This window comes from uncultured Lactobacillus sp. (genome assembly GCF_946477725.1).
In the GTDB taxonomy this organism is placed as follows: Bacteria; Bacillota; Bacilli; order Lactobacillales; family Lactobacillaceae; genus Lactobacillus.
The window spans coordinates 1-57,671 of the sequence record NZ_CAMKZC010000004.1; the positions used below are offsets into that span (position 1 = coordinate 1).

At 38.4% G+C, this 57,671-nt stretch carries 49 protein-coding genes and 1 pseudogene (1 of these 50 running past the window's edge); 16 read left to right on the forward strand and 34 right to left on the reverse strand.

Going from position 1 to position 57,671, the window contains the following annotated elements:
* Window positions 1-17: 17 nt before the first annotated feature.
* Entirely contained in the window at window positions 18-1,595 is a 1,578-nt protein-coding gene (locus tag Q0R51_RS03000) for a multicopper oxidase family protein (protein ID WP_122026489.1), read from the forward strand.
* 99 nt (window positions 1,596-1,694) lie between these two features.
* Window positions 1,695-2,405: a C39 family peptidase gene (locus Q0R51_RS03005; protein ID WP_294756580.1), complete on the forward strand. Its 711-nt coding sequence runs from the start codon at window positions 1,695-1,697 to the stop codon at window positions 2,403-2,405.
* A 175-nt stretch (window positions 2,406-2,580) separates the two neighbouring features.
* Here Q0R51_RS03005 and Q0R51_RS03010 read toward each other — a convergent pair whose 3' ends face one another.
* From Q0R51_RS03010 to Q0R51_RS03030, 5 genes are all read right to left on the reverse strand, one after another.
* Complete coding sequence (locus Q0R51_RS03010; RefSeq protein ID WP_046325506.1) at window positions 2,581-3,057, reverse strand: threonine/serine exporter family protein; 477 nt, start codon at window positions 3,055-3,057, stop codon at window positions 2,581-2,583.
* Between the two features lie 3 nt (window positions 3,058-3,060).
* Window positions 3,061-3,837, reverse strand: a complete 777-nt coding sequence (locus tag Q0R51_RS03015) for a threonine/serine exporter family protein (RefSeq protein WP_294756581.1) — start codon at window positions 3,835-3,837, stop codon at window positions 3,061-3,063.
* An 8-nt stretch (window positions 3,838-3,845) separates the two neighbouring features.
* Complete coding sequence (locus Q0R51_RS03020; RefSeq protein WP_294756582.1) at window positions 3,846-5,393, reverse strand: ABC-F family ATP-binding cassette domain-containing protein; 1,548 nt, start codon at window positions 5,391-5,393, stop codon at window positions 3,846-3,848.
* Window positions 5,394-5,507: 114 nt separating this feature from the next.
* On the reverse strand, window positions 5,508-5,867 hold the full coding sequence (locus Q0R51_RS03025) for a hypothetical protein (protein ID WP_046325509.1): 360 nt from the start codon (window positions 5,865-5,867) through the stop codon (window positions 5,508-5,510).
* Between the two features lie 26 nt (window positions 5,868-5,893).
* Window positions 5,894-7,075 carry an LCP family protein gene (locus Q0R51_RS03030; RefSeq protein ID WP_122026493.1) on the reverse strand — a complete coding sequence of 394 codons (1,182 nt, stop codon included), beginning with the start codon at window positions 7,073-7,075 and terminating at the stop codon, window positions 5,894-5,896.
* A gap of 148 nt (window positions 7,076-7,223) precedes the next feature.
* On the opposite strand from Q0R51_RS03030, the gene pepF reads away from it, so the two are divergent.
* Window positions 7,224-9,029, forward strand: a complete 1,806-nt coding sequence (pepF, locus tag Q0R51_RS03035) for an oligoendopeptidase F (RefSeq protein ID WP_294756585.1) — start codon at window positions 7,224-7,226, stop codon at window positions 9,027-9,029.
* A 280-nt stretch (window positions 9,030-9,309) separates the two neighbouring features.
* Window positions 9,310-10,515, forward strand: a complete 1,206-nt coding sequence (locus Q0R51_RS03040) for an IS110 family transposase (protein ID WP_294756586.1) — start codon at window positions 9,310-9,312, stop codon at window positions 10,513-10,515.
* 135 nt (window positions 10,516-10,650) lie between these two features.
* Here Q0R51_RS03040 and Q0R51_RS03045 read toward each other — a convergent pair whose 3' ends face one another.
* From Q0R51_RS03045 to Q0R51_RS03110, 14 genes are all read right to left on the reverse strand, one after another.
* Complete coding sequence (locus tag Q0R51_RS03045) at window positions 10,651-11,925, reverse strand: ISL3 family transposase (RefSeq protein WP_294756587.1); 1,275 nt, start codon at window positions 11,923-11,925, stop codon at window positions 10,651-10,653.
* A gap of 297 nt (window positions 11,926-12,222) precedes the next feature.
* Complete coding sequence (locus tag Q0R51_RS03050) at window positions 12,223-12,972, reverse strand: amino acid ABC transporter ATP-binding protein (protein ID WP_110446575.1); 750 nt, start codon at window positions 12,970-12,972, stop codon at window positions 12,223-12,225.
* The gene (locus Q0R51_RS03055; RefSeq protein ID WP_294756589.1) at window positions 12,965-14,458 is read right to left on the reverse strand and encodes an ABC transporter substrate-binding protein/permease; all 1,494 of its coding nucleotides are present in this window, start codon (window positions 14,456-14,458) and stop codon (window positions 12,965-12,967) included. The genes Q0R51_RS03050 and Q0R51_RS03055 overlap by 8 nt, the downstream gene beginning before the upstream one ends.
* Before the next feature lie 168 nt (window positions 14,459-14,626).
* Window positions 14,627-15,856: a lactate oxidase gene (locus Q0R51_RS03060; protein ID WP_294756590.1), complete on the reverse strand. Its 1,230-nt coding sequence runs from the start codon at window positions 15,854-15,856 to the stop codon at window positions 14,627-14,629.
* A gap of 157 nt (window positions 15,857-16,013) precedes the next feature.
* Window positions 16,014-16,811, reverse strand: coding sequence for a metal ABC transporter permease (locus tag Q0R51_RS03065; RefSeq protein WP_122026496.1), 798 nt, complete (start codon window positions 16,809-16,811; stop codon window positions 16,014-16,016).
* Window positions 16,811-17,431: a metal ABC transporter ATP-binding protein gene (locus Q0R51_RS03070; protein WP_110446727.1), complete on the reverse strand. Its 621-nt coding sequence runs from the start codon at window positions 17,429-17,431 to the stop codon at window positions 16,811-16,813. Before Q0R51_RS03070 ends, Q0R51_RS03065 begins: the two co-directional genes overlap by 1 nt.
* 57 nt (window positions 17,432-17,488) lie before the next feature.
* The gene (locus Q0R51_RS03075; RefSeq protein WP_294756593.1) at window positions 17,489-18,637 is read right to left on the reverse strand and encodes an SLAP domain-containing protein; all 1,149 of its coding nucleotides are present in this window, start codon (window positions 18,635-18,637) and stop codon (window positions 17,489-17,491) included.
* Between the two features lie 13 nt (window positions 18,638-18,650).
* A complete protein-coding gene (locus tag Q0R51_RS03080) occupies window positions 18,651-19,550 on the reverse strand; it encodes a metal ABC transporter solute-binding protein, Zn/Mn family (protein ID WP_294756595.1) in 900 nt (299 codons plus the stop codon).
* A 301-nt stretch (window positions 19,551-19,851) separates the two neighbouring features.
* The gene (locus Q0R51_RS03085) at window positions 19,852-21,822 is read right to left on the reverse strand and encodes a fructose-specific PTS transporter subunit EIIC (RefSeq protein ID WP_294756597.1); all 1,971 of its coding nucleotides are present in this window, start codon (window positions 21,820-21,822) and stop codon (window positions 19,852-19,854) included.
* 16 nt (window positions 21,823-21,838) lie between these two features.
* Window positions 21,839-22,753: a 1-phosphofructokinase gene (pfkB, locus tag Q0R51_RS03090; protein WP_294756598.1), complete on the reverse strand. Its 915-nt coding sequence runs from the start codon at window positions 22,751-22,753 to the stop codon at window positions 21,839-21,841.
* A complete protein-coding gene (locus Q0R51_RS03095) occupies window positions 22,753-23,508 on the reverse strand; it encodes a DeoR/GlpR family DNA-binding transcription regulator (protein ID WP_294756599.1) in 756 nt (251 codons plus the stop codon). The genes pfkB and Q0R51_RS03095 overlap by 1 nt, the downstream gene beginning before the upstream one ends.
* Window positions 23,509-23,669: 161 nt before the next feature.
* Window positions 23,670-24,833, reverse strand: coding sequence for an enhanced intracellular survival protein Eis (gene eis, locus Q0R51_RS03100; RefSeq protein ID WP_294756600.1), 1,164 nt, complete (start codon window positions 24,831-24,833; stop codon window positions 23,670-23,672).
* 256 nt (window positions 24,834-25,089) lie between these two features.
* Window positions 25,090-26,466 carry an MDR family MFS transporter gene (locus tag Q0R51_RS03105; RefSeq protein ID WP_294756601.1) on the reverse strand — a complete coding sequence of 459 codons (1,377 nt, stop codon included), beginning with the start codon at window positions 26,464-26,466 and terminating at the stop codon, window positions 25,090-25,092.
* 47 nt (window positions 26,467-26,513) lie between these two features.
* Window positions 26,514-26,963, reverse strand: a complete 450-nt coding sequence (locus Q0R51_RS03110; protein WP_294756603.1) for a MarR family winged helix-turn-helix transcriptional regulator — start codon at window positions 26,961-26,963, stop codon at window positions 26,514-26,516.
* A gap of 169 nt (window positions 26,964-27,132) precedes the next feature.
* Between Q0R51_RS03110 and Q0R51_RS03115 the strand changes: the two genes are divergently transcribed.
* The gene (locus Q0R51_RS03115; protein ID WP_294756604.1) at window positions 27,133-28,488 is read left to right on the forward strand and encodes a threonine/serine exporter ThrE family protein; all 1,356 of its coding nucleotides are present in this window, start codon (window positions 27,133-27,135) and stop codon (window positions 28,486-28,488) included.
* Between the two features lie 180 nt (window positions 28,489-28,668).
* Entirely contained in the window at window positions 28,669-29,688 is a 1,020-nt protein-coding gene (add, locus tag Q0R51_RS03120) for an adenosine deaminase (RefSeq protein WP_294756606.1), read from the forward strand.
* Between the two features lie 98 nt (window positions 29,689-29,786).
* Here the strand turns inward: add and Q0R51_RS03125 are convergent, their stop codons facing one another.
* The 6 genes from Q0R51_RS03125 to Q0R51_RS03150 form a co-directional block, all read right to left on the reverse strand.
* Complete coding sequence (locus tag Q0R51_RS03125; RefSeq protein WP_294756608.1) at window positions 29,787-31,232, reverse strand: FAD-dependent oxidoreductase; 1,446 nt, start codon at window positions 31,230-31,232, stop codon at window positions 29,787-29,789.
* 69 nt (window positions 31,233-31,301) lie between these two features.
* On the reverse strand, window positions 31,302-33,164 hold the full coding sequence (locus tag Q0R51_RS03130; protein ID WP_294756610.1) for an FAD-dependent oxidoreductase: 1,863 nt from the start codon (window positions 33,162-33,164) through the stop codon (window positions 31,302-31,304).
* Between the two features lie 17 nt (window positions 33,165-33,181).
* Window positions 33,182-34,405 (reverse strand): nitrate/nitrite transporter, encoded by a 1,224-nt coding sequence (locus Q0R51_RS03135; protein WP_294756611.1) that lies wholly within the window; start codon window positions 34,403-34,405, stop codon window positions 33,182-33,184.
* A gap of 30 nt (window positions 34,406-34,435) precedes the next feature.
* A complete protein-coding gene (locus tag Q0R51_RS03140) occupies window positions 34,436-35,920 on the reverse strand; it encodes an FAD-dependent oxidoreductase (RefSeq protein ID WP_294756612.1) in 1,485 nt (494 codons plus the stop codon).
* Between the two features lie 209 nt (window positions 35,921-36,129).
* Window positions 36,130-37,035: a LysR family transcriptional regulator gene (locus Q0R51_RS03145; protein ID WP_294756613.1), complete on the reverse strand. Its 906-nt coding sequence runs from the start codon at window positions 37,033-37,035 to the stop codon at window positions 36,130-36,132.
* Window positions 37,036-37,184: 149 nt separating this feature from the next.
* Window positions 37,185-38,987: an FAD-binding protein gene (locus Q0R51_RS03150; RefSeq protein ID WP_294756615.1), complete on the reverse strand. Its 1,803-nt coding sequence runs from the start codon at window positions 38,985-38,987 to the stop codon at window positions 37,185-37,187.
* 198 nt (window positions 38,988-39,185) lie between these two features.
* Here Q0R51_RS03150 and Q0R51_RS03155 point away from each other — a divergent pair, with 198 nt between their 5' ends.
* The 5 genes from Q0R51_RS03155 (at window position 39,186) to lepA (ending at window position 43,672) form a co-directional block, all read left to right on the forward strand.
* A complete protein-coding gene (locus tag Q0R51_RS03155) occupies window positions 39,186-39,599 on the forward strand; it encodes a cupin domain-containing protein (protein WP_294756616.1) in 414 nt (137 codons plus the stop codon).
* Window positions 39,600-39,601: 2 nt separating this feature from the next.
* Window positions 39,602-39,919 (forward strand): carboxymuconolactone decarboxylase family protein, encoded by a 318-nt coding sequence (locus Q0R51_RS03160; protein ID WP_294756618.1) that lies wholly within the window; start codon window positions 39,602-39,604, stop codon window positions 39,917-39,919.
* Window positions 39,920-40,110: 191 nt separating this feature from the next.
* Entirely contained in the window at window positions 40,111-41,079 is a 969-nt protein-coding gene (locus tag Q0R51_RS03165; protein ID WP_294756620.1) for an asparaginase, read from the forward strand.
* 90 nt (window positions 41,080-41,169) lie between these two features.
* Window positions 41,170-41,856: a TetR/AcrR family transcriptional regulator gene (locus Q0R51_RS03170; protein WP_294756622.1), complete on the forward strand. Its 687-nt coding sequence runs from the start codon at window positions 41,170-41,172 to the stop codon at window positions 41,854-41,856.
* A 1-nt stretch (window position 41,857) separates the two neighbouring features.
* Window positions 41,858-43,672, forward strand: a complete 1,815-nt coding sequence (lepA, locus tag Q0R51_RS03175; protein WP_294756624.1) for a translation elongation factor 4 — start codon at window positions 41,858-41,860, stop codon at window positions 43,670-43,672.
* 181 nt (window positions 43,673-43,853) lie between these two features.
* On the opposite strand, the gene Q0R51_RS03180 is transcribed toward lepA, so the two are convergent.
* The 3 genes from Q0R51_RS03180 to Q0R51_RS03190 form a co-directional block, all read right to left on the reverse strand.
* Window positions 43,854-44,618 carry a hypothetical protein gene (locus tag Q0R51_RS03180; RefSeq protein WP_294756625.1) on the reverse strand — a complete coding sequence of 255 codons (765 nt, stop codon included), beginning with the start codon at window positions 44,616-44,618 and terminating at the stop codon, window positions 43,854-43,856.
* 2 nt (window positions 44,619-44,620) lie between these two features.
* Window positions 44,621-45,163, reverse strand: coding sequence for a Panacea domain-containing protein (locus Q0R51_RS03185; protein ID WP_052724666.1), 543 nt, complete (start codon window positions 45,161-45,163; stop codon window positions 44,621-44,623).
* A gap of 532 nt (window positions 45,164-45,695) precedes the next feature.
* A complete protein-coding gene (locus Q0R51_RS03190; protein ID WP_110446606.1) occupies window positions 45,696-46,388 on the reverse strand; it encodes a 2,3-diphosphoglycerate-dependent phosphoglycerate mutase in 693 nt (230 codons plus the stop codon).
* 158 nt (window positions 46,389-46,546) lie between these two features.
* On the opposite strand from Q0R51_RS03190, the gene Q0R51_RS03195 reads away from it, so the two are divergent.
* The 5 genes from Q0R51_RS03195 (at window position 46,547) to Q0R51_RS09040 (ending at window position 50,786) form a co-directional block, all read left to right on the forward strand.
* Window positions 46,547-47,344 carry a DUF6612 family protein gene (locus Q0R51_RS03195; RefSeq protein ID WP_198202608.1) on the forward strand — a complete coding sequence of 266 codons (798 nt, stop codon included), beginning with the start codon at window positions 46,547-46,549 and terminating at the stop codon, window positions 47,342-47,344.
* 341 nt (window positions 47,345-47,685) lie between these two features.
* A complete protein-coding gene (locus Q0R51_RS03200) occupies window positions 47,686-48,450 on the forward strand; it encodes a hypothetical protein (protein WP_294756627.1) in 765 nt (254 codons plus the stop codon).
* Window positions 48,451-48,485: 35 nt separating this feature from the next.
* Window positions 48,486-49,256, forward strand: a complete 771-nt coding sequence (locus tag Q0R51_RS03205; RefSeq protein WP_294756629.1) for a hypothetical protein — start codon at window positions 48,486-48,488, stop codon at window positions 49,254-49,256.
* A 94-nt stretch (window positions 49,257-49,350) separates the two neighbouring features.
* The gene (locus tag Q0R51_RS03210; RefSeq protein ID WP_294756632.1) at window positions 49,351-50,316 is read left to right on the forward strand and encodes a Gfo/Idh/MocA family protein; all 966 of its coding nucleotides are present in this window, start codon (window positions 49,351-49,353) and stop codon (window positions 50,314-50,316) included.
* A 203-nt stretch (window positions 50,317-50,519) separates the two neighbouring features.
* Window positions 50,520-50,786 (forward strand): DUF4573 domain-containing protein, encoded by a 267-nt coding sequence (locus tag Q0R51_RS09040; protein WP_367178612.1) that lies wholly within the window; start codon window positions 50,520-50,522, stop codon window positions 50,784-50,786.
* Here Q0R51_RS09040 and Q0R51_RS09045 read toward each other — a convergent pair.
* From Q0R51_RS09045 to Q0R51_RS03240, 6 genes and pseudogenes are all read right to left on the reverse strand, one after another.
* Window positions 50,765-51,268, reverse strand: a pseudogene (locus Q0R51_RS09045) (SLAP domain-containing protein); the annotation flags it as partial. The gene Q0R51_RS09040 and the pseudogene Q0R51_RS09045 overlap by 22 nt on opposite strands.
* A 198-nt stretch (window positions 51,269-51,466) precedes the next feature.
* Window positions 51,467-52,948, reverse strand: coding sequence for an SLAP domain-containing protein (locus Q0R51_RS03220; protein WP_294756635.1), 1,482 nt, complete (start codon window positions 52,946-52,948; stop codon window positions 51,467-51,469).
* 186 nt (window positions 52,949-53,134) lie between these two features.
* Window positions 53,135-54,964 carry a cation:proton antiporter family protein gene (locus Q0R51_RS03225; RefSeq protein ID WP_294756637.1) on the reverse strand — a complete coding sequence of 610 codons (1,830 nt, stop codon included), beginning with the start codon at window positions 54,962-54,964 and terminating at the stop codon, window positions 53,135-53,137.
* 130 nt (window positions 54,965-55,094) lie between these two features.
* A complete protein-coding gene (locus Q0R51_RS03230; protein WP_294756640.1) occupies window positions 55,095-56,255 on the reverse strand; it encodes an SLAP domain-containing protein in 1,161 nt (386 codons plus the stop codon).
* A 46-nt stretch (window positions 56,256-56,301) separates the two neighbouring features.
* On the reverse strand, window positions 56,302-57,519 hold the full coding sequence (locus Q0R51_RS03235) for a glucosaminidase domain-containing protein (protein WP_294756641.1): 1,218 nt from the start codon (window positions 57,517-57,519) through the stop codon (window positions 56,302-56,304).
* A gap of 121 nt (window positions 57,520-57,640) precedes the next feature.
* Window positions 57,641-57,671: the final stretch of a sigma-70 family RNA polymerase sigma factor gene (locus Q0R51_RS03240; RefSeq protein ID WP_294756643.1), read on the reverse strand. Its footprint extends 461 nt past the window's final position; 31 of the gene's 492 nt are visible here — the last part of the coding sequence; the start codon falls outside the window, past its right edge; the stop codon is at window positions 57,641-57,643.

Here is a 57,671-nt window from a genome sequence, read left to right on the forward strand (position 1 = left end):
CTGAAAGGTAGACGAATATGTCAGATAAAGTTTACACAGATTATTTCTATAATTCTGAAGATTTTGATAAAAACCACGAAATGGGATACAAAGATCTTCATATTCCTGAAGGCGTTGAAGCTCAGCCTTTGATTGTTCCTCCAGTATTAGAACCTGATAAACAAGAAAATAACGATGTTTGGTATACAATCGATTCTCAAGAAGGCGACTTCCAATTTTTGCCAGGGAAAAAGACTCATACATGGGGCTACAACTTCCCAGTTCTTGGTAAGACCATGGTTTTAACCAGAGGTCAACATGTTCACGTAACTTTGAAGAACAGCTTGCCAGAATTGACTACTTACCACTGGCACGGTATGGAACTTTCAGGTCCTGGTAACGATGGTGCTTGTCACTCACCGGTTTACCCTGGTGAAGAAAAGCACATTGACTTTATAGTTAAACAACCAGCAGCTTTGACTTGGCTTCATGCTCACCCATGTCCATCAACTGCCATGCAAGTTTGGATGGGACTAGCTATGGGCGTTGTTATTACTGATGCCAACGAAGCTAAGTTGCCAATTCCTAAGACTTACGGCAAGGACGAGTTCCCAATTATTTTGCAAGACCGTATTTTCCACGAAGACAACCAATTTGACTACAAGGCAGACTACAACGCAATGGGTATCTTTGGCGACACTCCAATCATCAATGGTGTTGTTCGGCCATACGTTGATGTCACTACTCAAAAAGTACGTTTGCTCTTCTTAGGTGGTTCTAACCGTCGTGAATGGCGCCTGCACTTTAGCGATGACTTGGTAATGACCCAAATCGCTGGCGACGACTCATTCTTGGAGCACCCAGTTAAATTGACCAAAGTCTTAATTGGACCAGGTGAACGTCAACAAGTAGTTGTTGATTTCAGCAATTATAAAGAAGGCGATGTTGTCAACCTTTACACTGACGACTTCAAGCTGGTTGAATTCAGAATTCACAGTTATGAAAAAGATGACAGCGTAATTCCTGATACTTTATTCAAACCATATGATCCAGTTGTTAACCCTAACTCACCAGTTCCTCATGTTACTATGGATAACCACAACATGATCAACGGTAAGCTGTTCTCAATGGAAAGAATTGATATGAAGCAGGAATTGATGAATGCTGAATACTGGGACGTAACTAACACTAACGATAAAGTTAACGGTATGTTGCACCCATTCCACACTCACGGTGCCCACTTCCTGGTTGTATCACGTAACGGTAAAGAACCATATCCAAACGAAAGAGGCGTTTATAAGGACACTATCGAAGTAGCACCTCAAGAAACAGTTCGCATAAAGGTTTACTTCCAAAACACTGGTGTCTTTATGTACCACTGCCACATTATCGAGCACGAAGATGCTGGTATGATGGCGCAAATTCAAATTGTTGATCCAAAACACCCAGACAAGAAATATCATTTGATGGACATGGAAACTCTGACTAAGGCTTTTGCTGAAGAAAGAGGCGTGCCAGAAGATGAAGTCTTCTGCCCAGGTATGGACGTTGAAGGTATGGCAGTTAAAGGTGAAGATCACAGTCTTGACGCTTTGTCAGGCGCAACTCACCACTAATTATTACTTTCACTAAAGAATTAGTTAATTTTACAAAAATCGTTCATTAATTTGAACGATTTTTTGCTTTTAAGAAAGAATCTATGTTTAAATAGCTTTATGAAAAAGAAAAGATTTTCCATTAAAGCTATTTTATTGATATTCCTAGGTCTCGTTTTCTTAGGTGTAATTTTTAGCGGCCTTAATTCTAATAGTTTTAAAGATCGCTATGATTGGGTGACCCTCAAATCCGCTCAAAAACTGGATGTTCCCCTGGAAAACCAGTACCCGGAACTGCCAAATGGTTGCGAAGTAACTTCCTTGTCAATGCTATTACAGTATTATGGTATTAAGGTAAATAAACTAAACTTATCCGAAAATATCAAGCATGTATCTTCTTATACGGATGATGGCAAATACCGGGGTAATCCCCATGTAGGTTTTGTTGGTTATATGAGCCAGGCAAATGCTGGCTGGTGCGTTTATAATGAGCCTTTAGAACAAATAGGACTAAAATACACTAATCGGATTAAAAACTTTACTAATCATGATTTTATTCAAGTAATGAAACTAGTTTCTGATGGCCATCCTGTGCTAATCATAACTACCACAAACTTTAATCACGTTAATGATATGCAAACATGGCAAACAGCTCAAGGTGAAGTTCATGTAACACCATCTTCCCATGCTTGTGTTATTACCGGCTTTGATAAAAAAGCACGTATTGTTTACGTAAATGATCCTTTTGGCACCAAAAATAAAAAGGTTCCGTGGCAAAACTTGGAAAAAAGTTATAATCAGCAAGGAAAACAGGCATTATATCTGGAATAGAAAAAAGAGCAGATTCAATTAAGAATCTGCTCTTTTTCAAATCGAGGCCCGTTATTAATAACAGGTGACTACTTCTGTTCACATCAGGTTGGTCAACCACCAGCACTTCCCGTGCCTGCCACTTAAGGCGGGTGTCCTCACACAAATACGCATCTCGCGTTTTTGTCGACTCGCATTAATTATTATACTTATTCGAATGATGTTTGTAAAATTTTTTTATCCTGAAAAAGATTTCCACACACATACTTGATAAAAGCATCCCGAGAGCAATTGACCCTGTTACTATTATTACACGTAAAACCGCATCATTAGCTCCACTCAAGTTGCCCGAGGTTAGTTCTCGCACCGCCTGATAAGCAGGAACTCCGGGTACTAAGGGCACAATTGCCGGAATATAAAAGACAGTAGCCGGACACTTTTTTATCCTGGCAAAAACTATTCCTAAAATGCCAATGGCAAATGAACCAAGCAAGTTTGAGAGCAGCCGTCCCATTGATGCTCTCATTGCCAGCCAATAGATAATCCAGCTAATAATACCGCTCACACCAGCTAAATTAAGCACTCGCCGCGGAACGTTGATTGTTAGGGCAAAACCAACAGAAGCTAAATAAGCAAAGGCAACGTTAATTACTATTTCTAACCAAAAAGGCATTTTTTATGCTCCTAAAAACTTTAACACAATACCAACTCCACCGCCTAACGCAAAGGCTGTGAGCAAGGCCTCACAAATTTTCGCCATTCCTGAAAGAATATCGCCCTTAAACAAATCCCGCAGAGCGTTAGTCAATGCCAGACCCGGCACTAGTGGCATCAACGCTCCAGTTAAAATATTGTCAATAATCATTTTGGGGAAAAGATTAACTAATCCAGCTGCTACAACTGTCATAACCAGGGCAGCAACCAGTTCAGCCAAAAACTTGACGTTGGTAAAACGCTTAAAATAATAAAAAGAGAGAAATCCGATTGCTCCAACGAAAGCTGCGCCCGGAAAATCAACCCAGTCATAATTATTCATAAACATTACCATCAGCGTGGCACTTAAAACTGCAGCGCCAATAGTTTGCAGCCATAAGGGAAACGTGGGAAAACCACCGTGGCCAATTTTATCCACTTCCCTTTTAACTTCTTGCAAAGTGATTTTTTTATCCGCAAAAGCGCGCGATAATGAATTAATCCGGTCAACCAACTCAAGATTAATATTGCGTTCATGTACTAAAATACTCTGACAGTAATTGCCGTGGTCAAGACTCATAAAAACGCCTGTCGGCACCACAAAGACTCGCGGATCGGGTTCACCAGCACTTTTGGCAATCCGCAACATTGTATCTTCAACCCGATACATTTCACTGCCCCCTTCTATCATTAGCTCACCGGCAGTTAAACAGGTATCAAGTAAATCCTGGTAAAACAATTCACTTTGTTCAGCACTCATTTTTCACCTCAAAGTTTATTCATCGTTTCAATATCAATAGTTTTGTCAACCCAGTTACCTTGGAAAAAGTCCCGTTCGTGACTAACGATAATGACTCCACCAGGAAACTTAACGATAGCCTGCCTAAGTGCATCTTTTGCGTCGCGATCCAAATGATTGGTAGGCTCATCTAAAAACAATAAATTAGCAGGTTCAAACAACATTTTGGCCAGTTTAACCTTTTCTTGTTCACCACCCGATAATTTTTTTAAAGGGCTCATTGCCTGCTGAGCGGTAACACCTAATTTTGCCAGAGCGCCTCTTAATTCTTTAGGCTTAATCCGTTCAAAATTTTCCTGCAAATATTGCAAAGGAGTCATATTGTTATTAGGCCAGGTCAATTCCTGCTTAAAGTAAGCAATCTTGGCAGTTTCTGATAATTTATAGGTGCCGAAAATGGGTGCTAATTGCCCCAGCAATGTCTTTAATAACGTGGTTTTACCAATCCCATTAAAGCCAGTAATGGCAACTTTTTCATTATTTCCAACTGAAAAATTAAAAGCTTCTTTTACCAGCGCCTGGTCATAGCCGATTACCAAATCCTGTGTTTGGAGAAGTAAATTGGCTGCTGTTGCTACATAAGGAAATGCAAAATGCGGTTTATGATTGCTTTTGGGTGGATTCAATACTTCCATTTTTGCCAACTGGCGCGCCCGTGATTTGGCAATTTTCGACCGGGTTCCAGCTTTATTTTTACGGATGTATGCTTCTGTTTTAGCAATTTTGCGTTGCTGGTTAGTATAGGCCTTCATGTAAGTTTCCCGATTAGCATCTTTTTGCCTCATTGCCTGTTTTAATGTACCGGTATAACGCGTGATTGTGCCCAGATCAATATCAATAATGCAGTTGGCAATTCTGTTTAAAAAGTCATAATCATGACTAACAACAATAAAAGCACCCTCAAAATCATTCAAATAATCAACCAGCCAGTCAATATGAACAACATCTAAGTAGTTGGTTGGCTCATCTAACAGTAAAACAGCCGGAGTTTGCAGCAGCAATTTAGCTAAAATGATTTTTGATCTTTGACCACCTGACAATTGGCTCACATCATGATCATACCCTAACTCAGCTAGGCCTAACCCAGAAGCAACACGTTCAATTTCTGTATCAATATTATAAAAGTTGTTTTCCTCTAAGTAAGTTTGCAGTTTACCCGCTTTTGCAAGTAAGGAATCAGATCCTTCAGTTGCATATTGCTCATAAAGTGAATTTAATTCTTGTTCTTTTTGATAAAGAGGAGTAAAAGCCGTGCGCAAAAACTGCCGAATTGTCACGCCTTGCTGCAATTTAGCATACTGGTCGAGATAGCCGACTGCTACCTTATTTTGCCATTTAACTTGACCTTCATCAGGCAGTATTTCACCAGTTAAAATTTTAATCAAAGTGGATTTGCCCACCCCATTTTGGCCAGTGACACCCATATGGTCTTCTTTATTAAGAACGAAACTCGCATTCTCATACAAAGTTTTATCCTCAAAGCCTTGTCCTAAATTTTTAACTGTTAATAAACTCATTATGCATCTCCCTAAATAGTAAGATAAGTAGTACTGTAAAAAGTAAAGCAGTTGTTTTGTCTATCAATTTAATTTGTAAACGCATGCAATAAAAAAGTGGGCAGTTGCCCACTTTTACATTCTTTCTTGTTCATATTTCTGCAAGGCATCCAATATTTTTGGCCAATAGCGCTTAGGCAAGATTAATTGCAGCTTGTTATTATATATTGGAAAATCACTTGCTTTCATTCCCGTAATTTCGGCTAAATCCTTATCAGATAAGTGATATTTACTAGCAATCCGCTTTATTTCAACGGAAGCATGACCCCGAAACCATGAAAGAGCAAAGAAAAATAAGGCAAATATGCTAGCCACTAAAACAGCAACCGGTAAAGACCAGTGCAATGTGCGTAAGCAGATGAAAATTGCGGCAATAAAAGCAATAAAAGCTGATATCACACCATAAACAACTAAAATTACAGATTGCTTACGCATATTTTATCCTCCTTTGCCGAGAACAATTATTGACCCAAATTAGTCCCACTTGAACCAGTTCCACCCGAACTGCTACTTGACTCATCAGTTACTACTGAACGGTAAATCTGATAGTTAGTAAACGGACTTGGATCCTGCCATTTAATGTTATTGTTCTGTTCATTTAGCCTGTTGAGCTTCGTTTCATCATTATCCAATATTTTTTTATCCAAGTCAAGATTGGTCCGGATCTTGTCAGAGGCCTTCTGTAATTCTTTGGTAGACGCCACCTGAATAGAAGAACCGTTAATCCAAGCATCATGTCCTTGAATATAACCGCTGGAAATATTTTGGGAACAACCGCGATATGTCAAAGCTAAGGCTAACATATCATTAAAGGTAAGATTCGTTTTAACATACTTCGAAAAGATCTTAACCAACTTGCGGTAATTAGCTATTGAATCAACGGAGATAGCCTTGTGGACAACTGCGGTAATTACTTGTCTTTGGCGCATTTGCCTGCCGTAATCGCCTCGCGGATCATCATGGCGCATTCTAACATAAGCAACAGCATGACGTCCGTTTAGGTGTTGCTTTCCTTTATGAAAATCACACCAATCATACGAAAACTTAAACGGGACTTTAACATCAACACCGCCAACGGCATCGACTAAGCTTTTTAACGCCTTCATGTTAACTTCTACGTAATAATGAATGGGAACACCAATTAAAGCCGATACAGTTTTCATAGAAGCAGAACTGCCGCCAATTCCATAGGCTGAATTAACCCGAAACATATTGTACTTGTTTCCCGGATCACCTAAAATATTAGCAAGGGTATCACGAGGAATAGAAGTCATTGTTGCTTTATTCTTAGCCGGGTTAGCAGTAGCCAAAATCAAAGTATCCGAGTTGCCCTTATCATGTCTTCCTTCAAGGCCTTGATCAACTCCAAGAATCAAAACTGAGATTGGCTGCCTATTAGCAATACGAGCAGATGTGGCATAGTTACCACTATCACCATCAATTGCGCTGTGCAAAGCAAAATACATGTGAGCTGCCCAAGCCAGGCCCAGGCAAACACCCAAAACAGCCACAATACCACAAATCCGTGCGAAAACGCTGCCCTTGAATACTTTAGTTGGTTCTGCTAAAGCATGATTACGATGAAGATTTAGAGAAGAATGTCCTTTATGGTAATCTTCTCTGCGTTTTGAATTTGGATCCATTCCTCTATTTAATCCCTTTCGTATTTTTCCATCTATTATTTTTAACACTTTCAAACTTGAATTAAAATAATATCAATTATAATTAATAATATCTTATTTTTTATTCTTTAGTATAATTTAATTATATATATCAAAAAGGAGATTTTAAATGTCAATTCCTAAACGAAGTGAGGTTCCCGCAAATCTAAAGTGGGATCTAACAAGAATATTTAAAGCAGATGCTGACTGGGAAGATGAATATACACGTCTTAAAAAAGAAATACCAGTTTTAAGCACCTTGAAAGAAAATTTTGTTACATCAGGTACATCATTATATAATGGGATAACTAATATTTTAGCACTTAGCAGAAGGCTGGAAAAAGTTTACTCTTATGCTACTTTAGCCAGTGATGTTGACACTGGAAACGCACACTATTTAGGTTATGTTGCTCAAGTACAAGGATTAGCCAGTCAATTTGAAGCAGCCACCGCTTTTATGAATCCTGCAATTTTAAGTGTTTCTACCGCAAAATTAGCGGCCTTTAAGCAAGAAGAACCAAGATTGGTCAATTATAATCATTTACTTGATCAGATTACCAGAATGCGGCCTTATACTTTGTCTGCCAAAGAAGAAAAACTGATTGCAGATGCTGGAGATGCATTGTCTGCTTCTGACAACACTTATAACGTGTTGACCAATTCGGACATGGAGTATGGTTACACCCAAAACGATGACGGGGAAATGGTGCAGCTTTCTGACGGCTTGTATTCTTTATTGATTCAATCTCAAAAGCGTACAGTAAGAAAAGATGCATTTGATTCAATGTACGCCACATACGGCCAGTTTGAAAATTCTCTGGCTGCTACCCTTTCTGGTGCAGTAAAGGAACATAACTATAATGCCCGTGTTCATCATTATCAATCAGCACGTGAATGTGCAATGAACGAAAATGGTGTACCAACAGTTGTTTACGATACTTTAATTAATGAGGTAGACCAGCATTTAAGCCTTCTTCATGACTATGTAGCTTTACGCAAACAAATTTTAGGCTTGAACGATTTGCAAATGTGGGATATGTATGTTCCGTTAACTGGCAAACCGGCTTTAACTTACACCTTTGATGAAGCCAAAAAAGAGGCTAAAAAAGCTTTACGGCCATTAGGTGAGGATTATTTAAAGCAGGTTGACTACATTTTCAACAATCGGGTAATCGATGTGGTTGAATCACAGAACAAGGCTACCGGTGCATACTCTGGCGGCTGCTATGATACGGATGCATATGAACTACTCAACTGGGAAGATAATGTTGATTCATTATATACACTGGTTCATGAAACAGGTCATTCCGTTCACAGTATGTATACCAGACAAAGCCAGCCATATGTTTATGGCGATTATCCTATCTTTGTTGCTGAAATTGCTTCAACTACGAACGAAAATATTCTAACAGAATACTTTTTAGCACATATCACTGACCCTAAAACCCGCGCTTTTGTTTTAAATTATTATTTAGACTCTTTCAAAGGCACTTTATTTAGACAAACGCAGTTTGCAGAATTTGAACAGCGCATTCATGAACTGGATGCTGAGGGTGAGCCTTTAACTGCCGACCGTTTAGACGACATGTACGGCAAATTAAATGAGCACTATTATGGTGATGCAGTCGAGCCAGGAGGAGCAATTGCTAAAGAATGGGCCAGAATTCCACATTTCTATTATAATTTCTACGTTTACCAGTATGCTACAGGTTTTGCTGCTGCCACTGCTCTGGCCAATAATGTCGTGCATGGTACTGCTGAGCAGAGAAAAGCATACATTGGCTTTTTGAAAGCAGGTTCCAGCGATTACCCAGTTGAAATCATGAAAAAAGCAGGAGTTGATATGACTAAGCCTGATTATTTGGAAGAGGCCTTCACCACTTTTGCCAATCGTCTAGCTGAATTTAAGAAAATTGTCCAAAATAATTTTAAATAACACTTGCAAGTTTTGCTGACAAATAATATAACTGGCTCTTTGTCAAACATCCTAAAGTAGGAAGCAGATAGAAGTATGACGATACTTTTATCTGCTTTTTCTTTATACTTAAAGTTGAAGTTGAGGTCGCCAACAGGATTGAATCTTTGAATTCGATTGTCAAACGGGCCCATAAGGATAATGCCCTTTGCTAGTTAGGTTAGGATGAGGATCTTGAAGATCGTATTAAGAAAATGAACAAAGGCACTATTCTTCTTCAATAATTCTAGGAGGTGTTACAGTGAATGTTATTGGTATTGATGTTAGTCGTGGTAAAAGTCATGCCACTTTAATTACTACTGATTTTGAAAAGCAAGATTTTAATTTTAGTCATAATCGCAGCGGTTTTAAGCAATTAGCTGCTTATCTGGCCGATCCAGTTTTAGTTATTTTCGAAACCACAGGGGTTTATTCTGCTCAGCTAGCTTATTATTTAAGCCAAAATAAAATTAAATTTTGTGAGCTTAATCCGCTGGAAGCAAAAATGAGAATGTCATCTTTGCGGCGGAACAAGACAGATGCTAGTGATTCTTTCAAATTAGCTGTATTAGGCATTACGCAGGCAGCCGTCATTCGTACTAGAAGTCGACATTATATTGATATCCACTATCAGTCTTTGCGTTTTTTAGCTGTGCAATATCACAAATTAAGCCGAGAGCGGGTTAGAATTGAAAATCAGTTGCGTTCAGCGCTAGAGCTGTCTTTCCCTGAGTTAAACGATATTTTCCCCGTTATTCACTCTGTTGTAGCCTTGCAGATGATTCGTAAGTATGCACATCCAGATTATTTGGCTGGACTGACGGTTAAAGGAATGACGGAACAGCTTTATCGAGTAATTGGTAAACATATTACTAGGAAATTAATTGCCAGCTATTGCACTAAAGTTTGGACAGCCGCGCTCAATTCATATCCTGCCATTGCCGCTGATTCAATTGAAATATCAATCATTGGCATGTTATGCGATGAAATTGAAGGTTATAACCAGCGTGTTGCCCTAATCAAAGATCAGCTAATTAAAAAGGCAGCTAGTTTTCCAGAATTTAAGCTTATCAGCAGTATACCAGGAGCGGGACAGCTAAATACGGCCCTATTAATGGGATTTGCGGGCAATATTGAACGCTTCGAAAATTATAAGCAGCTCAATGCATACCTAGGAATTGACTTAAACAGATATCAATCTGGCACTTTGGTTAAGCATGACAAGATTAATCGCCGCGGTAATAGTTTTGCACGAACGGTTGAAATTGAGATGATTAAAAGCATGCTTAGAAATCAAGGCAGGATTAACAATCATCTAGTTGACTATTACTACAAATTAAAAGAGCCACCCTATTCCAAAAAGGATTTGGTAGCTCAAATAGCCTGCGTTAACCATTTAAATCGTACAATCATGCATTTGGTTCACACAAATCAAAGCTATGATTATCAACAAGCTGTACGTCAATAAAGGTTAACTGCTAAACAAATATTTAACTCTCAAAAAGGCGCCTTTTTGAAGTACCTTTAGTATACCCATTTTTAAATCTTTTTGATACTTGACATTCTATAAGAAATCCTGTTGATAGAGCTTAAATGAATAGAATCAAGCAGCTAATAAACTGCTTGGTTCTTTTTCTTTTACCTTGTTTTCTGCTAATCTAATCCTGGTTAGCAGATTGTGGAAGTTGGCGTAGCCAAAAGCTGTGCGCTCAATTTGTTTAATCTTGCGATTGAAGCCCTCTAAGCAGCCGTTGGAATAATTCAATGTTATCCCGTTAATTACTGCTTTCAGGTTATGCTTAAAAGTTAACAGGGTTTGATGCATTTGCCAGCCAACTTCTTCTTTAGCATGAATCACTTCTTTAATTGCCAGCGGATCTTTGGCAGCCAAAGCATCATAAAATGCCTGCAGCAGGTTGTAGGCATTAGTAAGCTCCGTGCTGCAGGCGATGCCTTCGTTGACTATCTGCTCTTGCGTCAGATTGTCTTTGTAGTGCCAATTGTAATGCGGATGAATTTGGTCGAGTGCCTGGTACTTCTTGAGATACAGTTTCCACGGTGATTTAAGCAGCTTGTATTCTCTGCTGGTCTTTTTGAATTTCTTCATGACCTGCACGCGCAGGGAGTTGAAGGAGCGCGTAAGCATTTGTACCATGTGAAAGCGATCAAGCACAATCTCAGCGTTGGGGAAGCATGCTCGCACAATGTCCTGATAGTAAAAATTCAGGTCCAGAGAAACTGTTTTGACGCCTTGCAAAGCCGCTGGCGCAAACTTTTTGAAGTAGGCAATAATTACTTTTTTATAGCGTGTTCGAAGAATCTGAACCACCTCGTGTTTGTCGGCATCAAGACAAATAAAATGCAAGGTGCGGTCAACGCCTTTAAACTCGTCGAAGGCCAGATGCTCCGGCAAATAATCATAGCTGCTACTAAACTGATGCGAGCAAGAGCCCAGCACTCTTTGCACCGTATTGACAGAAACATTGTTTTCCCGGGCAATGCTGGTCATTGAGCGGTCTTCTGTTAAAGCACTGAGAATTTTGAGCTTAGAATGCTGGGAAATACAGCAGTATTTGCCTACCAGGTCAGATTGAGCCATTGAGCGTTTATTGCAGGTGCGACACCAGACTCTCTGCTTAAAAAGTCTAATAATGACTGGCTGACTGGCATTGGCAGCAGGATAGCGGATTTCGGTTTTCAAACGGCCATTGTGCCGCAGCTCCTGTGAGCCACAAAAGGGACAACTGGGCTGCAATAAGACAGCTTGGTAAACCTTCTGCTTATAGCCGTTAGCCAAACGGAAGAAATAATCTTCAAAAACAATGTTTTGATCTTTAATATCAAGAGCAAATTTAATATAATTATTAAAAGAGGACATAATTCAAACCTTCTATAAAATATTGGGTGAAGTTAATATTTTATTACAAGAAGCAAGAGGAAGATGTCCTCCTTTTTTATGCAATAAAAAACCTATTAACAGCTTACCACATGGATAAGTCATCAACAGGATAAATTATAGAGCCATATAACTGATATGTAAATCATAATTTCTTACATCAAAACCCACTTTCTCTTTAACTGAAAGTGGGTTTTAAATTGTAAAAATTTTTACGCTTTACCTTTGATACTACCTTATTTGGCTAAATTGCCAGCAGGTAGGTTAATTTTTAAATGTTTATGCTTCCAATACTCTGGCTAAAAAGTCCTGGGCACGCGGAGTTTGTGGCTGCGCAAAGAATTGTTGTGGTGCAGCTTTTTCCTGAATATAGCCGTCTGCCATAAACCATACTTCATCCGCAACATTTTTGGCAAAGCCCATTTCGTGAGTTACAACGACCATTGTCATCCCTTTCTGGGCCAAATCCTGCATTACCTTTAATACCTCGCCTACCATTTCTGGATCAAGCGCCGAAGTTGGTTCGTCAAAGAGCATTACTTCAGGATCCATTGCCAAGGCACGGGCAATAGCAACCCTTTGCTGCTGGCCGCCGGAAAGGCTGGTGGGAAAAGCATCTGCCTTGTCAGCCAAGCCTACTTGATCTAATAGCTCAAGTCCTTTAGCTTTAGCATCACTGTCACTCATTCCTTTTACCTTCATAGGTGCTAACTTGATATTTTCAATAATGCTCATATGAGGAAACAAGTTAAACTGCTGAAAAACCATGCCCATTCTCTCACGCAATTTATCAAGTTGGTCTTCACTTAAAGCAGTTAATTCTTTATCTTCAAAAATCACTTTGCCGGAAGATGGCTGATCTAGCAAATTTAAGCACCGTAAAAACGTACTTTTACCAGCTCCTGAAGGACCAATTAAACAGATAACCTGGCCTTCATTTACTTGAGCATTAATATCTTTTAGGACTTCATTACTGCCAAATTTTTTCTGCAAGTGTTCAACTTTAATTACGGGTTTTGCGTTAGTCATGATTCATTTTCCTTTCAAATACTTTCATTAGGCTGGATAAACCAAAAGTAATGATAAAGTATAAGATCATTGTGATTACCAATGGCATAACTCCACGATAGGTATCAGCCTGGACTACCCGTGACTGATAAATCAAATCTTTGACGCCTATTACCGAAACTATAGAACTTTCCTTGATTAGAGAAACAAATTCGTTTCCCAGAGCCGGCCAAATATTTTTCATTGCTTGCGGCATAATAACGTAACGCATCGTCGCTGTCCGTGACAAACCCAAAGAACGAGAAGCCTCTGTCTGGCCAACAGCAATCGAATTAATACCCGAGCGAATTACCTCCGCTACATAAGCTGCAGAGTTGAGGGAAACTGCAATTATACCGGACAGTAAAGCCGGAATATTGATCACTACCCCTAAGCCAAAATAAATAAAGAGTAATTGCACCATTAACGGTGTACCACGAATAAATTCCACATATGCTGTCGCAAGCGAACGGGCAATTTGATTGTGTCCTAGCCGCATAAATGCCAGTATCGCACCTAATAAGAAACCGAAAAAGACAGAAATGGCGGAAATAAGTAAGGTATAGCCAACTCCCGCAATAAAGAAGTCTTTATATGCCCACATTGAATTGGATGCTTTAACTTCTTTTTTCGTCTTACCACCTGTTAAGTAATTGCCGGCTTTTGGTAAATACTTCTTATTGATTAAATCTTTCTGCTTAATCTCCGCAATTGATTTATTAGCAGCTTTGACTAAACTATTAGCTCCTTTATGAAAAGCAATAGAGGTTGCAGATGACTCGGTCTTTAGACCTGCGGGAATTACCATCACGCCAGCCGTATTTTGAGCAAAAGCCTCAGCCGTTGCTTTGTCAACAGAAACAGCATCAACCTTATGCGTTTTTAATCCTAAAACCAAGTCGTTATCTTTATCCATAGTTTTAAGTTTGACATTTTTGGCCTGCTTTTTAAGCATTGCCGCTTGCATGCTACCAGTTTGAGCGCCAATTGACTTGCCGGCAAAAGACTTATAATTATGATATTTGTCCTTATCTTCTGTTCTTATCAGTAATTTTTGATCACTTCTATAATATGGCTGACTAAAGGCGACACTTTGAGCCCTTTTAGGTGTTGCATTCATTCCGGCAATAACCATGTCAACTTTTCCAGTTTCAAGACCTACTAGAAGAGAGTCAAAGTCCATTGATCGCACTACAAGCTTAACACCCATATCATGAGCAATTTTTTGTCCTACTTCAACATCCATACCTACTATTTTAGACTTGCCATTAATATTTTTGACAAACTCATAAGGAGGATAATCTGGACTGGTTCCCATGACTAGCTCGCCTTTTTGTCGGACTTTTCGTAGATAATTGTCAGTTCTTTGTTCAGTTTGTCCTTTAGCAGCTACTGCCGTTTGGGGTAACAGGGTTAGCATTATGACTGCTATCAACAAAGTTTCAAGCAATTTCCACGCTTTCTTCATAATTTTCCTCCTAAATTTTATTTTTATTATGACAATTATAAAGATATAAAAATAGAATTACAACTATTACTTAATAATAATATTTTTTTAAGTAATAAAAAAAGGCTCTATTTATTAGTAAGAGCAACTAGTATATAGAGCGATTTTACTATTTACATTTTAAATTAATTAAGCTTGAGAAGCACCAGTTACAGCATCTGAACCACTATTCTTCAATTGGTTTTCAGCAGTTACAGGATATGGCTTAACTCTTGAAGGATCAGTATTTGACTTTAAGTTATCAGCCGTATAATTAATATGAGTAATCTTAGCATGTTTAACATCGTCGATTGTCTTGCAGCCAGTTAATTGCATGTCAATTAACAGTTCTTGATTAAGTTGTTCAATAACTGATTGAACACCCTTGGCACCACCAAGTGCTAGACCATATAGATATGGCCGGCCAATACCCACCATATCAGCTCCAAGTGCCAAAGCCTTAAAGACGTGCGAACCACGACGAACACCGGAGTCAAAGACAATCGGAACCCGATGATTAACAGCTTTCGCAATTCCTGGCAACATGTCAATTGTTGCAGGGCCACAATCTACCTCACGGCCACCATGGTTGGTAACATAAATACCATCAGCACCAGCACCCATAGCGATATAAGCATCCTCAGCACAAACAACACCTTTAACAAATACAGGTAAGCCAGACATTTCCTTGATGCGTCTAACATCCTGCGGGCCAATTTTTTGCGCCGAAGAAGCATACATTTGAGCAACAGTTTGGCCTTCGCCTTTAGCTCCTTGATAACGAGTAAAGAAATCTAAGGGTACAGGATAAGCAAAGTTAGTTCTAAGATTAGCTTCACGGAAGCCAGAGATCAGCGCATCTACTGTCAGGAAAATTCCTTTATAGCCGGCTTTCTTAACTGCATCAAAGACCATTTGGTTAAAGTCCCAGTCTTTACTGAGGTACAACTGGAAAAAGCGTGGTGCATCTGGAGCTGCAGCAGCAATATCTTCAACGCTCTTATTTGCATATGTACTGGATGAAAAGAGTGCACCAGCAGCTGCAGCACCCTTTTGGGTAGCAATTTCTGCATCCTTATGAGCAATACCGTGACAAGCAATAGGTGAGATCATCACCGGTGTTTTTAGTTTCATACCCATAAATTCAGTATCTAACTGCGGATGATCCATATTAGTTAAAGCACGCGGTACAATTTGAAAATGGTTGAAAGCAGTAGTGTTGTTACGCCAAGTCCATTCATTTTCAGATCCCGAAGCAATATAGTAATATGCTCCTTCAGGCATAACTTCCTTTGCCCGTTCCTCAAGTTCATCGAGGTTGACCATATTTAAAGCTTCATTACGTTCGCTTTGTGGAAAACCATTATAATAGTATGTCATTATTAAGACTCCTTCTTTATTATTATTTCCGCTTTTTATTATACATGTAAATGCATACAAAAGTTAGTGAATTTTTAAAAGAAAAGTTTAAATAACAGGATTATACTATAATTTTTTCACAAAAATAATAGCTGTTTTATCCTTTTAACCAGTTTTACTATAATTTATGCTTAATGATGTGAGTGAAGTAAGTTACAAGATAAATTGCTACTTCAATCACAGCTATAAAGAAGGTTACAGGCAAATTAGTAATATAACCCAGATATAGCCCGAGCCAAACGCCAATTAAAGCAAAAAAGACAGACCAAGCGATCATTGACGGGATAGTTTTGCCCAAATAATTAGCAGTAGCAGGTGGCAAAGTCAATAAAATAAATACTAAAAGAGAGCCCACTATTTGTGCGCCGATTGAAACGGACATTGCTAAAGCTATTAAAAAAATCACGCTGATTGCTCCGGTTTTTACCCCATGAGCAAGAGCACCAATGTGATCAAAGGAATCAAAGTTCAGCGGGCGCTGAATACTAAAAATCATTAACAACACGATTACGGATAAGACTATTAGTTGAATTACGCCTTGATGGTCAACCCCGATAATGCTACCAAACAAAATGTTAGTAGCATAATTGCTGTTTGCACCGGATATTGCCAGAAAAAGAACTCCCAAGCCAGTAAATAAAGCTGAAATTGCACTGATTGAGGATTCTTTTTGCTCGCTGTGAAGCGACAGTTCCCCTACGCTAATTGAACCAAGCAGAGTAAATAACAGCATGCCCCACAAAGGGCCAATTCCAAGCCAAACTGCAAACGCAGCTCCGGCAAAACCAATTTCAGACAGCGTATGTGCTAAAAAACTAAAATTGCGCGCCACTACATAGACACCAACCGTACCACAAGTTATGGCAATAAAGGTGCTCGCCAGAAAGGCATTACGCATAAAGCCGTAGGCAAACATTATTCATATGCCTCCTTAAATTGAGACATCTCGCCATGCTCAATTTGACCATGGTTTAAATATAAATAATTTTGCATATATTTGTGAGCTAATGACACATCATGCGTCACAAACAAGACAGTTATTTTATGTTTTGCATTCAAATGCTTGATTAATTTCATCAATTCATCCTTAGCAACGGGATCAAGACTTGCTGTAGCTTCATCTAAAATAATCATGTTCGGATTATCCAGTAAAGCTTGTGCTAAATAAGCTCTTTGCTTTTGACCACCAGAAGCCTCACCCATCCGAGTATCTTTAATTTGATACAGGTTAGTTTCCTCTAGTTGCTTTTTTATTGCCTTCTTAGTTGCACTATTTTTGATAACAGGGGCATTTAGACCCACAAAAGCTTCAATTGATAACGGATATTCTGCATCTATGTTGCGAAACTGAGGCACATACCCCAGCCGAACACCATCCGCAAACTTAAATTTACCTGCGCTAGGTGTCAAAATAGCCATTAAAATATTAATTAGAGTCGTTTTTCCTGTGCCGTTTGGGCCTAAAAGGGCAGTAAGTGAACCCTTTTCTAATTTAAAATTCAAATTATTGAAAACAGTATTTTTGTCAAATCTCATTGAGAGATTAGTGACTTCTAAAATATCAGACAATTTGCATTATTCCCACTTTTATTATTAAAAATTGCCCACCTTGACGAATTGATTAACATCAACGGGGTAATATTTACGACCCATAATTTTTACACGGCCGCCGTACGTGCGGACATAGTTTCCACGATATAGTTTATTTGTGCCAACTCGCTGGCCATTACCGTCATAAATATAGGCATTATGCCCTAAGAGTCGAAGTTTACCTTCTACATTGCTGGCTACAACGTATTCATTAATACCTATTTGTAAATATTTCCGTTTATTAATTGTTAGATTACCATAAATAGTTAGCTTGGAGCCGGCTTTTTTAGTTGGTAAATCCGTTGCTAGCCCATTTTCATCATAAATAAGCGCATTATGCATCAAAGTCCTGGTAGCAACCGGCTTAGGCAAAACTGCAGGTTTTTTAGCGGGTGCAACAGGTGTTGTCGGTGCTGGAACCTGTGTAGCTACCGGACTACTACCAACAGGAGCAGTAGGTATTGCTGATGCCCCTTGATCATAATAATATTTAACTAGCTCAAAGAAGTCATCCATTGAGTAACCCCATTTGGCAAAATAACCATCTGGATCAGTATGATCAGTTCCGCCTAAAAATGTAGATACAGCATGATGAGACCAAATTGTACCTTTACCATCATGAACGGCATTATCCGGTACCAAATTATATTTGTGCAAAAGCTGCGCCACATAAACAGCATCATTGTTGACACCTTTGGCAAAATCAGCAAGATTATTTTCCTCACATAATTCCACTTGAATAAAACGATTATTAGCTACAGGGCCTGCACCCCAAACACCATAATCAGGAGTTGTCATCTGAATAACGCCAGTCTTATCCACAAAAGCATGAACATAGGAATAAATATTCATCCATTCACGATTAAAATAAATAGCTTCATTGCGTGCTGTAGCATTAGGCGTAGCAGTCTCGTGAATAACAACACCTTCGGGCTTGCCGTTACGATAATTAATTGGATTGGCAGCAGTAAAGTCATTATATTTAATACCTTCTTGCGCCAATATTTGTTCCGCAAATGTTACACCGCTATAACTATTTTGTTTTGCAGTGTCATTAATTGTACCAGCCTGAACTGTCACCGGCTGTGGCACTGCCATGGTTGTAACAGTTGCTCCCAATGCCAAAACAGCAATTAATTTCTTCATTTTCATCGCCTCATAATAACTACTTTCGGGCTACTTCAGCCAAGTTTTGATAATTATCCTTCATCCAATCTAAATAATTTGTATTATCCGGAATTGTTTCTCTTACTTTTAAAACAGGAATATTTTGTTTTTGAGCCAATTTCAAAAAGTTAGTAACAGTTGAACTAGATGTCTGTTCATTGTCCACAAAAAATGCAATTTTTTGTTTTTTAATCCCTTCAGTCATTTTTTGAACGGAAGCTGGACTAGGGTCAGTATTGTTTTGAATTGCCTTCTCAAAATCCTTATTTGCCACTTTAATATTAACAGATTCTAAGGCATAATCAAAAACAGGCTCACTAACATAAATTGGTTTTTTAACCTGATGATTTAATTTAGCCGCTGATCTCTGAATTTGAGCAATCTGGGCTAAATACTTTTTCCCGTTTTTACGGTAATAACGAGCATGCTGCGGATCTTTTTTACTGAGCCGCTTAACTAAGTAATTAACATACTTAGTCGGCATAGTCAAATCAAACCAGATATGAGGATTATCACCTTTTTTTAAGCCCATTAGGTCTTCACCAACGCGCACCGGCTTTTTATCAACTGAAGAAGCCAATTTGTCCATCCAGCTGTCATAACCTAAGCCGTTTTCCACTACTATATCAGCATTTGATAATGCTTTAGCATCATTGGTGGTAGGTTGAAAGTCATGAGGATCAACAGATGACTTGGTAATTATTGCTTCTGCCTTACCATACTTGCCCACTACATTTTGAGCAATGTCAGAATAAATATTTGTGGTGGTCATAATAGTAATTTTATTACTTTTATGTGATTTCTGCGAACAAGCACCTAGCGTCAAAAGAACTAAACCGAATAAGGTAATTGCAGCAAATATCTTTTTTAATCTAGTAAATTTCACTAATGTTGTCATTCCTTTTCATTTTGAAGTGTTATTTTAATTAACACGGCAACTTTTTATTTAATTGCAGTAAAAAACCAAACTTACTTACAATTAATAACCATTATACACTAAAAACGAATTGCTTTAAAATAGCGTACCATTATAGTTATATTACAGTTTTATTGCTAGCAGCAGATAGTATTGCTGTTCCCGTTACTCTAAAAAGCATGCGCTTCTAAGGTAAGTAGCTAATTTAGCCAGAAAAAAAGCACTAGGCCAATTAACAGCTTAGTGCATATTTTTTATTTCTCAATAATATCTGAAGTCGAATTTATTTTTGATCCTGTTTGTCAACAGGCTTTTTCCACAAACCTAAAATGACACCTGCAACAATGGAGCCAATAATAGTAGCAACAAAGTACAGTAGAATATGGTTAGCAAGTGGAGACACCCAGAGACCACCGTGAGGTGCAGGAACACCAATGCGCCATATGCCCACTAAGGCACCACCAACAGCAGAACCAATGATGCATGAAGGCAGAACGTGTCCAGGATCAGCTGCAGCAAACGGAATTGCACCTTCTGTAATGAAGGAAAAGCCTAAAATCCAGTTGGTTAAGCCGGCGCGCCGTTCATCTAAAGTATATTTATTCTTAAAGAAAGTCGTACCAATCGCTGTCGCAAATGGTGGTACCATACCGCCAACCATTACGGCAGCCATCATTACAGCAGCAACAGTTGAATGTGGGTCGTTGGCAAAAGCACCAGAGGCAAAGACGTAAGCAGCCTTATTGAAAGGTCCACCCATATCAATTGACATCATGGCAGCTAAAATAGTGGTCAAAACAGCTAAGTTGCCCGTACCCATTTGGTTTAAGAAATTAGTAATGGCAAAGTTAACGGCACTAAAGATTGGGTTAACAATGTAGTACATAATCAGGGCTATGAAAAGCAGGCTCAAGATTGGGTAAATGAGCATTGGCTTCATCCCTTCAAGAGACTTCGGCAACTTGGCAAACAGTTTCTTTAAGCCGACTACTAAATAACCAGCAATAAATCCAGAAGCAAGTCCGCCTAAGAAACCCGCAGGTGACTTAGCATTAGTTACCACATTGGCAACATAAGCACCACCGTAGGCGCCACTATAGACTGTGGCCATAAACCCACCGACAAAACCGGGCATTAAAGCGGGCAGGTCACCGATTGATTCAGCGATGTAACCTGACAAAATTGGTACCATGAAGGCAAAGGCCATGTTACCAGCATTATTCAAGAAAATAAATGCAGGAGATTTAGGACCACCGGCATAGTTTTCCACAATAAAGGAAATTGCCATTAAGATACCGCCACCGATAACAAATGGCAACATGTGGGAAACACCGTTCATGAGGTTCTTGTAAATTGAACCCCAGACGCCTTCTTTAGCATTGTCACTATCATCGCTGCTCTTTTCACCGTTTGAATGGTAAACGCTAGCTTTAGAATTCAAAATGTTATCAATCAATTCGTCAGGTTTGTTGATACCATCAACAACGGGACGAGAAATTAACGGCTTGCCATCAAAACGAGGCATGTCAACTTTCTTGTCAGACGCAATAACAACCCCTTGAGCACGGCTAATCTCATCAGCGGTCAATTTGTCCTTGACACCTTCTGAACCATTGGTTTCGATGCGCACATCAACGCCACGTTTTTTACCGGCTTTGATTAAAGCTTCTTGGGCCATATAAGTGTGGGCAATACCATTAATACATGCAGTAACGCCGACAATTAAAGGCTTTTCTTCCTTCTTAATTTCACTGGTACTTGCAGCTTGCTGCTTTTCGGCTTTTTTAGCCTCATCCTTTTGCTGTTCTGCGTTTTCAAAAAGCTGGATCACTTCTTCCGGAGTTTGGGCTTTTTTGAGAGCATTAACCAGGTCAGGATCAATTAACAACCCGGACAATTTAGCTAAAGCTTGTAAATGAGTATTGTCAGCGCCATCTGGAGCAGTAATCATAAAGAATAAATGAACTGGTTGACCATCAAGCGAATTGTAGTCAATCCCCTTTTCGCTTTTAGCAAAAAGTACGCGCGCTTTGTTAATTGTCTTATTCCGAGCATGTGGCATCGCAATTCCATCACCAATACCGGTGGTAGATTCGTTTTCACGAGCCCAAATTGACTTAATGAATTCATCTTCGTCATTGACGATGTCGGTTTTGACCTCTAAGTCAGCCATTTCTTTAATGGCATCTTCTTTGTTAGTCGCTTTAAGCGCCATAATCATGGATTCAGGAGCCAAAATATCTTTAATTTTCATTTAAATTCTCCTCAATTTACGAAATTTCTTCAACATTAATTTGCGGCAGCACAGCATCAATCTGACTTTTAACGGCAATATCTTTAGTAAAGGCTGTGGCTGCACCACAAGCCATACCGATACGGAAACTTGCGGCCGGATCATTTGTTTTCACATAAGTGCCAACAAAGCCGGCTATCATGGAGTCTCCGGCACCAACCGAATTGACTGCTGTTCCAACAGCTGCTTTAGCATGATAAAAATGCTCAGGGGTTATCAAATAACCGCCCTGGCCAGCCATGGAGACCATAACATTTTGCGCACCCATGTCAAGCAATTTGCGCGCACACTCAAGCATCTCTTTATCAGAATTAAAAGTAGTATTAAACAAATCAGCTAGTTCATGATGGTTGGGTTTAATTACCAGTGGTTTGTAGCTCAAAGTATCGAGCAAAGCCTGACCGGTAGTATCAATCACGAAATCTGCCTGTGCTTCTTTAATACTAGGCAAAAGTTCTTTGTAAAAATCTACTGGTAAGCTGGGGGCTAATGAACCACTTAAAATTACTATGTCGCCTTTTTGCAAGTCATTTAGTCGCGCTTTAAAAGCAGTTATTTCCTGCTCTGTAATATTAGGCCCAGCGGCATTAATTTCCGATTCCTCCTCCGCGTGCACCTTCACATTGACGCGGGTCACATCAGAAATAGTAACAAAATCGTTAACAATGCGGTGCTGATTAAGTTGGCGTACCAGCTCCTTGCCAGTAAAGCCACCCACAAAACCCCAGGCAGTATTATCAATATCCAGCTGATTAAGTATTTGGGAAACGTTAATCCCTTTACCACCCGCCAAAAACGAGCAGTTTTGAGCGCGATTAACTTCACCACGGTTAACCTGCTTTAATTGAATTACATAATCCAAGGCAGGATTAACGGTAACCGTATAAATCATTAGCAAATCTCCTTCAGTTTAATTTTAGCAGGCAGTAGTTCTTTTTCTTTTGCACCTAACGCAGTAGTAAGAACTGTGACGTTTTTAACTTGGGCAAAAGTGGCAAAACTGCACTCACCAATTTTAGAAGTATCGGCCAAAATATATGTCTGATTAGCCTGAGCAATTGCTATTTTTTTAATTGCGGCTTCTTCAGTATCGGGTGTGGTTAGATTGCCATGGTAATCAAGTCCATTTGTGCCTACAAAACCGGCAGAAAAGTTCATCCCCTGCAGTTGCTTCAGAGCAGCTTGTCCCACTACCGCATGAGTATTTTCTTTGATTCGACCACCCAAAAGTATAGTCTCAATTCCATGGCTAATAGCACAAAGTGCGGTTTCTAAGCCATTAGTCACAACGGTTACTTGTGGAATATCAGCAATAAAAGGAACCATCTCATATGTTGTTGTTCCTGCATCAATAAAAATATAGTCATCTTGATGCACAAAATTTGCAGCAGCATATTGAGCAATCAGCTTTTTATCATTATGATTCATTGAAAACCGAATATGTTGCGACACATCATGAGTAAAACTTTTGACTGACTGGGCACCGCCATGCACCCGTTTAATCAAACCTTTTTCTGCCATTTGATTAAGATCTCGTCTAATGGTTGACTCTGAAGTTGAAGTTATTGAGCAGAGATCACTAACACGGCATAAACCATGCTGGTTCACGAAATCCTCAATCACTTTTTGCCTTTCAGGCGTTAACATATATTTCACCCCAGCGAGTATTTTATGCGCTTTGATAATTAAAAGCAATCATTTTCGTTCATAATTTGTCATTTTCCTGCAAAATCATTCATTTTAAGCAAAAAAATAGCAGTCGCATAATTTATGCAACTGCTACTTTGTTAATTAGAAACAATTTTCAGTTAAAAATAGTCGTAAAAACTCACTTTACCAGATAAAAATTCCAATTTACTGGAGCTTAATTTTTTTATTAATCCTAACTTTATTGCTTGCCTTAAAGTTAAATGGCCTAGTAAAACCTTCGTCCAGTTAGTTATTGACCCAGTAAAATCAGGTTTGGCACTGGTTTTAGCGCAACTGGTTTCACCAGAATTATTCACTAGATGCCAAACTCCGACATTCCACGGACAAATCCCATCCTCTGTAACTTCTAAATTGGCAGTTTTTTCACCAGCAAACTTCACGCTAGACAAAATTTCTCCAAAGTCAACAATTCTCGACATCATGTAAGGCCGGACACTAATGCCTAAGCCACTCTGATCAGGAAAATATTCCTCAAGCATTGAGTCTTCTGGTGCAGTAATTTCAAACTCAGTACAGGAAGATATATGACCACCAATAAAATTAAGCAATGCAGTAATGGCAGTCGCGTTTGTATAATAGATTTCGTCAACCTTAAATTTTTTGTTTACAAAATGATAAAACATATAGGCCTGAGGAGCCTGATTTTCATCAACATAAATTGCAACATATCTGCCAGGATAATATGTTTCGAGTCTGTGCCACCACCATTTTGCTCTAACAATCGTATTACGCTCCTCACCCGCATCAATTTGCTTTTGGTATAGCTTTATTATCAAACTACTTAATGTCGGATTACTCCAATTGCCTCTTAAAATTTTACCAGCCTGGGGTAGCTTGAAATACTTAAACATTGTAGGTTCAATACTATAGGTTTTTTGATAAATAGTATTTTCATAGCCATATTGCCGATAAAACGTTTCTGACCATGGTGCTAAATTAGATAGCGAAACACCTTCGTCATGAAGATCTTCCAGTATTTCTTTCATTAGCCTGGAAATATCTCCATGGCCGCGATTTTCCGGATATGAGGAGACATAACCAATTCCTGACATTTTAATTTGATGATCAAAAATCTGACTTGCAAAATGGATTGCCATAATATAACTTGCAAGTTTACCATCATGAAAAATGCCATAACTGTCACTGTGCTGATAACAACTCATAAAATTATTATCTTTTTTCAGATCATTAGTTTTTAAAAAAGCATATTGAGTTAAAGGGACAACCTCATCTAATATTTCATTAGTTTTATCTAGTTTCATTAGTTTTCATTTCCTCAGCTAATATCTATTTTTACGTGCTTTATAGAATAGTTCAATGTTTGCCAGCCAATTCCTAACTATAAGTAACCAGCAGTTTTATAATACCGTTTTCATAAAAATTGATCTAGCTTAAATTAATTGGTCAATGTCACTTTAACTATACACATAATTATCTAAGTAGAATAATATTATTTTGGTCTAACGTATAGGAAGGAATTATTTTAAACGGCTTATCACTTGAACTAATAAAAACTATTTAATTTTCTTTTTGAGGCAAAAATAGCGAACTGCAAAAGCCAATAATTGCAAAAGCCAGCATTAAAACAAAGCCCCAACGGTATCCAGTTGCTAGATTCGCAGTCGATGTACCACCTGCACACAAACTAATTACCAGCATTGATAATGCTGTGCCAAGTGAGCCACCTATTTGTCTGACTGTAGATGAACCCGCATTTGCATGTGCCGTCATGTGAGGTTCTACAACATTTATACCCGCAGTAAAAGTGGTCATCATGGTAAATGATATTCCCACCATACGTAGCGCGTAACATAAACTAATTAAAACAAGACTAGTATTGCTATTAAAAACAACCATTGGTAATGTGCCTAATAAAAGCATAGTAAAACCAAAAAGTGCCAATTTTTTAATACCAAACTTATCAAATAACGTTCCTGAAACCGGATTGCAAATGATCATTAATAGAGCCCCTGGCATCATTACTAAACCAGAAGTTAATGCACTCTCTTGTCTAGTAGTTTGTAAATATAATGGTAAAACTAATTCAATTCCTACCATTGAAATATTACTGATAGTACTTAGTAAAGTATCCAAGTCAAACTGTAAATTTTGAAAAACTCTAATATTAAGTAATGGTTTCCTCATATGTAACTGACGTCGACAAAATAACAAAATAATTAGTACACCAAGTGTAAAAAGAGCTGCTATTGCAATTGTAATTTTGCCAGTGTTCCCGATATCAGACAGGGAATACAAGATTAAGCCAAAGCCCAAAATAGATTCAATAAATGATATTAAATCAGTATTGCTTTTGCGCGGTTGAGTGATATTTTGAATACAAAAAACAGTACAAATAGCTACCAACCCACTGGCAATACTTAAAATAATAAAAAGCATTTGCCAGTCTGCATACTTTAAGATTAATCCCGAAATCGTGGGACCAACAGCTGGACCAAATCCAATTACCAAGCCAGTGATTCCCATTGCCATGCCTCTTTTTGCAGGAGGAAACATAATCAAAATGACGTTTTGAATAAATGGCATTAAACTACCGGCCGCCACAGCTTCAATAATTCTGCCGACTAGTAATGTGGCAAAATTAGGAGCAAAAATACAAATGACTGATCCCGTAAAAAAGATTAGCATCATTGTTAAAAAGTTCTGTTTCAACTTAAAGGATTCAAAGACCCAAGCTGACATGGGAATCATCAATCCCACGACCAATAAATAAGAGGTAGTAAGCCATTGAGCAGTGGATTGATTAACTTTAAACGTAGCCATTATTGTGGGGAGAGCGTTATTGAGAAAAGTTTCCGCTAGTAGCGAAACAAATGCTCCAAATAGTAAAACGGCCATCATTAAAGCTCTTTTTTTATTAGAAATATTTTTGATCATTTTAGTCCCTTCTTTAATGTAGCATGCTACATTTTTGCTAATAATAATTAGAAATTTGCAGAAATTTTATTTAAGACTTGTTCAAGTTCTGAAATTTCTTGCTTTGACAAGTCCTTAGTAATGCGCTTATTAATGTTTGTCATAATTGTCCGGATCTTAAAAATATTTTTGTCAATCAAATTAAAGCCTTTATCCGAAAGCTCTAACACAATTTGCCTTTGATCATTTTCTAAACGTGAAGTAACAATTAACTTATTTGCCTCTAAGCGCTTAACTATTCCTCGAATTGTAGGATGACTTAGCACAAATATATCAGCTACCTCTTTTTGCGTTATTTTTCTTTCTTTTGAATCATATAAATAAATCATCAAGGAAATTTGGGCACCAGTTAAAGAATAATCCCTGAAAATTTCACCGAACTCTTTGTTTAATTCTTTTTCAATCAATGTATTGGCAATTTTAATTTTAGGACCAATTCGATTTAGAAAAGCTGTCATTGTTACTTTACCTCAACTGAAATCTCAACACTATTATTGTCATACTGTAGTATACTACACTTTTTTATAATTATCACTTTTGCCACAATATATCTTGTCAAATTGGTTCAGCCACCAATATGGTAAAATTAAAACACTATACTAATAACAGAAAGGTCAAAAAGCAGTTATGAAAGACGAACAATCTCCAGCATCATATCCCAAGATTTCTAGTAAGCATCACATGAGAATTCACTGGAAACAGTTTTTTAAAAGCTCTGATGATACTTTAGTCAAGGATATTACTCTGGTAGAAAAAGGATCTTTAGTCGGCAGAATCGGTATAATGCTGCTGCAATGTGGCACTGGAGCCTGGCGTGTGCGCGATTCGATGAATACCATTGCACGGGCACTCAAAATTACTTGTTCAGCCGACATTGGCTTAGTAACTATCAGCTATACCTGCTTTGATGTTGATAACAAGTCATACTCGCAGACACTTTCTTTGCCAGCTACAGAAGTCAATATGAATAAGTTAAATGAAATGGAAGATTTTGTCCGCAAATTTGAAGCTGAAAATGGTCATTGGACAATTGGGGCGATTCATCATAAATTGAATCAAATTGAGCGCCATACTCAAAGCTATCCCCTAATTATTTCCGCTTTGAGCGCTGGTTTGGCATGTGCCAGTTTTATTTTTTTACTTGGTGGTGGTCTGCCAGAAATGTTCTGTACATTTTTAGGCGCTTTGATTGGTAACTATTTTCGTCAACTAATGGGTAAAAAGAAAATTACTCTTGTTGCCAAAATAACTGTCGGTGTAGCAGTTTCCTGCGCAGTGTATTTCCTTTGCTTTAAATTAGGAACAATAATTTGGTCTTGGAGTAGTAATCATGCTTATGGTTATATCGGCTCAATGCTCTATGTCATTCCCGGTTTTCCTTTTATCACATCTGGTCTTGATATGTCGAAACTTGATATGCGTTCAGGACTTGAAAGACTGGCCTATGCTATCTTAGTCGTTATGATTGCTTCAATGGTAGGCTGGGGCATGGCTACCATGCTCAACTTATCACCAGGGGCTATGCCAAAACTAAATCTTAATCCGGCTTTATTAACAATGCTTAGAATAATTGCCAGTTTTTGTGGTGTTTTTGGCTTTTCAATTATGTTTAATGCTAAATTATCAATGGCAACAGTTGCTGCCGTGATTGGTGCTCTGGCAAATACCCTGCGTTTAAGTCTAGTTGAATTTAACCATGTTCCAGCCGCTCTAGCAGCATTCATTGGGGCATTATTAGCAGGACTAATTGCCAGTTTTGTCCGTGATAAAGTTGGTTTCCCCCGTATTGCGATCACTGTTCCCGCAATTGTCATCATGGTTCCCGGCTTATACATGTATCGCGCTGTCTTTAATTTTGGCATTACTAACATTAATGTCGGTGCTTATTGGATTATGGATGCTTTGATGATTATTACTGCCCTGCCAATCGGCTTATTAACAGCCCGCATTTTAACAGATGCAAAATGGCGCCATTGCGATTAAAATACTTAATTGGAATTTTTAATTATTTTACCTAACTAGATTCTTAGTTAGGTATTTTATTAAAGAACATATTTGTTAATGCTCTTTAATTTGTTCGTTTTTTACTCTATTTTTATTATAAAAATTGTGCTAAACTAAAATAACAAATAAAAAACAAGAACATTGTCTAAGGAGGATTACATGAGTTCAGTCGTCACACCAGAATTTACACGGGGCTTGCCTAAAGCCGAATTGCATTTGCATATTGAAGGAACATTAGAACCTGAATTGAAGTTAAAGTTAGCCAAACGTAATCATGTGGATATAGGACAAACTACAATTGAAGATGTCCAAAAGACTTATAATTACCATGATTTGGCATCATTTCTAGCTGTCTATTATCCAGCAATGAATGTTTTACAAACTGAAGAAGATTTTTACGACTTGGCCTGGGCTTATTTAACTAAGGCTGCTGCCAACAATGTTCGACATGTAGAACTATTTTTTGACCCCCAAGCTCACACTAGCCGCGGCATCCCATTTGAAGTTGTACTCAATGGTCTTTATCAAGCTACTATTGATGCACGGGCATTAAACGTTGATGCTCACCTAATCATGTGCTTTTTACGTGATTTTTCTAAAGAATCTGCTAGAAAGACCCTGCAGGAAGGTCTCAAGTACCGTGATAAGATAATTGGCATTGGACTTGACTCTGATGAGCATAACAATCCGCCACTAAAATTTGCCCGCCAGTTTGAAGACGCAGTTGCTGCTGGACTGCACATCACTACTCACTGTGACATTGATCAAAAAGATTCAATTGAACATATTCGTCAGGCTTTAGAAATTATGGAAGTTGAACGGCTTGATCATGGCACCAACATTGTGGAAGACCCAGACCTGGTTGAATTAGCTGCCAAAAGACAAATTGGCTTGACTGCCTGCCCGCTATCTAACAGCTTTGTTTCACCAGAAATGAAGGGTAAAGAAGTAATCGAACTTTTGAATGCGGGAGTAAAAGTTTCCATTAATTCAGATGACCCTGCTTACTTCAAAGGCTACATCAGTGATAATTATTATGCTTTAGCACAAAAATTTGATCTGTCACAAGATCAAATCGTGCAACTTGCTAAAAATTCTTTTGAGACCTCTTGGATCAGTCAGCGCCAAAAGCAATTATATTTAGCTGAAGTAGACCAATTTGTAAAAGCAAACGCATAATTTAAGTTTTCAAGCAAAAAAAGGCTAACTCACATCAAAACGGGAGTTAGTCTTTTAATTTGGGATATTATTTTATTATTTTATTATTTTTGGCTTTTTTATTCCTTAGCCGCAATTGCTTTGATGGCATTACGACCTGAAAAGATACAATAACCTGCATGTGTACCAGGAACATTAACACCATAAGTATCACCATACAGAACAGCAGAACCGTCACCACCAATAGCATATAAGCCTGCAATAGGTCTGCCTTTAGTATCAAGTACTTCATTATTGATATTAACACGAAGGCCGTCACCAGTAGTATAGGCACCAACACCTAATTCAATAGCGTAAAATGGACCTTTGCCATCAACTGGCAACAAATATTTGGCCGGTTTATGAAAATCGGTATCTTCACCGTTTGCCGCCATCTCATTATAATGTTTAACGTAAGCAACTAAATTAGGAGTAGCAATTTCCTGAGCTAGTTCTTCCAGTGTTGCGGCCTTGTGCAGGTACTGGCGACCTTCTTTTTCGGCCTTGGCAATGTCATCACGCAAAGTCGGGTACCTGTCTTCTGGAACAAATGGCTTCATTGACCTTGGGTAAGATTTATCAGTAAAGTCATCCAAAATCTTTTGACTAAAGATGCAGAAGACCCGATCTTGGCGGTTCATTGAGTTGCCTTCGTTAGCCCAGTTCACAACAGCTGCACTTTCATCAACAAAACGCTCGCCTAATTCATTAACCCACATTTGCGGCTGGTCACAAACTGAACTCCAGATAGCTGTCCCCCATAATTTGAATGAAGGAACAGTCTTATCTTTTAGTTGGCCACCAAACATCATTGCCATTCCGGTAAAGTATTTTTTAGCGCCCAGCTTCCAGGCCAGTCTCAAACCGTCACCGGTATTTTTACCAGAGTTAACAGGAATAATGTTATCAGGATTTTGGTGAGGCGTACTTTCTAATAACTTTTGGTCGTTCAGATAACCACCTGTAGCCAAAACCACGTTTTTAGCAGTAACAACTTGAGTAGTTTTTTCTACTACATTAGTCAGAGTAACATCATAAGTGTGGTCAGCATTTTGTTTTAAGTCAGTTACTCTAGTTAAAGTAAGAATCGTGATGCCCTTTTTCTTAGCGTATGGCTCTAAGCCATTATGAATAGCATCATGACCCCTGCCTTTAAATAAATGCCAGGTCCGGGCACCGGAACCCAAGTTTGCTACCATACCAATTACGGCACCATGGTCTTCAAGCCAAGAAACGTTTTTACCAGCATTGTCAATATATTTTTGCCACATTTTACCGTCTGCCTTGTAATGCGAATAAGTCAGTTCTTCTTTAAGCAAATCTTCCTTGTTCAGAACCGCGTTATCCTTTTTTTGCAGTTCTGAATCGGCAGCAAAAACACCTTCGACATAGTTACCAGTGCCACCAGTTGTTTTACCTTTTTCAACCAGCAAAGTTTGCAAATTATTGTCAACAGCTTCATCTGCAGCCGCAAAACCGGCAAGTCCAGCGCCAACAATTACTACATCATATTTTTCTTGTGTCATATTCTCTTCCTCAAGTAAAAAATCATGCACAAATCAGTTTTTAAAATTTATACCTGATTTTATATAAAACTATTTACCGGCTTTAGCAGTTTCAGCTGCATCAATCCCGGCTAACCTACCAGAAATATAAGCAAAGCCTAAAGTACCACCTTCAAAATCAACATAAGCCTTGCCATACATTCCAGATGCATCGGCACCAGCTACGTAAAGGTTAGGCACAGGTTCGCCTTTTGCAGTTAAAGCATGCATTTTTTCATCAATTGTGGCACCGCCAAGAGTTCCCAGGTTACGGGCAATAAATTTCACAGCGTAAAATGGTCCGTTTTCAACCGGAATCATTCTCTTGGTATCAGAGAAGAACAAGTCATCTTCACCCTTCTTCTTAGCGTTATTGTATTGCTCAACCGCTTTTTGCAGATTTTCTTTGTTAACACCCATTTTTTCAGCTAATTCAGCAATTGTATTACCAATAAATACAACATTAGTTGAAGCCAGCTTATTTAATAGTGCAGTAAAGTCTGTCTTTTCGTGTTCATGCTTAATATTTTCTTCAGTATCAGTTGGATAATTAAATTCCATATAGAACTGGCGATGGTTCTTCCACTTGCCATAGTGATCTTCAATTGCAACTGTGCCGCCTTCTTTGATCTTATCGAGCATTGCCTGATCAAAGATAACGAATTCAGTTTGTTGCGGTTGTTCTGACAGTTCAGCACCATGAACAGCAAAGTCTAACGCGTGGGTTTCACTGGCATAACGCTGGCCGCGATTATTAACGCGCAAGTTCGGAAAGTCTGCCAGTGCATTAACAGGCATCCAGTTGGGGCCGACAAGTTTAGCCATATCACCAATATCTTTATTACTAAATGTTTGCCAGAAGTAATGGGTTGAGCCGTTAATATGATGAGCAGTTCCTGCATCCCAGGCCATATTCAAACCGTCACCGGTATTTTGCAAAACCTGCCCTTGTGTGCTGACATCACCCAGGTATTCCTTACGCATTTCAGGGTTGCCGCCAAAGCCACCTGTGGCAATAACAACTTTCTTAGCGTTAACGTGGAGCGTTTCTTCATCACTTTCACCAATTAAACCAACAACTTTGTCATCATCTTGCAGCAGTTTTTTGCCAGCAAAGCCAAAGTACATCTTACCGCCAATTGACTTGAATTTTTCAATCAATTTAGTTACTGCTTTAGTGCCGCCTTCTTGATAGCCATGAAGGGTAGCAGGCATGCCAATATGATCATAGCTGCCACCAGTACCAGCATCAACCAATTTCATAATCGCGCCGTTTTCATTTAACCAATCAACGGTCTTACCTGATTCATCGATAATGCGGCGCACAAGAATTGAGTTCATATAGCCTTGAGAAGCGTCCATGTATTCGTCATAAAGCCACTTCTTAGAAACGACTGCATCTTGGTCTTTTTGTTGTTGACTGTCGCCGGCAAACATTCCTCCGGCAAACGTACTTGCGCCAAGTGGAGAAATGGTTTTTTCAAATAAAGCAACGCTTGCGCCATGTTGCCGTGCAGCTAAAGCAGCTGCCACGCCAGCACCACCGGCACCAACAACAGCGACATCAACGTCAATCGTTTCTTCCTTCTTACCGGCATTTTGACTACCATTTTCTTTAAGAGCATCATAATCAACACCGGCTTTATCAAGGGCTTCTTTTACACCCGCAATAATCCCGCGAGAAGTTTCGGAAGCTCCAGAAACGACATCAACATCAACTGATTGCTGGTCAACAATCTTTTGGGCCATCTTCTTAAATGCATTGTCAGCCAAACTGTCTGGTGCATATTTATCCAATGGTTTGACATTAACGATTTTATCTGTGTCAACCTCAACTTCAAGGTTAATTTGACTTTCTTTACCTTGACCCGAGCCAGTGTATTTGCCCGGATTTGCAGTTATTTTTTTGGTCATTACAAAATTCCTTTCGTTTATTTACGTGGACGACTACCATTTGCATCTGGCAGAATCCCAATGATAATAGCGGTGATTGCGAAAAATGTTCCTTGAATCATAAATGTTAATTCATAGTTTCTACCAGCAATTAAACCGATTACGGTTGGAAGACAAGATGAAAGAAGTAGTGAAACTGTACTTACAAGTCCTCCAGCACTACCGGCATATTTAGGACCTACTTCAGGGAACTGAATCGGCATGGAGTTCATAATTGGGCCAGTCATGGCACCAAATAGGCCACCAAGAATTAAAGCAATAGTTAGCGGCAAACCTAAAGGTATGAACCAAGTCATTGCCATTAAAAAGCCACCTATAAGGGTAAAGACAATCATTACCGGCTTAGCCTTTTTAGCTTTGTTGATCAATCCAGGCCCAAATAATGAGCCGCACAAACTACCAATAGTTGCAATAGCTGCTATCATACTACCTGCAGCAGGTGTCATACCACGAGCAGCAAAGGCTTGTGGCAAAATACCGGAAAAGCTTTCACTGGCAGCAACACCTAAACCACCAGCAAGACCAACTAACCAAGTCTTCTTGCTGCGTGCTACAACTTTAAAGTACTTCATTGCTGATTCAGGCTTAGCCTGTGGAGCCTGAGCCTGAACTGGCGGAACCTCTTCACCTTCAGGCTTCTCTTTAACAAATAAAATCCAGCAAACAGTTAATATTAATAAAAGTGTAGATGAGAAAATATAAGCTGCTTTAACGCTTGGGAACATGTGAGAAGTTAATTGCGTTAACATGATACCAATACTTGCTGATGCAAAGAATACTCCCATAGCCAGTTTAGTATCTTGTTTAAACCATATACCAAATATCTTTAAGGCATTGGCACTCAGAAGTGCCATATAAACACCAAATAGCAGCAACATAATCATCATCGTAGCAAAATTAGTAGCGATTATACGACCATAAGCACCAATAAGTGAAACAAAACAACCAAAAGTAACAATTTTCTTAGCACCATATTTATCTCCCAGTGATCCAGCAGGAATACTGAGGAAAACTGCGACAAACATTGGAGCCATTAGTAAGCTTTGGAATTGTGCCGGTGCAATATGTAAAGCCGGCATAACTTGTGTAGCTAAAGCAGAAATTTGATACTGGATGTAACTGCTAGTAGCATCCATCAAAGATATAATAGCTAAAATTACCCATCTGTAACTAGAAAGCTTAGGTAACTGTTTTTCATCCATAATAAATTAAAACTCCTTTTGTGATTAAAACTAATTTTCAGCGGCATATTGTCCAGCTAAACGGCCGAACGTTTGAGCATGGCTGCAAGTAAGACCTGGAACACGGTCTGGGTAACTGCCCCAGAAGAAACCACCACTGGCATTACCAGCCGCATACAAATGAGGAATCGGCTTACCCATCTTATCAATTACTTCCATCTTGGTATTAATACGCAAGCCATCTAGTGTTGCCAGCAGGCGGCCACCCATAATAACACCATAGTATGGCGCTTTATCTACTGGGAATAATCTGAATTTTTCTTTACCAAAATCAGTATCAACGCCTTTTGCACACATCTCGTTATAGCGTTTAACACTGTTAACCAAGTTATCTTTTGGTAAGTTCAATTTTTCAGCCAATTCTTCAATGGTATTGGCTTTTTGAACCATACCATCATCAATTCTGCGTTGAATCTCAGCCTTATTTTCTTCAGTATTGTAAATACCAGGCCAGCCTAAACGTGAGCAGCCTTGAGTCTTGAACTGGGCCAAGTGATCCATAGTATCTTCTGACCAAATTTGTGCTTCCAGGTATCCCGGCTGCTTGGCCATTGCATTAATATCAAATTGGTAAGGCACACTTTCGTTACCAAAACGTTCACCGTTCAGGTTAACTTTAAGCATTGGGTATGCACCCATCCAGAAATAGCCGGGACCCTTAAAGTCAATTTGATAATGTTCTTCAGCATTGGTACCAACAGGAACAGCACCACGGTCAAAAATAATTTCTGCAGGTTCTTCATCGCGGGCTGCTCCCACTTTCAAACCGGCAAGAATACCTGAACCGTCATCACGTGGACCGTCAGAATAAACGTTCTTCTTGTAGCCAAGCGGATCCCACTTCTTCATTAATTCAACGTTGCCGCCATAGCCACCTGTACAAATAATGACACCCTTGGTAGCCTGATATTCGGTTTTTTCACCGCTATCACGAGCGCTGGTAATCACACCGGTTACCGCACCGCTATCATCAGTGACGAGTTCTTCAAGCTTAGTATTGTATTTAAGAGTTACTCCTAACTCCTTAACTTTATCAATCACCCAATCACCATAATGAGCCCAACCATTGTCAGGTGTTGCAATTGCAAGTTCAGTGTTAAAAGCGGTGTTAACAACTGTTTCATAGTAAGCATCCTTTTGCGGTCTCAAGACGCCACCATTTGGTTTTAGAATGTTATCTTCCAGCCAGTTCGCTGTTTCATCAGCATGATTTGCCCAGGTCCAAAGTAGACGCTCATCAACATTATCTTGGAAAAATAAAGTTAAAAAGTTCATTAATTTAGCTTTATCAACCTTAATACCTGCCCGTTTTTGAGCATTACTATTCAGAGCGGCAAAGAAAGACCGGTAGAGAAATTGTGAACTGCCCTGTTTATCAATTAACAGAACTTTAGCTCCTTTTTCTGCCGCGGCACATGCTGCCATACCACCGGCATTACTGGCACCGGCGATAATTACATCATAAGTATTTTCCATTTTTGTCCCTCACTTTTTAAAACTAATTTCTCAATCGCTTACATGATACTATGAGTCAAGTGATTCTTTTCACGCATTTCAGAATTGAAGATTACAAAATGGAATGTATAACATTGTTTCATAATTTTTTGCTCAAGAAAAAATACTTACAGTAACAACAATCAGATGCCTACTGCAAGTATTATTTAAATAACTTAATTTTACTAAAATTATTTTTTTACTGGTGAATATTCTTTAATTGTTTCCCTTAAAATCTTAACAACTTGATTTAAAACAGATTCATTTGTAAAAGATTCCATATATGCAATACCATATGGAGATATCTCATGATAATCAATAGGAATATACGATACATCTTTGGCACTACCATCAACGATAAAATTAGGTAGTACCCCATAACCCCAGCCTGCTTTTACATAAATGTCCATAGCTAAAAAGTCTTGCACAAATTTTATATGATCCATCCCCATATTATTGATAAGAATGTCCTGATACCTCATCTGCACATTTAAAGAACTATTGGGATCTAGTAAAAAGATATTAGTATTCTTTAGATCTTTTAAAGTAATTAGTTCTTTTTCAGCTAAAGGCGAACCCTTGGGACATGCCAAAACAAATTGTCCTTGAATTAAGGGCTTGAATTTAACATCCGCAACTACCTCAACATCATCTCTTGCAATGGCACATAAATCAACGTGATGGTTGAGAAGTTCCCCAATAGAATTATTAAGTACAAAAATAAATTGGACGTTGAGATTACTGCCAGATTCCCGCAATTTACGTAAAAAGATTGGTAAAATTTTTTGCTCCAGCGGAGTATCACAAACTCCAATTCGCAACAATGTTTCCGGGTCATTTTTTTGACTCTGTAAATAGGCAACGGTGTAGTCCATATCGTCTACAACATTTCTGGCAACATGATAAAAATATTTGCCTGCATTAGTGAGAGAAATACGATGATGCGCGCGATTAATTAAGGTAACGCCAATAGTATTTTCAAGATCCTTAATATTTTTGGAAACTGCTGACTGGGAAAAATTTAGTCGTTCAGCCGCGATAGTGAAACTCGAATTATCAACAGCTTTGATAAAACATCGTAATTGCGTAAAATTCATTTTTTGATTACCTCATTAAAAGCCTTAGTATTGTTTATGTATATATTATAACCAAAAACATTTATTATAAAAACATAGATTTGTATTGCACAATTTGATTTAGTGTATACAAAAAGACCATTTAGCGCAAATGGCCTTTTTAAAAACAGTTACTTTATCTTACTTAACGCATCATTGACCGCATCTTTTAGACCGCGCGATGAGCTTGAGGCACCACTGACTGCATCAACATCAACGGTATTTTCCTGAACCATTTTGGCAGGTAAACTCTTGATAGCTTTCAAGCCATAGTCATCCGACTCAGCTTGTTTCAAAACTTCAATATTCTTCAAGTTCTTTTGCTCATCAACAGTTACCCGGACAACTATTTCATCACCCATACCTTTAGTTGATTTACCAATATATTGGTTTTCTCCTGTTTCATAGGTTTCGTGTTTAAGATCCGAAGTTAAGTGCTTTTCAGGCATAGTAGCACCACTTGCTGCATCAGTAGTTGCAGCAGCTTTTGGCTTAGCAGCATTTTCTCCAGCAATCTTGCCCCAAATTAAGCATTCAGCCAAGTTATTGCCACCTTGATATTGGTTAGCACAGATACCGCCAAGTTCACCAGCAGAATAAAGATTAGGAATTGCTTCACCTCTGGTATCTAAAATTTCGGCATTCTTATTTCTTCTAGGACCACCTTGCGTATTGAGCATAGTTTGTTCTAGTCTGACAGCATAAATTGTGTTACCAGTAAATGCACGTAAAGTTGCTGGCTCTCTTCTAAATTCGGGATCATCTTGCTTTTGACATGCTTGATTGAAACGATTGAGGGTGTCTGACAATACTGCCGGTGCAACCCCAATTTTATCGGCTAATTCGGAAACAGAGTCAGCTTTGATAACATTTTCTGTGTATGGTTTATAATCGCCAATAATTTTATCGCTATCTAATTCATGCTTTTTAGTTTCATCAAAAATCAAGTATGGGTGCTCTTGATTTAACGGCACTTTCCATTGACCATGATTCTTGATATGGCCGTGGCGGTTTTCTTCAGTTTCATTAAAGTATCTGGTACCGTCATCACCGATAACAAAGGCACTACCGCTAGAAACAACTTCATTTTGAGGCCCTAACATTAAGCGACCGCGTTGTCCCGCTGGTACCGCAAAAGCCATACCATGAAGCAGACCTAAAGACTCATAATTATGTAAATGCCAAAAATCAGCGCCAGCTTCCAGGGCCATTCTCAGACCGTCACCTTTGTTGTAAAGGGTGCCTAAAGGTGCAAGTCTTTTGGCGCCAATAAAGTCTTCAATCATTCTTTGATTATTTTCAAAACCACCGGTAGTCATGACAACACCATTTTTAGCCTGAACTTTGAGCAGCTTACCATCACGCTTAATCACTACGCCGTAAATCTTTTTAGTTTCCGGATCTTGAATTAGTTCTTGAGCAGGCGTGCTGTACAAAACATCAATTTTGTCTTGTCGTTTTACTACCTGCTCTTTTAAAATCTGCCATAAGGAAGCATCAAACCAATGTTTAGTGACAGTGGTGAAATCATAGGACTCTGAACCTGGAAATTCCGGGAATTCCCTGAAAGCATAACTTTTGTCAGGGGCATATTCCTTAGCACTATTTGGTTTAACACCTAAATATTTAGAAACATATTCAGGAATGTGTACCATCCCGTCGACATAAGTATCAATCATCTCTTCGTCAAGTTCCATTGGCGCCGTTAGTTTCTGATAATACTTTTTTAACTCATCAAAATCGTTACCAGTACCAATTAATTGGGCAGAATACCGGGTATTACCACCTTCGTGCCCTTCAGGAGCTGCATCAACCAGCAGCACTTTAGCGTCATGATCAGCCGCAAACCGAGCAGCAGTGGCACCAGCACCGCCAAATCCTAAAACAACAACATCATAATTTGCATCCCATGCAAAATCTTTATGATAAATCATATAAATCTCCTTAATATAAATCGCTTTCATTTATCAAATTAATTTTATCACATTACATTTTTCCAATATATACTATTCAAAAAACAATAGTCATTATTAATAAAACTCATTGAACCCATCTGTTAAAATAACTTGACTTAAAGTTTACGTTAAGGATTAAAGTAATCTTATTAAATCAAATATAAAGGAGTTAAAAAAATGGACGATCATAAAAGTGATGTGCAAAATGGTATTTTTGCTTTAGGTGCCAAAAATACTGCTTATCAAAAATATTTTAAGGGTCAAAGCTACCAGCAAAGTTTAGTCAGTGATCCTGATATTAATGTCAGCGTCTCAAATGTCAGTTTTGAACCCGGTTGTCGCAACAACTGGCACCAGCACATTGGCGGCTTTCAAATTTTATTAGCTACTGCTGGTGAAGGCTGGTATCAAGAAGAAGGTAAGCCGGCACGCAAACTGCACCCAGGAGATGTCGTCGTAGTTCATGACAGCGTCAAACATTGGCACGGCGCTACCAAGAACAGTTGGTTTGCACATATAGCTATTACTGCGGGAACGCCTAAATGGTTGGAACCTGTTACAGATGAAGAATATGAGAAACTGGAGGACTAAAAATGAAAAAACAAACTGCTGGTAGAGATAAATTAGGTGATTTTGCACCTAAATTTGCAGAATTAAATGATGATGTTTTATTTGGTGAAGTTTGGTCAAGAGAAGATAAATTATCTGCACGCGACCGTAGCTTAATTACCTGTGCTGCATTAATGGCACAAGGCGCTTTTCCCCAACTTAAATCACATATGATTATGGGCAAAAAGAACGGTATTACCAAAGACGAAATGGTGGAGTTGATTACCCACCTGGCCTTTTATTGCGGCTGGCCTAAAGCATGGTCTGCATTTGATCTGGCGCAAGAGGTTTTCACTGATTAAAACTTTTAACATAAACGGCTAGTCTGTTTGCTCATATGACGGCCAAAGTTGTCTTAAATTTGAGGGTCATATCACTGCTTCGTCCGGCTGCTTTTTTATGTCAAAAAACTTTGTCCTTTAAAGGTGTCAGCAGCTGAAAATTTATGTTACTCTTGATGGGTAATAAAAGAAATTACGGGAGTAAAACGATCATGAGCAAAAAAATTTTAATTTTACACACTGGTGGCACCATTTCAATGTCAGAAGATGAAAATGGCAAAATTAAGCCCAACAGTCAAAATCCATTGGCTGATTTACCTTTAAATGTTGATGATGACGTGCAGTTAGTTACAGAAGAAATTTTTAATTTGCCCTCGCCCCATATGACTCCTGAGCGCATGTTGCAACTTTCTTTGCGTATCCGCCAAGCTGAGGCAGAAGGCTTTTTTGGCGCAGTTGTAACCCACGGCACCGATACTTTGGAAGAGACAGCCTTATTTTTAGATCTAACTATCTCCAGCAAAATGCCTGTAGTAGTGACCGGAGCCATGCGTTCTTCTAACGAAATTGGCAGCGACGGCCTGTACAATTTCAGGACTGCAATTATGGTGGCCAGTTCTGCTGCTTCCATTGGCAAAGGCGTTGTAGTAGTCATGAATGATGAAATTCATCCAGCCCGTTATGTCACCAAAACTCATACCACCAACGTAGCTACTTTTCGGACAGCCACTTTTGGTCCAATTGGCGTTGTGTCTGAGGGCCACGTCAATTATGTGCAAACCATTAACCCGCAACAACATTTACCTATTGATCATGTCATTTCAAATGTTTATCTGGTGAAAGCCTATGCTGGTATGGGACCAGAAATTTTGCAGGCCTTAGACAAACCGACAACTAAAGGAATAGTTATTGAAGCTTTAGGTGCCGGCAATATGCCGCCTCAAACACTGCCAGCACTGCAAAAATTGCTCGATAACAATATTCCGCTAGTACTGGTTTCACGCTGCTTTAACGGTATCGCCGAACCGGTCTATGATTACGAGGGCGGCGGCGTCGGTTTAGCCAAAATGGGTATTATCTTCTGCCGCGGCCTTAATGGGCAAAAGGCCAGAATTAAACTTTTAGTAGGCTTAAGTGCCGGACTTCATGGTGAACAATTAAAGAAATACATTAATAAATAAAATATGTGTTACAACCAGTTGCATAAGTAGCTGGTTTTTTACTTGCAAAAAATGACAATTATCTGTAAAATGACCGTTGGTCATTATTGAATGAAAGGAGCACAAAATATCATTATGTATGTCTTAACTCCCCAAGAAAAAGCAGCCAAAAAGCAGCTAATTGCGGCGGCTGCTAGTAAATTATTTCAAAAAAATGATTTTAACCAAATATCGATGGCGCAAATTGCGCGTGAATCTGGTGTAGCCAAAGGCACACTATTTAATTATTTTAAAACCAAAGAAAACATCTTTATGTATCTGCTGCTTTCCGGTTATCAAGACTACCTTAAGGAAGTACGCCAGCGTTTTCAAAAAGCTGAAAACATCACTTCTTGGAATGACTTTGCTGCCTTTTTATTAGAACAAAATCACTTGTTAATACGTGAAAGGCCTGATCTGCTGCGGCTTAACGCATTACGGGGACCAATTTTAGAAGCAGCGGCTGACAGAGAACAAACTTTAGCCGGTCGGGAAAAACTATATGAAATAAACCAGCAACTGGGACAGGCGATTGCTGCAAGAATTACACTATTAAGCGTTAAACAGGCCAGTCACCTTTTTATTATTCAAAGCGCCATAATTAGCGGACTCATGAACATGATGAACTTGGACGAATTTCATCATGACCAGTTACCCGTTGATTTTAACGGCTTCCAAATCGACCTCGAACAAGAAGCCAATCAAATAATGTTGTTTTACTTGCAAGGATTGCAACAAAAACTGGAGGGAACTAAATAAAATGAAACTCGCGAACATCAGAAATTTTGCCATAATTGCTCATATTGATCATGGTAAATCAACCTTAGCTGACAGAATTATGGAACAAACTGATACTGTGAGCAAAAGGCAGTTAAGTGACCAATTACTCGACAGCATGGAAGTTGAACAAGCTCACGGAGTAACGGTCAAATCACGATCAGTGCGTAACTTTTATCAAGCTGACAATGGTCAAGAATACGAATACAATCTAATCGATACACCGGGACACGTTGATTTTTCTTACGAAGTCTCTAAAAGCCTCGCCGCCAGCGATGGTGCTATTTTATTAGTGGACGCAACTCAAGGTGTGCAAGCACAAACGGTAGCTAATTTACGTTTAGCTTTAAAACATAACTTGACCATCATTCCGGTTATTAACAAGATTGACAATGCGGCGGCTGACGTTGCGGCAACAGAAGCGCAAATTCGTGCTTTGCGCCCCGAATTCGCAGATGTGGCTATTTTAAAAATTTCTGCTAAAACCGGCGAAAATGTTCACCAGGTATTAGAAGCTATTTATCAAAAAATTCCAGCGCCGCAGGGAAAACCCGCTGCACCTCTTAAAGCCTTAATTTTTGACTCGCAATACGATTCCTATCAGGGAATTATCGCCGATGTCAGACTAATTGACGGCACGTTAAAAAGCCAGCAAAAACTGGAATTAATGCAGGGCGGCAGCACATTTAATGCTCAAGCAGTGGGAATCTTCACGCCAGATATGAAGCCAGTAAAGGAATTAAATGCGGGAGAAGTCGGCTATATTGTGACTGGGATTAAGGATGTTGCCAGCGTTCAGGTTGGCGATACTTTAACCGCTGCAGAAAATCCTACTAAAAATGCTATTCCCCACTTTAAGCCGGCGCAGTCAATGGTTTATGCCGGTTTTTATCCTAAAGGAAATACCAGCTATGAGGCTTTAAAACAGGCTATTAGTAAGCTTGCTCTCAATGATTCAGCCTTTCATTACACCCCGGAACAGTCCGAAGCACTTGATGCCGGCTTTCGTTGCGGCTTTTTGGGTATTTTCCATTTGCAAATAATCCAGGAACGACTGCGCGATGAATATCATGTCGAAGTGTTGACTACTGCGCCGAATGCCACCTACCATGTTTACCTCAAGCAGCCTCAGCCTAAACAGGAATATCTCACTATCACCAATCCGGCAAAATTTCCTGATTTTTCTGAAATTGATTATGTCACTGAATCATACGTTAAGGCCGTAATTACCACGCCCAATGAATACTTGGGTGCCGTCATGAAATTATGCGACCAGCACTTTGGGGAAATGGTAGACTTGGACAATCAACAAGATTTAGTCACATTAACATACAAACTGCCTGTGTCTGAAATTGCCTATGACTTTTTCAACAGTTTAAAGTCAATTACTCATGGCTTTGCGACTCTTGATACGGAATTTTTGGATTATGAACTAGTGGATGTAGTCAAAATTCAAATTCAGATTAATTATGCTTCTGTTGATGCTCTTGACATTATTGTGCCGCGGCAAAAAGCCGATTTGATTGCCCATAAATTAGTTAAAAAATTGAAATATACTGTGCCGCGGCGTTTATACCCCATGCCTGTGCAAGCAATGGTGGAAAACAAGTCAATTGCCAGAGTTGACGTACCGCCTTTGCGTAAAAATGCGGCTGTTAATGGCGAAAAACGGAGTATTTCGAAAAAACAACAACTTTTGCGCAGACAAAGTTTAAATAAAAGGCAAGCCGTTAAAAGTGATATTAAGTTGCCCCAGAGCGTGTTCGATGCCATTTTAAATATTAATGAACCGGATTAGAAAAAATATTTATAAAGCAAAATTAAAAAGCCCCTTTTATTAGACCTACAATCTATCTAATAAGGGGGCACTTTTTGTTTAAACTATTCAAATAAAAGCTCTACTCTAGTTCAGCAATATTCTCCAACTCTATAATCATTAGGTAAGTAGATTTTGACATAAGAGATATTTCTGGTAAAAGTTAGTCTAGCCAGTTTATAAGTTCTTTTTTGATTGCATTTCTGCTTACTTTCTTTTGAAACAATTCTTCTAAGGAGCAATTAAAGTCCTTTACTTTTTTATATTCTATTTCATTTATCTCATCACGAGATTTACCCTTACTGGGAACAGGACAAACCAAATGATGTGGATCAAGCAGAAAAACTATTAACCAACTTTCTTCTTTTTCACTATTGATATTTTCCACATCATATATTGAAAAAGCTCTAAATTTTCCTTTACCTACCCCATCACTAACCTGAGTGTATTCATTAGTGATATAAGATTCATATATCGCATATTTTTTAAAATCAATATTAATGCAGGCACTAAAAATTGTTTTAATTCTCTTTCCATTTTTCAAAGACAAATTAATCAGTCTCAATTTATTATTAACTACTTCAGAATTGCAAAAAATATTTTCAAAGTTAATCCCAATCGAATCATTATAATTCTCCATTGAGCCATAAATATAATTTGTAAATAAAAGATTTGCTATTTTTAGACTGCTTAAACAACAATGTAAAAAAGCTACTTTGGGTTTTATTGATTGGGCATTTAAAGGAAACTCAATTTTTTTGACAGTTGAAGAAAAATCTAAGCCATCAAGGTTAGAGCCACTGTTCACTTTTTGATCATTTGTTAAAAAGCTTAGACCATTAAGCTTTCTATCAGATTGGAACTTCTTATCTTGATTAAAAAAGTTCAAATTGTTAAAAGACTTATTTGAACTTTTATGTTTCTTCATTTTTACTCACCTATATAATTGATATAATCCTGTTTTATTTGGTTACTATCAATTTTACAGTGTTGCTCATTTTCATTATACGCGTCTTTCCAAGCCTTGTCTTTATGAGATCTCTGAACTAAACCGAAATCATTTACTTCATTAATTTGATCTACTAAATTATTAATAAATAATAGAACTTCTCTCTTTTCAGATTCACCAGTAGAAATTTTATCTTGAATTTCGTTTGAATTAAGTTTCTTAATTTTATCGCCTTTATAAGCCGCATACACTTTATTTATGACCGGACCGTATCTCCATGCTTCAAAGTCAGGCTCAAACAGCTCTGGAGGGTAAGCACCATCTTGCAGATCAAACTCGCTTTGATCATCAGTACTGTACTGAATATTGCCGTATGTAGCTGAATAAAATGCCCACAAAAAATACAAGGTCTTTTGAATTTTCAGCGGTGTAGGATTATCTAGTCTATATTCTAAATACCCAGCTAAATCTATTACGTTGTCAAAAACAAATTTTGCTGTTTTTTTACCAGCAGTTTTAGTCATATGTATGCACCCTCTCCCCTTTAGTAAAACCAAGAAATCTAGATTTCTTGGTTTTACTATAACACTATTTTGCCCGAAATTAGTGTGATTTAGGCAAATTTATACAAAACTTACGTTCTGTCCGTATTTTAAAAAACAATTCAAAAAAATTGCCATATATTTAGACAAAACATTAAGTAAATCAATTTAAACCTAACAGCATTTTATGCTACTGTGTTAAAGAAATAGAGAACAAATAATTAAAGAAGTTATCTTTGGATATTATGATAAAAAGAGTTTAGTAAATTTTTACATGGCTTACCTGACAAAAAGGCTACAAAGGCTTATAGAAAAGATATTCAAAAGAGGAATAAAAATGAAAACTGAAACAGAAAAAATGCTTGCTAAATTAACAAAAGACGATCCAAAATTAAAAGAATATGCTGAACAATATGGTCGGCAACTTGACGCTTCTGTCAAAATTGACAAATAAACTGCAGCCACAAAAAATTCCTAACCACGAAGGCTAGGAATTTTATTTTTTAACTTATAATTAGTCGTCTAACTTCTCTTTGTTAGTGACATTCAACTTGTCATCAAAGGTGTAAACTACAGGTTCACCGGTCTTCATTTCCAAGTTCATAATATCAGCGTCAGAAATGTTTTCGATGTATTTAGTCAAAGCACGAAGTGAATTACCGTGAGCGGCAATAATGACATTCTTACCAGCCAACAGGTCTGGTGCAATATGATCTTCCCAGAATGGCATAACTCTCTTTAAGCAAACCTTTAAGTTCTCAGTCCGAGGAATAATGTGGGGATCAAGATCAGCGTAACGACGATCGTGAACTTGACTGTATTTAGAGTCATCCTCAATCTTTGGTGGTAAAACATCGTATGAACGACGCCAAATGTGGACTTGTTCATCACCGTACTTGTCAGCAGTAGCCTTCTTGTTTAAGCCTTGCAAACCACCGTAGTGACGCTCGTTTAATCTCCAGGTCTTAGTTTCGGGAACCCAAAGTTGGTCGCTTTCTTCCAAGGCATAGTGCAAAGTCTTAATGGCACGAGTTAAAACTGAAGTATAAGCTTGATCAAATTTCAAGCCGTGTTCCTTAATTAACTTACCTGCATTCTTGGCTTCTTCAACGCCTTTTTCTGATAAATCTACATCAATCCAACCAGTAAATTTATTTTCAAGGTTCCATTCACTTTGTCCGTGACGAATCAAAACTAATTTTGACATGAAATATCTCCTTTGCAAATTAAATGTTTCACTTACTATTTTACACATTTACATTTTGTTTTCATAGGTTTTAGGGTTAAAAATCGTTTTTTAAATTCAAGTTTTAAGATACAATAGAAATAATAATGATTATAAGAAAAGAGATTATCTAACTAGTTATGAAAATTAAAAAACTAATGCTGGGCCTAAGCTTAATGGCAGCTTTAATTGCTGGTGGTTGCTCGAAGCCAAAAAAGCAAAGCGAACCAATTTTAACTAAAAGCCAAGTAATCAAATGTTCACAGAAATCTTTTAAGAGTGGGCAGGCAAAGCAGGTTATAACTTTGGGTACTGATACTTCGAACCAAGTTGTTGCCACTACTGCCCTCTTTGGAGGCAATCCCACCGTTTTTCAACTTAATTCCCAAACACAGGCTAAAGGCAAAACCCAGTCAGCACAAGAGTGGGTTGATAATTCCAATCATATCTATATTAATGGTGAAAGCAATTGGTACAAGAGCGACTTCAACAAATTAACCGGTCATTCATACGTTGATTTATTGGACTCCATAGTCAACAACCCCATGTTAATGGATCCGCCAGCGGCTCTTACAAAAGCTTATAAAATGACACGTAAGGGGCAAACATATACTCTAGACGCAACAGTTAAAGACCAAAAGACCATAAAGAAGGCGCTTGATCCCATTTTTATCACTAATAATCAAAGCTCAAAGCAACAAACGATTTACCGTAAAATAGCCAAAATAGGTAAGATTCAAGGTATGACCGCAAAGCTAGTGGTTAAAAATAAGAAGCTTTATACGTTTCAATACTTAGTTAAAATTAAAGTAAACAAATTAATGCGCTTCAGTGCTGGTCAAAGTTATGGTAACATTGGCAGCAGAGACTTTTTAAAGATTCCTAATAATGCACTTAACGCCAAGCCATTACCTGAAACGAGTAAAAAGAAGAAATAACTATTATTAATGTGAATCCTAAAATCAGCATAGTTTATGGGGTTCTAGTTAAGGTCTTACTTCCGCTACTAAGCAGAAGGTAGTCCTTTTAATTTAGAAAAAATGCCGAATAATGAAATGAGTCCTGCAAATTAAGCAACTTGCGGGACTCTTTTTATGACCGGATTATCTAAAAATCAAGCTCTACCACCGATGGCAACAGGATTATTCAGACTTTTATTTGACCAAGACCTGTTGGGCAGACTAATATATATAACTTTAATAAAAATTTAACTAAAAAAGGTATACAAAAGTTTTTTTTAATATAAAATATAGTTATCTTAAAAAAGGAGATGTTACCAATGAAATTTAAGAAAATTATTTCGGCTTTGCTGTTATCCATCACCTTAGTTGGAGGTGGGTTATTTCATGCCCAGTCAGTAGAAGCAGCCTTAAACAAAAAGCAGGCCATTGCGATTATTGCAAAGGATGAACAAAATCCCACTAGTTTGCAAATGGAACAAACAACAACGACCAAATATAGGAAAAAGACTACAACTACCACAGAACAATCCGTTTTTAATAGTCAAAAGGGGTTATTTCACATCATCAGCACAACAAAAACTGGAAAGAAAACTGAAACTACTGAGCAATGGGTAGATTTAGACAGCAAGCGCCTTTATTCTAAGCAAAAAGGCCAATGGCAGTACGATACCTTACCAGACTTTTTGATTACAGAACTAAATAAACTAAAAAATAGTAAAGCGCTTAAGAAATATAATAAGAGTATTTACCAGGAAATGGGCAAGAACGCCAAAATCACCAATAATAATGAAACTTACACGGTTAAAGGTAAAGTTAGCGGTAAGAAATTATTACGAAGTACTTTAGGGATGCTAGGTCAAGCAAATACAAAATCCTTACTAAAGAGTTTTAAATTTAGCAATTGCAAGTTTGTTTACACCATTAAGGACCAAAAAGTTGTAAGTACCTGTGTTAGCCTTAAAGCAAGTTTCGCCAAAACTATGCATGTTCGAGTAAAGCAAAGTAAGAGCAATTTTGGTGACTTTAACAACTTACAATTACCCGATGAGGTTAAAAACGCACCGGCTAATCCGTTAAAATAATATAAAGTGTTTTTAATAATTAAGAGGTATTAATCATGAAATTTAAGAAATTAATTTCTGCTGTTTTATTATCTGCCGCCCTTGTTGGCGGTGGTTTGACCCATGCCAAACCAGTTGACGCGGCTTTAAATAAAAAGCAGGCTATTGCGATTGTTAACAATAAAAAGGCGGAACCAACTAGTGGCCAATACGTTTTCACCACTAAGATTAAAAGTGGTAAGCAAAAACTGGGTTTTGATGCACATGGTGCCTTCACTACCAAGCCTCAGCTAGTGCAATCTATTACTACCGTCAACGCTGGCAAAAACAAAGGTAAAGTAGAACAATGGGTTGATCTGACTTCTAACCGCCTTTACACTAAAGTCGATGGCAAATGGCAATATACAACTCTCGAAGACAGTGAAACTACTCAGCCGGACATGCAAAAATATGAAAGCACAATTAAGAAATTTACCAAGAGTGTTAAACATGATTTCAACAAGAATGCCCGTCTTAGTCATAAAAAAGGTGTTTATACTCTCAAAAGTAGCGTCAGCATGACTAAAGCAGCCAAACTTTTAAACCAGATTTTTAAAGATTATAAGGTAGACACCAAGTCTTTCAAAAAACACGTTAAACTCAGCAAATGCTACGTTACTTTCACTTTGAAAGACGAAGAAGTAACAGACTATGCTGTTTCCTTTAAGATGAATTATGATAAAAAGACACCTGCATCGTTCAAACTTAAAATGTTTGGCTTTGGTAGTTCTGACTCTTTAGCTCTACCTGACGAAGTCAAAAATGCGACCGCGGCTACAACTAAATAATCTAAAATGATAGGGTTCTCCAGATCTATTCGATGAGATAAAATAAGGGTGTTAACACTTTTAAATATTTTCACCAGTAAAACGGAGGTCCAAAATGAAATTAGGTATTATTGGCAGTGGCAAAATTGTCCATGATTTTTTAACCACTGCTGCTAAAATTAAAAATTTGGAACTAGCAGCAATTTCTACGACTAAGCGCAGTCGGCATATCGCTGAAGATTTAGCCAAGCAGTATGGTATTAGAGAGGTCTTTGCGGATAACAATCAGTTGTGCAATGACGACAACGTAGACACCGTTTATGTCGCCGTACCTAACTTTTTGCATTATGACGTTGTTAAAAAAGCCGTTCTGGCTGGCAAAAATGTTATTTGTGAAAAGCCCTATGTTGAAACCGTTGCTCAAGCTCAAGAACTTAAAAAAATAGCTGATGATCATAATGTAATTATTGTTGAAGCTATTACCAATATTCATCTGCCAAATTATAAGGAAATCAAACGAAAATTAACCAAAATAGCGCCTATTCATATCATCTCTCTGAACTATACACAGTACTCTAGCCGCTATGATGATTTCTTGCAGGGTAAGATTGCTCCCGTTTTTGATCCGGCAAAAGATGGTGGCACCTTAATGGATTTAAATATTTACAATATTCATTTAGCCGTCGGTCTTTTTGGCAAACCGGAAAAGGTGCAATATTACCCAGTGATCCAACAGCATATTGATACTTCCGGTATACTTAACTTAGTTTACCCAGATAAGCAAGCTGTTTTGATTGCTTCAAAGGACAGCTATACAACGCCAAGATCCTTTATTGAAGGTGAAAAAGGCACTATCTATTTTGATGGGTCAACAGGTGTAATCAAAAACTTTACCATTGAACGAAGAAATGGTGAAAACAGTGAATTCAACTTTAATCAATTTGATCATCGGATGGCGAGTGAATTTACAGACTTTGTTAAAATTATTGACAATCACGACACTGTCGCAGCTGACAAATTGTATGATCATAGCATAGCCGTGATGTCTGTTCTAGCTCAAGCAAAAGAATCGGTCAAATAAATAAAATTAAAAGCGCAGTTACCTCTCATTTAGAGCAACTGCGTTTTTGAATATGAAAAGAGACCTAAAAGTCCTGTAATACATTTTAGTATTTATCAGGGATACCATTTAGGTCTTTTTTGCTAGTAATATTAAATATTATTTACTTTGAAGGAGTAGTATTAGCGGATGAACTGCTAGAACCAGTTGAACCAGCTGAGCCAGTGGAGCCATTAGAACCAGTTGAGCTGGTTGAACCGTTAGAACTGGTTGAGCCGGTTGAACCGTTAGAACTAGTCGAGCCAGTGGAGCCATTAGAACTAGTCGAGCCGGTTGAACCGTTAGAACCAGTTGAACCAGTTGAACCAGTGGAGCCATTAGAACTAGTTGAGCCGGTTGAACCGTTAGAACCTGTTGAGCTAATTGGCGTAACCTCTGTATTGTCTTTAGCTAAAGCACTTACTTTAATGTATCCAGCTGAAGTTGAGTAATACTTCTTACCCTTAATTTTAACAGTACCACCATAAACGGTAACTTTTTGGCCTTTACGAACTTTACTCTTCTTTAAAGCTTTACCACTTCTGGTTACCAAAACAGTGTTTTTAACTACTTGAACAGTTTTACCATCAACATTAACGGCTTTAATATATTGGTTTTTGCCAATCTTATAGTAAACCTTGCCTTTAACGGTCTTTTTGCCAAGAACACTAACTTTTTGGCCAACCTTAACTGTTACCTTAGTCTTAACTAACTTCTTGCCTTTTTGCTTGTAAACAGCAGAATTTGCACCAACTTTTTTAGTTTTATTAGCTTTTTTAGCAGCACTAACTTCAGTTGGAGTACTACCTAAAGCATTGACAGGCAATTGATTTACGCCAACTGCTAACAATGTTGCACCAGCTACAGAAACTATCATTTTTCTATAAAAACTATTTTTACTCATATTGAGCCTTCCTTTTTCCATTGACAACATTTTGACGTACTTAGTTAAAAATTAAGAACGCTATAACTCCTTTTGAGTTACATGGCTTATATTCTAGCACTATGAAAAAAGAATATAAATATTAATAAGTTAATTCTTTAACTTTATTTATAAGTCAGACTAAAAATGATAACACTGTTACTATAAATAATTTGCTTTGCCAGTAACTGAAACATCACTGTTATATTATCATGGCATCACAGCTACGGCCGAATAAACAGTAGTTTTCTCAAAGGCTGCTCCTAGGCCAATTGTTCTAGCAGCCGGATTAAGCAATACCTCCCGATATTTCCCATCTCTAGTTATATTATTGTTAAGGTATTCGTAAAGAATGCTGCTGGCAACCTCTTCAGTTGATCCACCATCAAGTGCAAGTTCTAGCATGTTTGTAGTGCGATTAATAGTCCACTCCCACGAAAAACTGGCAATACATTCTCCCAATATGGGATAATCAATGCCCTTTTCTTGAAAAGCTTTTTGTAAAATAGACCTTCCAGATTTATCATAAAGTCCAAAATTCTTGATTAAATCATGGGCACGTTCTTGAACAATCTTGTCATAAGTAGGGTCTGCTGTTAATTTGGTTAAGCCCCGACTAACCCGCTCCTGATTAAGTTCCCTTAAAAAGACTTGCCTAAATTTACTAGGTGAAAATTCATTTGTGTGAGAATCTGAAACATTCTCACTAGCAGCACTAGGATCTGGTAAATTAGCGGAGGCTGTATCCTGTGCTGCATCATCAGAGGTATTCGGCTGATCGGGATTCACCTTATCTTCTGGTGTTTTAGATTCAGAGGTATTTTTATCATTAGTTTCAGTTGCTTCCGAAATTACATTAGCACCGTGTGCATCTGCAAGATTATCCGCATTATGTGGATTTTGTGCAGTATTGCTATCATTAGTGCTTTCAGACTTATCAGAATTCTCTGCCCCATTTGCATTTGATGCACTATTAATATGGTTATTATTAGTTTCACCCTGAGTAGTCTTATTCACATTAGGAGTAAAACTATTGCTTGGCATATTATTCAAGCCGTAACCATTAAATACCAAAGTATTGGCAGTTTGCGTCTTATTATAATCAATACTTTTTGCCATTTCGTTAGTAATATTTACTGCAGGCGACAGAGTTTTAATCACCTGCTTAGGTGATTTCGCCGCTGAATTTATCTGGGCTAACACACTCCTTTTGATGTAACCGTGGCTAGTGGCGTAGCATTTCTTGCCCTTAATTACTTTTAATGCGCCAAAAATCCTGATTTTTTGTCCTTTGTGAATTGCTTTTACTTTTTTGCCATTTCGAGTATAAAGTACCGTATCTTTGGTTACTTGATAAATTTTGCCTTGAATGTTAACGGCTTTAACAAATTTATTTTTACCAATGCGATAAAACAGTTTACCCTTAACAGTTTTTTGGCCATAAATACGTACTTTTTGACCCGCCTTGATGATTTTCTTGGATTTAACCAGCTTTTGGCCCTTGCGGACATAGACAGCGGAATTGGTTCCCACCCTTTTTATTCTTCTAGTTCGACTACTTTTCTTAGCCGCACTTACTTTTTCCGGCATAGCATTTAAGACACTCGGCGGCGCTTGCTTTAAAAACCCTGTCAGTAAAGTCACAGTGGTCAAAGAAACGATCACTTTCTTGCAAAGATTATTTTTACTCATATCTAAACCTTTCAATATTTAAAAATGAAAATTATTATAACTATACAGGAGTATATTTTAACTGAGAATTAAAATATGCTGACAGTCACTTCTTAATTTTTGTATTATTTTCTAACTCAGAAAAATTCTCAATTAAAAAAGACTGATTTTCAAAATCAGTCCTTTGTTAGTCAGTCTAATTAGTAATTATTTTTTGCCGATAACCTGGCGCATACGATCGGCCGCCTGATATTTTGCGGTGAAAATCAGTTCATCACCTAATTCAATGACAGTATGACCGTGCGGCACCAGCCACTCTTGCCCCCGGCGAATACGGCTGACGGTGATGTCATGAGCCACGTCCCAGTCCATCAGTTGCCGACCCGAGTACTGCGTATTACGGACAACAACAGAGTAAACAGCATTTTTAGTATCACTCAAGACACTATAGAGAGCGGGCGATTCGATTAGTGCCCGTAAAAGTGCGGAAGTAATATTACTCAAGTCAAAGACTTCCATACCGCTCTTGCGCAATTCCTTGACCCTGGCAATATCCGCACGCTTTTGACAAATAATAATGCGCTTGAAGTCACCCTGCTCTTGTGCCAGCTGCCCCAGCCGCAAATTAGTATCGTCAGACCTCATGGCCGCAACGAAAATATCACCAGTAAAGGCACCAGATTGTGCCAGGCTCTCATTATCCAATTGAGATAATAATTTTAGCTGTGGCACGCGGCTTTTATAAATATGATAGTGTTCGTTACTGGTAGTATACATCTTAACTGAATACCAGTTATCATGCAGGTCAAGCATTACGGGGACAGTCAAGGCATTCGTGCCCAAAATCACGACTTTTTCCTTAATGCGATCTTCTGCTTTCAATTCAAAAATGGCGTTAAATAAAATTGGGCACAGAATGCAGACGATCACAGCAGCCAGGATAAAAACATCTGATTGCAGCCGTGTAATGACATTTAATTTACGTGCTACTGCTAAAGTCGGAAGCACTATAGTAATGGTAGTTGCAGTTAAAAAGCCCCCGGCAATACCATTTCTGCTGCCGAATTTTTGTGCGTAAACCAAAGCAACGGGTACTTTAGCCAAGAACAGAAACAAGATTAATATTGGTAATAAAATCAGTGATTTTGGGTGAGCCAAAAGTGACCTTAAATTAAGTTTTACTCCCGTCATGATAAAGAAAATAGGAATAAAGAAACCATAGCCGATTGAGGTTAACTTATCCGCTGTTTCCTGACTGGGTTCCAGCAACTTCATAACAATGCCGGCTAAAAACGCCCCCAGGATGTTTTCTACTCCTACTCTCTCTGCTACCGTAACCAAAGCAAATATTAGAAAGAAAGCTAAACGGACATCTAACTGAGTGGTTGATTTTGTCACTTTTACAAACCACAAGTAGGGCTGCTTAAAGCGCCACAATAATAGAATAGCAACGCCAAAGAGCAGGATAATCAGCCACAACTGCTTAGTGTTACCGCCATTAATGGCTGCATAAACCGTTAAGAGCATTAAGGGAATTACTTCCCCTAAAACTGCAGTTAGTAAAATTGTCTGTCCGATGGGTCTGTTTAAAATATCCTTTTCCTTCAAGGTAGCAATTACCACGCCCAAAGCAACAGTCATAAAAATGATGGTTGCCAGCATGACGTCCCCAAATAAACCCAACACTTTTAACAATAATGCTAAGCAAATAGACAAAATTGTCACACCTAAAAAGGCGTTAAGTGCCACTTTAAAAGGGACAATCTGACCCTTTTTTCTTTTGGCTTTCTGCCCCGGCTTTAGCAAGTCAAAGTTAATTTCCATCCCTGACAAAAACAACAACAAGATCACGCCTAAATTTGACAGAAAAGACAGGTCATGAGTCGGCCGGACGAGATTGAAACCACTTGCCCCTAATACAATACCAATAATAATTTCTGCAACTGCAGTCGGAACCGCATTAACTTTTAAACGCGCCATTAATATAGGCACTACCAGTGCAAATAAAACGACTAAGAATAAAGACAACTGTGCCACAAGGAATGCCCCCTCATTTATTCTTAGTCGATTATACAAGAAATTGCCAAATGAAGAAAATAATACGGGTAAGAAATAACAAAATGACCCCCAAACTTGGGGGCCATATCATAACCTGTTTCTTTACTTGCTACTTAAAATTAGCTGCTTTGACAAAGCGGTTGGTATCAATTGGGTAGTACATATTGCCACCAATATTGATGCGGCCGCCATAAGTACGAACAGAAGTACCACGTAAAAGTTTTGCATTATCACTGCGAATTCCGGTAGTGTCATAAACATAAGCATTATGAGTTAAAATTCGCTTAGTGCCAACAATGTTGCTGGCAACAACGTATTCATTTTCACCAATTTGCAAGTACTTTTTACCGTTAATAACTTTCTCTTGCGCTACAGTCACCACTGTACCTGCAGTTTTCAGTGCAGCGGTGGTGCGATTACCCTGGGCATCATAAGTATAGGCATCGTGCATTAAAGTCTTGTTGCCAGTCGGTGCTTGAGAAACGGGGTCAGGGTCAGAATCAGTATTAGAATCAGAAACCACCGGATCATTTGAGCCAACGCTATTATCGGGCACTGTGGTATTAGAAGTTTCAGCCGCCTGCATGTCATAATAATATTTGAGCAGGGAGAAAAAGTCATTCATCGAATAGCCCCATTTTTGGAAATAGCCATCCGGATCGGTATGATTGGTACCACCTAAAAAGCGCGATACAGCGTGATGTGACCAAATAGTTCCCTTGCCAGTATTTGAAGCATTCACCGGCGTAATGTTATAGCGGTGCAATAACTTAGCGGCATAGATAGCATCATTATTGACGCTTTTAGCAAATTTATTGCGCGTATTTTCCCGGCACAGTTCAATTTGAATAAAGCGATTGTTGGCAATTGCGCCCGCACCCCAAACGCCATAGTTGGGCGTCATCATTTGAATAACTTGCTTACTGTCGACAAAAGCGTGAACGTAGGAATACATATTCATCCATTCACGGTTGAAGTAAATGGCTTCATTATAAGCGGAAGCTCCAGGGGTAGCAGTCTCATGGATGACAATACCCTCAGGTGTTCCTTTTCGATACTTGATTTTATTGCCTTTAGCATAAAATTTGTTATACTTAATATTCTGTGTCTGCAACATTTGATACAAAAATGTCTCGCCAACATAGCTGTTTTGTTTTGCGATTGAATTAATTGAGGCAGCTTCAACTACCTGTGTGTGATTAACATTAAAAATAGGTGCAACTAAACCTACTCCGATAGCAATAGTAGTTATTAGTTTCTTTATCTTCATCTAAATTTTCATTCCTTATTTCTGCTTTTTATCGTTTGACCCTAATCTAGAAATTGCCTTTCTTAATATATTGGTGAATACCAATTCTATAATACTTATGACCATAAATATTAATTGCACTGCCAAAGGTTGCGACTGACTGCCCCTTCTTCATCACCAGCTGATTATCACGGTTGCCGTAATCGTTATAAACATAAGCGTTCTTTTTTAATGGTCTCACTGTGCCATCAATATTGCCGCTGGCAATATACTGGTTTTCACCAATACGGTAATATTTTTTACCGTTAATAGTTTTAGTACCGTAAGTCGCAATCACTTTGCCAGTGTTAGGTACCTTAATTGCCTTGAGCTTTTTAACACGTTTACCCTCAGAATTATAGACATAAGAGTTGTGCATTAAAGTCTTGTTGACCTTTTTTTCACCCTTAGGGGCTTGCGAAGCAGGAGGAAGTGCGCTGCCCAAGTCTAAGAGCGTATCATTAACCCAGCCCTTGCCGGAGATATACATGCGTTTTTTGCCGTTATAATAAGTAATGGTCTTCGTAACGGTCACAGCATCGCCCTTAGCAACGGAATTAGTCTTAGCTGAAACCGAATGGTCAGTGGGCCACGCATATGTAGCGCCCGCTTTCTTGACAACATAAGACTTGCTGGTGTTTGAAACCGTAGGGTCATATTGCGTCAAATTGTAGTTAGTAATTCTGGCGTTCAAGGTCGTGTTGTATTTGCTGTCAGTCGCATACGTACCAGTTAGCGCCTGAGTGGCATCTGTATAAGAAGCAGCGTTTTCCAACCAGGCTCCTTGATAGCGATCAGGCTGCCAAGTTACACCTAAGCGCAATTTCTTACCATTATCATCAAAAGAGTCCTGACAAGAGTCATATTTTCTGAACTTAGCGGTTACGTAATAGCTCTTGCCATTCTTATCTTCTTCACGAGTCTTAGACGAATATGTTGCTCCAGGCCAGTCGTCATTAGCTTTCATACCAAATAAGTTATTGGCGTTGACTGCCAAGCCTGACTTGCCCCAATTAGATTCTACGATTGCCTGGGCAATCATCACAGAAGGGTATAAGCCATATTTCTTTGATACCTTCTGTGCCTGTTTAGACATAGTATTTAAAAATGCAGTTTCAGCCGCAGTAGCTGCAGATACTTTCTCAGCACGTACTGGAGAATTGGCAATTAAGATGTTGGTAACCGGCATGACAACCGCTGAGGCGAGGACAGCTGTCGCAAAACCAGTGATTAGTCTTTTCTTCATAAATAATATTTCCTCCTTAACCGACACCTTTATTGTATCGGGCAATTAGACTATAAACAATAGCTGCACTTGAATTGTAGTCAAAAAGTAATATAGATCGTTTTTATATTACAAATAGTAATTATTTTTCTAAAATTTCACGTAAGTGAATT

Coding starts and splice junctions, on each gene's coding strand:
- Q0R51_RS03000 (WP_122026489.1), top strand. CDS start 18: ATGTCAGATAAAGTTTACACAGATTATTTCTATAATTCTGAAGATTTT.
- Q0R51_RS03005 (WP_294756580.1), top strand. CDS start 1,695: ATGAAAAAGAAAAGATTTTCCATTAAAGCTATTTTATTGATATTCCTA.
- Q0R51_RS03010 (WP_046325506.1), bottom strand. CDS start 3,057: ATGCCTTTTTGGTTAGAAATAGTAATTAACGTTGCCTTTGCTTATTTA.
- Q0R51_RS03015 (WP_294756581.1), bottom strand. CDS start 3,837: ATGAGTGCTGAACAAAGTGAATTGTTTTACCAGGATTTACTTGATACC.
- Q0R51_RS03020 (WP_294756582.1), bottom strand. CDS start 5,393: ATGAGTTTATTAACAGTTAAAAATTTAGGACAAGGCTTTGAGGATAAA.
- Q0R51_RS03025 (WP_046325509.1), bottom strand. CDS start 5,867: ATGCGTAAGCAATCTGTAATTTTAGTTGTTTATGGTGTGATATCAGCT.
- Q0R51_RS03030 (WP_122026493.1), bottom strand. CDS start 7,075: ATGGATCCAAATTCAAAACGCAGAGAAGATTACCATAAAGGACATTCT.
- pepF (WP_294756585.1), top strand. CDS start 7,224: ATGTCAATTCCTAAACGAAGTGAGGTTCCCGCAAATCTAAAGTGGGAT.
- Q0R51_RS03045 (WP_294756587.1), bottom strand. CDS start 11,925: ATGTCCTCTTTTAATAATTATATTAAATTTGCTCTTGATATTAAAGAT.
- Q0R51_RS03050 (WP_110446575.1), bottom strand. CDS start 12,972: ATGACTAACGCAAAACCCGTAATTAAAGTTGAACACTTGCAGAAAAAA.
- Q0R51_RS03055 (WP_294756589.1), bottom strand. CDS start 14,458: ATGAAGAAAGCGTGGAAATTGCTTGAAACTTTGTTGATAGCAGTCATA.
- Q0R51_RS03060 (WP_294756590.1), bottom strand. CDS start 15,856: ATGACATACTATTATAATGGTTTTCCACAAAGCGAACGTAATGAAGCT.
- Q0R51_RS03065 (WP_122026496.1), bottom strand. CDS start 16,811: ATGTTTGCCTACGGCTTTATGCGTAATGCCTTTCTGGCGAGCACCTTT.
- Q0R51_RS03070 (WP_110446727.1), bottom strand. CDS start 17,431: ATGAGATTTGACAAAAATACTGTTTTCAATAATTTGAATTTTAAATTA.
- Q0R51_RS03075 (WP_294756593.1), bottom strand. CDS start 18,637: ATGAAAATGAAGAAATTAATTGCTGTTTTGGCATTGGGAGCAACTGTT.
- Q0R51_RS03080 (WP_294756595.1), bottom strand. CDS start 19,550: ATGACAACATTAGTGAAATTTACTAGATTAAAAAAGATATTTGCTGCA.
- Q0R51_RS03085 (WP_294756597.1), bottom strand. CDS start 21,822: ATGAAAATTAAAGATATTTTGGCTCCTGAATCCATGATTATGGCGCTT.
- pfkB (WP_294756598.1), bottom strand. CDS start 22,753: ATGATTTATACGGTTACCGTTAATCCTGCCTTGGATTATGTAATTCAA.
- Q0R51_RS03095 (WP_294756599.1), bottom strand. CDS start 23,508: ATGTTAACGCCTGAAAGGCAAAAAGTGATTGAGGATTTCGTGAACCAG.
- eis (WP_294756600.1), bottom strand. CDS start 24,833: ATGAAACTAGATAAAACTAATGAAATATTAGATGAGGTTGTCCCTTTA.
- Q0R51_RS03105 (WP_294756601.1), bottom strand. CDS start 26,466: ATGATCAAAAATATTTCTAATAAAAAAAGAGCTTTAATGATGGCCGTT.
- Q0R51_RS03110 (WP_294756603.1), bottom strand. CDS start 26,963: ATGACAGCTTTTCTAAATCGAATTGGTCCTAAAATTAAAATTGCCAAT.
- Q0R51_RS03115 (WP_294756604.1), top strand. CDS start 27,133: ATGAAAGACGAACAATCTCCAGCATCATATCCCAAGATTTCTAGTAAG.
- add (WP_294756606.1), top strand. CDS start 28,669: ATGAGTTCAGTCGTCACACCAGAATTTACACGGGGCTTGCCTAAAGCC.
- Q0R51_RS03125 (WP_294756608.1), bottom strand. CDS start 31,232: ATGACACAAGAAAAATATGATGTAGTAATTGTTGGCGCTGGACTTGCC.
- Q0R51_RS03130 (WP_294756610.1), bottom strand. CDS start 33,164: ATGACCAAAAAAATAACTGCAAATCCGGGCAAATACACTGGCTCGGGT.
- Q0R51_RS03135 (WP_294756611.1), bottom strand. CDS start 34,405: ATGGATGAAAAACAGTTACCTAAGCTTTCTAGTTACAGATGGGTAATT.
- Q0R51_RS03140 (WP_294756612.1), bottom strand. CDS start 35,920: ATGGAAAATACTTATGATGTAATTATCGCCGGTGCCAGTAATGCCGGT.
- Q0R51_RS03145 (WP_294756613.1), bottom strand. CDS start 37,035: ATGAATTTTACGCAATTACGATGTTTTATCAAAGCTGTTGATAATTCG.
- Q0R51_RS03150 (WP_294756615.1), bottom strand. CDS start 38,987: ATGATTTATCATAAAGATTTTGCATGGGATGCAAATTATGATGTTGTT.
- Q0R51_RS03155 (WP_294756616.1), top strand. CDS start 39,186: ATGGACGATCATAAAAGTGATGTGCAAAATGGTATTTTTGCTTTAGGT.
- Q0R51_RS03160 (WP_294756618.1), top strand. CDS start 39,602: ATGAAAAAACAAACTGCTGGTAGAGATAAATTAGGTGATTTTGCACCT.
- Q0R51_RS03165 (WP_294756620.1), top strand. CDS start 40,111: ATGAGCAAAAAAATTTTAATTTTACACACTGGTGGCACCATTTCAATG.
- Q0R51_RS03170 (WP_294756622.1), top strand. CDS start 41,170: ATGAAAGGAGCACAAAATATCATTATGTATGTCTTAACTCCCCAAGAA.
- lepA (WP_294756624.1), top strand. CDS start 41,858: ATGAAACTCGCGAACATCAGAAATTTTGCCATAATTGCTCATATTGAT.
- Q0R51_RS03180 (WP_294756625.1), bottom strand. CDS start 44,618: ATGAAGAAACATAAAAGTTCAAATAAGTCTTTTAACAATTTGAACTTT.
- Q0R51_RS03185 (WP_052724666.1), bottom strand. CDS start 45,163: ATGACTAAAACTGCTGGTAAAAAAACAGCAAAATTTGTTTTTGACAAC.
- Q0R51_RS03190 (WP_110446606.1), bottom strand. CDS start 46,388: ATGTCAAAATTAGTTTTGATTCGTCACGGACAAAGTGAATGGAACCTT.
- Q0R51_RS03195 (WP_198202608.1), top strand. CDS start 46,547: ATGAAAATTAAAAAACTAATGCTGGGCCTAAGCTTAATGGCAGCTTTA.
- Q0R51_RS03200 (WP_294756627.1), top strand. CDS start 47,686: ATGAAATTTAAGAAAATTATTTCGGCTTTGCTGTTATCCATCACCTTA.
- Q0R51_RS03205 (WP_294756629.1), top strand. CDS start 48,486: ATGAAATTTAAGAAATTAATTTCTGCTGTTTTATTATCTGCCGCCCTT.
- Q0R51_RS03210 (WP_294756632.1), top strand. CDS start 49,351: ATGAAATTAGGTATTATTGGCAGTGGCAAAATTGTCCATGATTTTTTA.
- Q0R51_RS03220 (WP_294756635.1), bottom strand. CDS start 52,948: ATGAGTAAAAATAATCTTTGCAAGAAAGTGATCGTTTCTTTGACCACT.
- Q0R51_RS03230 (WP_294756640.1), bottom strand. CDS start 56,255: ATGAAGATAAAGAAACTAATAACTACTATTGCTATCGGAGTAGGTTTA.
- Q0R51_RS03235 (WP_294756641.1), bottom strand. CDS start 57,519: ATGAAGAAAAGACTAATCACTGGTTTTGCGACAGCTGTCCTCGCCTCA.